Source organism: Dyella sp. C9 (assembly GCF_003332825.1).
In the GTDB taxonomy this organism is placed as follows: domain Bacteria; phylum Pseudomonadota; class Gammaproteobacteria; order Xanthomonadales; family Rhodanobacteraceae; genus Dyella.
Genome location: NZ_QIRF01000021.1, coordinates 1 through 56,106, shown reverse-complemented (window position 1 = coordinate 56,106; position 56,106 = coordinate 1). Strand labels below are relative to the sequence as shown.

49 protein-coding genes (1 of these 49 only partly in view) are annotated in these 56,106 nt (G+C 66.9%); 26 read left to right on the top strand and 23 right to left on the bottom strand.

Going from position 1 to position 56,106, the window contains the following annotated elements; all coding sequences use genetic code 11:
- Together DVU99_RS18060 and DVU99_RS18055 are read right to left on the bottom strand one after the other, a co-directional pair.
- Positions 1 to 1,233: the 5' portion of a parallel beta-helix domain-containing protein gene (locus DVU99_RS18060; RefSeq protein WP_114241642.1), read on the bottom strand. 6 nt of this gene lie to the left of the window's left edge; 1,233 of the gene's 1,239 nt are visible here — the first part of the coding sequence; its start codon is at positions 1,231 to 1,233; its stop codon lies off the left edge, out of view.
- Between the two features lie 141 nt (positions 1,234 to 1,374).
- The gene (locus DVU99_RS18055) at positions 1,375 to 2,457 is read right to left on the bottom strand and encodes an AraC family transcriptional regulator (protein WP_114241624.1); all 1,083 of its coding nucleotides are present in this window, start codon (positions 2,455 to 2,457) and stop codon (positions 1,375 to 1,377) included.
- A 117-nt stretch (positions 2,458 to 2,574) separates the two neighbouring features.
- Here DVU99_RS18055 and DVU99_RS18050 point away from each other — a divergent pair, with 117 nt between their 5' ends.
- The gene (locus DVU99_RS18050; protein WP_157971482.1) at positions 2,575 to 3,378 is read left to right on the top strand and encodes a phosphatase PAP2 family protein; all 804 of its coding nucleotides are present in this window, start codon (positions 2,575 to 2,577) and stop codon (positions 3,376 to 3,378) included.
- Between the two features lie 109 nt (positions 3,379 to 3,487).
- Here the strand turns inward: DVU99_RS18050 and DVU99_RS18045 are convergent, their stop codons facing one another.
- Positions 3,488 to 4,216 (bottom strand): TlpA disulfide reductase family protein, encoded by a 729-nt coding sequence (locus DVU99_RS18045; RefSeq protein ID WP_157971481.1) that lies wholly within the window; start codon positions 4,214 to 4,216, stop codon positions 3,488 to 3,490.
- Positions 4,217 to 4,754: 538 nt separating this feature from the next.
- Between DVU99_RS18045 and DVU99_RS18040 the strand changes: the two genes are divergently transcribed.
- The 5 genes from DVU99_RS18040 to DVU99_RS18025 all read left to right on the top strand — a co-directional run bounded on the left by DVU99_RS18040 (position 4,755) and on the right by DVU99_RS18025 (position 9,039).
- Entirely contained in the window at positions 4,755 to 5,198 is a 444-nt protein-coding gene (locus tag DVU99_RS18040) for a DUF2244 domain-containing protein (RefSeq protein WP_114241641.1), read from the top strand.
- Between the two features lie 23 nt (positions 5,199 to 5,221).
- A complete protein-coding gene (gene coxB / locus DVU99_RS18035; protein WP_114241621.1) occupies positions 5,222 to 6,190 on the top strand; it encodes a cytochrome c oxidase subunit II in 969 nt (322 codons plus the stop codon).
- A gap of 122 nt (positions 6,191 to 6,312) precedes the next feature.
- Positions 6,313 to 7,854, top strand: a complete 1,542-nt coding sequence (gene ctaD, locus DVU99_RS18030; protein ID WP_232823652.1) for a cytochrome c oxidase subunit I — start codon at positions 6,313 to 6,315, stop codon at positions 7,852 to 7,854.
- Positions 7,855 to 7,907: 53 nt separating this feature from the next.
- A complete protein-coding gene (locus DVU99_RS20255) occupies positions 7,908 to 8,036 on the top strand; it encodes a hypothetical protein (RefSeq protein WP_255412923.1) in 129 nt (42 codons plus the stop codon).
- Positions 8,037 to 8,148: 112 nt separating this feature from the next.
- On the top strand, positions 8,149 to 9,039 hold the full coding sequence (locus DVU99_RS18025; protein ID WP_114241619.1) for a cytochrome c oxidase subunit 3: 891 nt from the start codon (positions 8,149 to 8,151) through the stop codon (positions 9,037 to 9,039).
- A 324-nt stretch (positions 9,040 to 9,363) separates the two neighbouring features.
- On the opposite strand, the gene DVU99_RS18020 is transcribed toward DVU99_RS18025, so the two are convergent.
- Positions 9,364 to 9,579: a twin transmembrane helix small protein gene (locus DVU99_RS18020; RefSeq protein ID WP_019464088.1), complete on the bottom strand. Its 216-nt coding sequence runs from the start codon at positions 9,577 to 9,579 to the stop codon at positions 9,364 to 9,366.
- A gap of 59 nt (positions 9,580 to 9,638) precedes the next feature.
- Between DVU99_RS18020 and DVU99_RS18015 the strand changes: the two genes are divergently transcribed.
- Genes DVU99_RS18015 through cyoE form a run of 4 tightly spaced genes read left to right on the top strand, consistent with a single transcriptional unit; the run spans position 9,639 to position 13,022 of the window.
- Positions 9,639 to 10,379, top strand: a complete 741-nt coding sequence (locus DVU99_RS18015; RefSeq protein WP_114241618.1) for an SURF1 family protein — start codon at positions 9,639 to 9,641, stop codon at positions 10,377 to 10,379.
- Entirely contained in the window at positions 10,376 to 10,945 is a 570-nt protein-coding gene (locus DVU99_RS18010; RefSeq protein WP_114241617.1) for a hypothetical protein, read from the top strand. The genes DVU99_RS18015 and DVU99_RS18010 overlap by 4 nt, the downstream gene beginning before the upstream one ends.
- The gene (locus tag DVU99_RS18005) at positions 10,945 to 12,111 is read left to right on the top strand and encodes a heme A synthase (protein ID WP_114241616.1); all 1,167 of its coding nucleotides are present in this window, start codon (positions 10,945 to 10,947) and stop codon (positions 12,109 to 12,111) included. Before DVU99_RS18010 ends, DVU99_RS18005 begins: the two co-directional genes overlap by 1 nt.
- Positions 12,112 to 12,113: 2 nt before the next feature.
- Positions 12,114 to 13,022 carry a heme o synthase gene (gene cyoE / locus DVU99_RS18000; RefSeq protein WP_114241615.1) on the top strand — a complete coding sequence of 303 codons (909 nt, stop codon included), beginning with the start codon at positions 12,114 to 12,116 and terminating at the stop codon, positions 13,020 to 13,022.
- Between the two features lie 15 nt (positions 13,023 to 13,037).
- Here the strand turns inward: cyoE and DVU99_RS17995 are convergent, their stop codons facing one another.
- Together DVU99_RS17995 and DVU99_RS17990 are read right to left on the bottom strand one after the other, a co-directional pair.
- A complete protein-coding gene (locus DVU99_RS17995; RefSeq protein ID WP_198670381.1) occupies positions 13,038 to 14,252 on the bottom strand; it encodes a cytochrome-c peroxidase in 1,215 nt (404 codons plus the stop codon).
- 42 nt (positions 14,253 to 14,294) lie between these two features.
- Positions 14,295 to 16,853, bottom strand: coding sequence for a TonB-dependent siderophore receptor (locus DVU99_RS17990; protein ID WP_114241613.1), 2,559 nt, complete (start codon positions 16,851 to 16,853; stop codon positions 14,295 to 14,297).
- 526 nt (positions 16,854 to 17,379) lie between these two features.
- Between DVU99_RS17990 and DVU99_RS19840 the strand changes: the two genes are divergently transcribed.
- From DVU99_RS19840 to DVU99_RS17960, 6 genes are all read left to right on the top strand, one after another.
- Complete coding sequence (locus tag DVU99_RS19840) at positions 17,380 to 17,616, top strand: hypothetical protein (protein WP_157971480.1); 237 nt, start codon at positions 17,380 to 17,382, stop codon at positions 17,614 to 17,616.
- Between the two features lie 167 nt (positions 17,617 to 17,783).
- On the top strand, positions 17,784 to 20,453 hold the full coding sequence (gene mgtA / locus DVU99_RS17980) for a magnesium-translocating P-type ATPase (RefSeq protein ID WP_114241611.1): 2,670 nt from the start codon (positions 17,784 to 17,786) through the stop codon (positions 20,451 to 20,453).
- A 174-nt stretch (positions 20,454 to 20,627) separates the two neighbouring features.
- Positions 20,628 to 22,274, top strand: coding sequence for a Na/Pi cotransporter family protein (locus tag DVU99_RS17975; RefSeq protein WP_114241610.1), 1,647 nt, complete (start codon positions 20,628 to 20,630; stop codon positions 22,272 to 22,274).
- A gap of 288 nt (positions 22,275 to 22,562) precedes the next feature.
- Positions 22,563 to 23,678, top strand: coding sequence for an efflux RND transporter periplasmic adaptor subunit (locus tag DVU99_RS17970; RefSeq protein ID WP_114241609.1), 1,116 nt, complete (start codon positions 22,563 to 22,565; stop codon positions 23,676 to 23,678).
- Positions 23,671 to 26,772, top strand: a complete 3,102-nt coding sequence (locus DVU99_RS17965; RefSeq protein ID WP_114241608.1) for an efflux RND transporter permease subunit — start codon at positions 23,671 to 23,673, stop codon at positions 26,770 to 26,772. Before DVU99_RS17970 ends, DVU99_RS17965 begins: the two co-directional genes overlap by 8 nt.
- Before the next feature lie 2 nt (positions 26,773 to 26,774).
- Entirely contained in the window at positions 26,775 to 28,289 is a 1,515-nt protein-coding gene (locus DVU99_RS17960; protein WP_114241607.1) for an efflux transporter outer membrane subunit, read from the top strand.
- Positions 28,290 to 28,325: 36 nt separating this feature from the next.
- Here the strand turns inward: DVU99_RS17960 and DVU99_RS17955 are convergent, their stop codons facing one another.
- The 3 genes from DVU99_RS17955 to dnaG form a co-directional block, all read right to left on the bottom strand.
- Entirely contained in the window at positions 28,326 to 28,928 is a 603-nt protein-coding gene (locus DVU99_RS17955; RefSeq protein WP_114241606.1) for a pentapeptide repeat-containing protein, read from the bottom strand.
- 7 nt (positions 28,929 to 28,935) lie between these two features.
- Complete coding sequence (locus DVU99_RS17950; RefSeq protein WP_114241605.1) at positions 28,936 to 29,562, bottom strand: DedA family protein; 627 nt, start codon at positions 29,560 to 29,562, stop codon at positions 28,936 to 28,938.
- A gap of 191 nt (positions 29,563 to 29,753) precedes the next feature.
- Positions 29,754 to 31,490, bottom strand: a complete 1,737-nt coding sequence (gene dnaG / locus DVU99_RS17945; RefSeq protein WP_114241604.1) for a DNA primase — start codon at positions 31,488 to 31,490, stop codon at positions 29,754 to 29,756.
- A 230-nt stretch (positions 31,491 to 31,720) separates the two neighbouring features.
- On the opposite strand from dnaG, the gene DVU99_RS17940 reads away from it, so the two are divergent.
- Entirely contained in the window at positions 31,721 to 32,296 is a 576-nt protein-coding gene (locus tag DVU99_RS17940; protein ID WP_232823651.1) for a GNAT family N-acetyltransferase, read from the top strand.
- A 9-nt stretch (positions 32,297 to 32,305) separates the two neighbouring features.
- Here DVU99_RS17940 and DVU99_RS17935 read toward each other — a convergent pair whose 3' ends face one another.
- The 3 genes from DVU99_RS17935 to rpsU all read right to left on the bottom strand — a co-directional run bounded on the left by DVU99_RS17935 (position 32,306) and on the right by rpsU (position 33,603).
- Positions 32,306 to 32,476, bottom strand: coding sequence for a DUF1328 domain-containing protein (locus DVU99_RS17935; protein WP_114241602.1), 171 nt, complete (start codon positions 32,474 to 32,476; stop codon positions 32,306 to 32,308).
- A gap of 298 nt (positions 32,477 to 32,774) precedes the next feature.
- Positions 32,775 to 33,221 carry a GatB/YqeY domain-containing protein gene (locus tag DVU99_RS17930; RefSeq protein WP_114241601.1) on the bottom strand — a complete coding sequence of 149 codons (447 nt, stop codon included), beginning with the start codon at positions 33,219 to 33,221 and terminating at the stop codon, positions 32,775 to 32,777.
- Between the two features lie 166 nt (positions 33,222 to 33,387).
- On the bottom strand, positions 33,388 to 33,603 hold the full coding sequence (gene rpsU / locus DVU99_RS17925) for a 30S ribosomal protein S21 (RefSeq protein WP_038621768.1): 216 nt from the start codon (positions 33,601 to 33,603) through the stop codon (positions 33,388 to 33,390).
- Positions 33,604 to 33,672: 69 nt separating this feature from the next.
- On the opposite strand from rpsU, the gene tsaD reads away from it, so the two are divergent.
- The 5 genes from tsaD to DVU99_RS17900 all read left to right on the top strand — a co-directional run bounded on the left by tsaD (position 33,673) and on the right by DVU99_RS17900 (position 38,037).
- Complete coding sequence (tsaD, locus tag DVU99_RS17920) at positions 33,673 to 34,740, top strand: tRNA (adenosine(37)-N6)-threonylcarbamoyltransferase complex transferase subunit TsaD (protein ID WP_114241600.1); 1,068 nt, start codon at positions 33,673 to 33,675, stop codon at positions 34,738 to 34,740.
- 113 nt (positions 34,741 to 34,853) lie between these two features.
- Positions 34,854 to 35,213 carry a dihydroneopterin aldolase gene (gene folB, locus DVU99_RS17915; protein ID WP_114241640.1) on the top strand — a complete coding sequence of 120 codons (360 nt, stop codon included), beginning with the start codon at positions 34,854 to 34,856 and terminating at the stop codon, positions 35,211 to 35,213.
- A 117-nt stretch (positions 35,214 to 35,330) separates the two neighbouring features.
- A complete protein-coding gene (locus DVU99_RS17910) occupies positions 35,331 to 36,617 on the top strand; it encodes a mechanosensitive ion channel family protein (protein ID WP_114241599.1) in 1,287 nt (428 codons plus the stop codon).
- A complete protein-coding gene (folK, locus tag DVU99_RS17905; protein ID WP_114241598.1) occupies positions 36,599 to 37,081 on the top strand; it encodes a 2-amino-4-hydroxy-6-hydroxymethyldihydropteridine diphosphokinase in 483 nt (160 codons plus the stop codon). The genes DVU99_RS17910 and folK overlap by 19 nt, the downstream gene beginning before the upstream one ends.
- A gap of 98 nt (positions 37,082 to 37,179) precedes the next feature.
- Complete coding sequence (locus tag DVU99_RS17900) at positions 37,180 to 38,037, top strand: DUF6159 family protein (RefSeq protein ID WP_114241597.1); 858 nt, start codon at positions 37,180 to 37,182, stop codon at positions 38,035 to 38,037.
- Between the two features lie 24 nt (positions 38,038 to 38,061).
- On the opposite strand, the gene DVU99_RS17895 is transcribed toward DVU99_RS17900, so the two are convergent.
- Both DVU99_RS17895 and DVU99_RS17890 read right to left on the bottom strand, forming a co-directional pair.
- Positions 38,062 to 38,808 (bottom strand): pteridine reductase, encoded by a 747-nt coding sequence (locus DVU99_RS17895; protein ID WP_114241596.1) that lies wholly within the window; start codon positions 38,806 to 38,808, stop codon positions 38,062 to 38,064.
- A 58-nt stretch (positions 38,809 to 38,866) separates the two neighbouring features.
- Entirely contained in the window at positions 38,867 to 39,502 is a 636-nt protein-coding gene (locus DVU99_RS17890; protein ID WP_114241595.1) for a hypothetical protein, read from the bottom strand.
- A gap of 198 nt (positions 39,503 to 39,700) precedes the next feature.
- Here DVU99_RS17890 and DVU99_RS17885 point away from each other — a divergent pair, with 198 nt between their 5' ends.
- Complete coding sequence (locus tag DVU99_RS17885; RefSeq protein WP_114241594.1) at positions 39,701 to 41,911, top strand: TonB-dependent receptor; 2,211 nt, start codon at positions 39,701 to 39,703, stop codon at positions 41,909 to 41,911.
- Between the two features lie 113 nt (positions 41,912 to 42,024).
- Positions 42,025 to 43,257, top strand: a complete 1,233-nt coding sequence (locus DVU99_RS17880) for an SAM-dependent methyltransferase (RefSeq protein ID WP_343126338.1) — start codon at positions 42,025 to 42,027, stop codon at positions 43,255 to 43,257.
- 10 nt (positions 43,258 to 43,267) lie between these two features.
- Here DVU99_RS17880 and DVU99_RS17875 read toward each other — a convergent pair whose 3' ends face one another.
- From DVU99_RS17875 to DVU99_RS17860, 4 genes are all read right to left on the bottom strand, one after another.
- Positions 43,268 to 45,223, bottom strand: a complete 1,956-nt coding sequence (locus DVU99_RS17875; RefSeq protein WP_114241592.1) for an LTA synthase family protein — start codon at positions 45,221 to 45,223, stop codon at positions 43,268 to 43,270.
- 163 nt (positions 45,224 to 45,386) lie between these two features.
- On the bottom strand, positions 45,387 to 46,616 hold the full coding sequence (locus DVU99_RS17870; protein ID WP_114241591.1) for a multifunctional CCA addition/repair protein: 1,230 nt from the start codon (positions 46,614 to 46,616) through the stop codon (positions 45,387 to 45,389).
- A 55-nt stretch (positions 46,617 to 46,671) separates the two neighbouring features.
- Positions 46,672 to 47,610 carry a complex I NDUFA9 subunit family protein gene (locus tag DVU99_RS17865; RefSeq protein ID WP_114241639.1) on the bottom strand — a complete coding sequence of 313 codons (939 nt, stop codon included), beginning with the start codon at positions 47,608 to 47,610 and terminating at the stop codon, positions 46,672 to 46,674.
- Positions 47,611 to 47,630: 20 nt separating this feature from the next.
- On the bottom strand, positions 47,631 to 49,703 hold the full coding sequence (locus tag DVU99_RS17860; RefSeq protein ID WP_114241590.1) for a transglycosylase SLT domain-containing protein: 2,073 nt from the start codon (positions 49,701 to 49,703) through the stop codon (positions 47,631 to 47,633).
- Between the two features lie 187 nt (positions 49,704 to 49,890).
- On the opposite strand from DVU99_RS17860, the gene DVU99_RS17855 reads away from it, so the two are divergent.
- On the top strand, positions 49,891 to 51,510 hold the full coding sequence (locus tag DVU99_RS17855) for a glycoside hydrolase family 17 (protein WP_114241589.1): 1,620 nt from the start codon (positions 49,891 to 49,893) through the stop codon (positions 51,508 to 51,510).
- On the opposite strand, the gene DVU99_RS17850 is transcribed toward DVU99_RS17855, so the two are convergent.
- From DVU99_RS17850 to DVU99_RS17830, 5 genes are all read right to left on the bottom strand, one after another.
- On the bottom strand, positions 51,415 to 51,843 hold the full coding sequence (locus DVU99_RS17850) for a hypothetical protein (RefSeq protein WP_114241588.1): 429 nt from the start codon (positions 51,841 to 51,843) through the stop codon (positions 51,415 to 51,417). The genes DVU99_RS17855 and DVU99_RS17850 overlap by 96 nt on opposite strands.
- Complete coding sequence (locus tag DVU99_RS17845; RefSeq protein ID WP_114241587.1) at positions 51,840 to 52,640, bottom strand: endonuclease/exonuclease/phosphatase family protein; 801 nt, start codon at positions 52,638 to 52,640, stop codon at positions 51,840 to 51,842. The genes DVU99_RS17850 and DVU99_RS17845 overlap by 4 nt, the downstream gene beginning before the upstream one ends.
- Positions 52,641 to 52,760: 120 nt before the next feature.
- Positions 52,761 to 53,414: a thiol:disulfide interchange protein DsbA/DsbL gene (locus DVU99_RS17840; protein WP_114241586.1), complete on the bottom strand. Its 654-nt coding sequence runs from the start codon at positions 53,412 to 53,414 to the stop codon at positions 52,761 to 52,763.
- Between the two features lie 44 nt (positions 53,415 to 53,458).
- Positions 53,459 to 54,328: a thiol:disulfide interchange protein DsbA/DsbL gene (locus DVU99_RS17835; RefSeq protein ID WP_114241585.1), complete on the bottom strand. Its 870-nt coding sequence runs from the start codon at positions 54,326 to 54,328 to the stop codon at positions 53,459 to 53,461.
- Positions 54,329 to 54,401: 73 nt separating this feature from the next.
- Positions 54,402 to 55,106 (bottom strand): cytochrome c, encoded by a 705-nt coding sequence (locus DVU99_RS17830; protein ID WP_232823650.1) that lies wholly within the window; start codon positions 55,104 to 55,106, stop codon positions 54,402 to 54,404.
- Between the two features lie 176 nt (positions 55,107 to 55,282).
- Here DVU99_RS17830 and yihA point away from each other — a divergent pair, with 176 nt between their 5' ends.
- Positions 55,283 to 55,918 carry a ribosome biogenesis GTP-binding protein YihA/YsxC gene (gene yihA / locus DVU99_RS17825; protein WP_114241583.1) on the top strand — a complete coding sequence of 212 codons (636 nt, stop codon included), beginning with the start codon at positions 55,283 to 55,285 and terminating at the stop codon, positions 55,916 to 55,918.
- The last annotated feature ends 188 nt before the right edge of the window (positions 55,919 to 56,106 follow it).

The window sequence follows — 56,106 nt, the reverse complement described above, 5'->3', positions numbered from 1 at the left end:
CTTCGGTTCGGGATCGAGTACCACCGGCGGCAACTTGGGCAGCGTGCACTGGTACGGCTTGGTGTCGGTACTGGGGTTCTTGTAGTCGTGCGGGCCGTCGGCATTGATCACGCCGATGTCACCGTTCTGGATGCAGAAGCGGTCTTCCGGCGGCGGCAAGCCGTTCACCAGGGTCTTCTCGTTCACGTAGCCGTCCCACAGCACGTCCGGGAAGCGGCCGTTGAGGCCGTACACCGCCGTCTTCAGCGTCTTCAGCTTGAGGCCGTCCGGCGAATCGCCGCCGCCCTTGAAGCGGTTGTCGTAGATGAAGATGCCCTTCGGGTAGGGGTTGTAGTCGGCGGCCACGCCCTTGGTGTTGTAGTAGTTGGTGGAGAAGTAGCTGGAAATGATGATGTTGGTGGTCTGGTTGTCGGAGATGTCGTTGTCGAAGATCTCCACCTTGTCATTGGAGTTCACCACCACGCCCGCCCCGCGCGGCACGCTGGCCACGGCCGCGCCCTTGGCGGCGAAGTTGTCGGTGTTGTTGGCGTACACCTTGTTCTTGAACACGCGCGTGCTGTGCCCTGCCTGCGACAGGTTGGGCATGTTGAACACCAGGATGCCGCCGGTGTTGTTGGTGGCGGTGTTCTCGTAGACGTCCGCGTTCACCGAGTTCTCGATCTCGATGCCGGCGACGTTGTATTCGGCGTGGTTGCGGCGCACCACGATGTTGTTGGACTGGCCCACGTAGATGCCGGCATCGGAGGCGCCGATCACCACCGAGTCCTCGATCAGCACGTTCTGCGTCTTCACCGGGTACAGGCCGTAGGCGCCGTTGGTGGTCTTGGGGCCGCCGGTCCATTCCACCCGCACGCCGCGGATGGTGATGTTCTTGCCCTGGTTGATCTTCAGCGCATCGCCCTTGGTGTCTTCCAGCGCCAGGTTCTCGATGGTGAAGTCGCTGGCGTTCACCAGCAGGCCCTCCGGTCCCACCACCTGGCCCTTGAACGACAGCACCGTCTGGTCCTTGCCTGCGCCGCGGATCGTGACGCCGTCGGTGCGCAGGCTGAGTCCGCGCTGCAGGTGATAGTGGCCTGCGGGAATCTCGATCACGCTGCCCGGCTTGGCATCGAGCAGCTGTTGCTGGAGCTTCGCCTCGAAGGTGGCGTCGCCGTCGGTCTGCGCCGGCGGCGCCTCGTGGCCACAGGCGGCCAGCAGCAGCGGCAGGACAAGGGTCAGTTGGGTCTTGCGCATGGTCGCCTTCACTCCCCAGTAGCGGCTTTCAGCATGACGTCCCACTGTCGGGGATCTGCCTCGGGCTGGGGAGGGCGGCAGTAGCGCCGATGGGGGGTAAATCGGCCAGCCTCGCGGCTATGGGCGGCCCGGAGGGGGCTCTTACGCGGCCTGTCGGCGGGCGCTGCGCGGCGGCATGCCGGTCCAGCGCTTGAAGGCGCGGCGGAATTCGCGGGGATCGCTGAAACCGATTTCCTGGCCGATCTCAGCCACGCTGAGCTTGCCGCCATGCAGCAGCTCCAGCGCCCGCTCGGCGCGCACGCGGTCGTGGATTTCGCGGAAGATACGCCCGCCCTCGGCCAGGCGGCGGCGCAGCGAGCGCTCGCTCATGTTGAGCATGCGGGCCACGTCGGGCAATCGCGGCTGCTGGTGCAGGTGGCTGCGCAGCAGTCGTTCGACCGAGGCGACGATTTCCTGTGGCGCGCCCTCGGGACCATGCTGCTGCGCGCACAGCGCGCGTGCCTGTTGGGCGGTCAACGGGTTGTGGGTAGGCAGCGGGTGCTCCAGCCACTGCACGTCCAGCACGATGCGGTTGTAACGCGCCCCGAACACCAGCTCGCATTGGAAAAAATCGGCGTAGGCATCGGCGTGCGGTGGCCGGGCGTAAGTCAGCTCCAGGCGTGCCGGGCGGAAGTTCTGGCCGAGCAATTCGCGGGCGATCGCCAGCGAGCTGGCAAACAGCTCCTCGCACAGGAAAGGCAGCAGCGGGGCATCGTTGAAGCGCGGCCATGCCGCCAGCGCGACCTCACGGGGTCCCACCTCCTCGAAGCTGACATCCAGCAGGCTGCCGCTTACCCGGTGATGGGTAATGCCCACCACCATGGCCTCGCCGAACGTGGCCGAGGTCATCATGGCCAGGCCGAGCAGGCCGAAACTGCCAAGCGTTTCCACGCGGCCTACCGCCAGCCCGAGGCCGCAGTCGCCGCTGGCGTGCAGGGCGCGCCGGATCACCGTGCTGGCCTGACGGTAGGAGACACGGAGGCTCGGATCATTCAGCTGCTCACGGGCCAGGCCGGTGCCGGCAAACCAGGGTTCGCAGCGCAGGCCGCGGACCAGGGCCAACTGGATCAGGTGCACAAGCACGTTCGGCAGCGTGGTCGCCGCCGTATAGCGCGCGTCTCCCTCGGCCGAAGCCGACGCAGCGTCATGCATTGGATGGCCGGCCGATAAGGCAGCGGACGTCATCGTGATAGCTCCCACCCCCTGGCGACGGACGAGCCCGGCGCTGACTTGATCTATATCATGACGATCAGCCTGCCGCTTCATGCAATGCACCAAGGTCCGCCCCGGGGAGCTGCCTCCATGAGCACGATTCGTTCATCCCTGATCGCCACAGGAGCTGTGCTACTGCTGGCCGCCTGTGCGCCGGTGGAGCGGCCATCGGGTGGTTCCGCGCCGGCACCGGCCCTTTCCGCGTCGGCGCCCGACCTGCAGACCGCAGTGCTGCTACCGGCCGCGCCCAAGCCAGGCACGCCGCGCTACGAGGCCGACCGTGAGGTGTTTCGCGCGACCCGTTCCCTGCAAGGCAGTCCACGCTGGAGGCTGGCCCAGCAGGACGTGGATTACGCCACGCCACGATTGATGGCCGACTTCAGTTGCGCGATGGGCGTGCCGCTGGACGCCGGCAAGCTGCCGAAGCTGGCGGCGCTGGTGGAGCAGGCCAGCGATGCGGCCGATGCCTCCACTGGGCCGGCCAAGCGGGCCAACCAACGCCAGCGCCCGTTCCTCATCGATCCCGGCGCGACTTGCCAGCCCACCACCCTGCTTGCGCACAGCTTCGACTACCCCTCGGGTCATGCCACGCGCGGCTGGGCGGTGGGACTGGTGCTCACCGAGCTGGCGCCTGACCGCGCCACCGACCTGTTGCTGCGTGCGCGCGCCTTTGGCGACAGTCGCGTGGTGTGCGGCGTGCACAATCTCAGCGCCGTCGAGGCGGGCGCCATGAATGGTGCAGCGGTGGTGGCGACGCTGCATGCATCACCGGCCTTCCAGCAGCGCCTGGCCGATGCACGCGCCGAACTGGTGGCCTACCGGCGAGCCGCGGCCTCCAACGCCGGGCCCCCATGCAGCGCCGAGCGCACACTGATCGAAGCAACGCCCTATTGAGATAGCGGCAGGGCCGGTGGCTGGGGCTTCGTCGGTCATCGATGCAGGCGTGCCCGGCAGGGCACGGCCAGCCATTGCGCCCCGCGCTCATCGCGACTGCGCGTGACGATCAGGGGCGCGCGGCGCTGGCCGCCCGCTTCCACTGCACGATCCAGCTGTCCAGATCGGACAGGCGTTTGTTGCGGTCGTCCTGCAACGTCATGCCGACGGCAGCGCCGGCGACTCGGCCGGCAGGATCGATCAGCATCAGGGTCGGATACACACCCACACCCAGCGTATCGATCAGTGCCTGTCCATCGTGCAGCACGTTCCAGCGCAGGCCGCGCAGGCGAACGAACATCCCGGCGGTCGCGGCATCCTCGTAGGTGATGGCCACGAAGTTCATGTCGCCGTGCTCGCGCGCGAACACGTTGAGCGTGGGTACTTCGGCGATGCACGGTACGCATTCGGCGAAGAAGAAGCTGACCAGCGTATAGCGTCCGCGGAAATCGCCAAGGCGCTGCAGCTTGCCTTGCAGCGACGGCAGTTCGAATGGCGGAAAGGCGTCGCCGCGGCCGAACGCGAAGCGGCCCGCCGGTGCCTCCGCGGGCCGCAGCCGCAGTACCGCCATGCCGGCCTGGGTGTCGCGCGTGATGCTGTAGTCGCGGCCCTGGCCCAGCTGTTGGGCGAAGGCGGCATAGCCGATGGATTTGCCGGCGGCGTCCAGGTAACGCACCTGGGGCGAAGGACCCAGCTGCAACGTGGCGACGAATCGCGATTCATCGGCCGAGGCAGGCGCGGCGTGCGAGGCCAGGGGCAACGTTGCGGCCAATGAGGCCAGCCACAGGATGCCTCGCATGGAAATGCCTGGCGACCACGGCCGGCACGCGCGCGCAGGTTCGACACCGGTCGGGAGTTCGGGGCTGGGCATGGGCTGGGTCACGGGTCCGGATGAGCGCAGGTGCGGGTTGGGAGCCACGAAATTGTAAGCACGGCGTGCGGCCTGTCGCATGCGCGACGGGTGTTGCGGTGCGGCAGGCGGGCAGGAGGTTCAGCCCGGCATGGGCCCAGGTCACCGCATGCCGGCCGCGCGTGGCCGGAGCATGCCCCGCACCCCGTGGCAAACCGTCGCACCCCTGGTCTCCCATGGAGGATGGGCGCGGATGTCCCCGGCATGCGATGGCCAACTCCATGAAGCAGAACGCAAACGCGCAACTGCAAATGTCGCTCTCGCGGGCGCGAAGCACGAACGACTTCGTTCATCCCTGCTTCAAATCAATGAGATGCGTCATTCTTGCTCCCCGACGCCATCGCGGCCTATCATGCCTGCGTTCCAGGCACGCCGGGTTCTCATGATCGTGCTTCGACCAGCTGCTGCCGGCTTGCCGTGCGCGACGATGTGGCTCAAGCCCAATCGTGCCCTCAGCCGTCGTGACCTGCGTCGTTTGATCGGAGTTCTGGTGGCGCTGGCGCTGACGACGGCCGTGCTGGGGGCGTGGCAGGGGAATGTCTTCGCTCCGCTGTTCGCACTGGTCGAGTCTGCCGCAGTCGCCTTCGCCCTTGGCGTGGCCTGGCGGGCCGGCGACCGCAGCGAACGCATCACCCTCGACGAATCGTCGCTGGAGGTGCAATCCCTGCCAGGCCGGCGCAGTGCGCGCTTTCAGACGTATTGGGTGCGCGTACGGCTGGTATCCGGCGAGGGGAGGAACCGCCTGCTGTTGACGTCGCACGGGCGGGAGCTGGAAATCGGGGCCTTCCTCGGGGAAGAGGAGCGTGCCGAGCTGTCAAGGAAACTCATGGTGTTGCTGGCCGACATCAACCGTGGTCCGCAGCGCAGGTAGGTTCAACAAAGGTGCATCACGACATGACATCTGGCGGCATCAGGCCTAGCGGTTTCAAGCGAGCGGTCACGGCAGCACTCTTCGCACTCACGATGTTCGGCGGCGTGGCGCTCGCCAATCCGCAGCCCGGGCAGTTGAACATGACCCGTGGCGCGTCCACCTGGTCGCCCGAGGCGTATTTCCTCAACAACGTCGCCTTCGGCGTCTGCGTCGTCATCGGCATCCTGGTGTTCGGCGCGATGTTCATCGCCATGTTCCGCTTCCGCAAGTCGCGCGGTGCGGTCGCCGAGAAGTGGTCGCACAACACCACGCTCGAAATCGTGTGGACCACCATCCCCGTCATCATCCTGATCGTGCTGGCCTATCTCGCCACCGGCGGCCTGCGCACGTTCGCCGACACCACCGGCTCGGAGATGACGGTCAAGGTCACCGGCTACCAGTGGAAGTGGCGCTACGACTACGTCGACTACAAGGGCAAGGCGATCGAGAAGGTCGGCTTCATGTCCAAGCTCGACCGCGAGAGCGACGAAACGCGCCAGCTCGACTCGGGCCTTGATCCGAAGTCGGTCCAGGTCGATGGCTACAACACCTACCTGATCAACGTGGACAAGCCGCTGGTAGTGCCGGTGGGCACCAAGATCCGCTTCGTGATCACCGCCGGCGACGTGATCCACTCGTGGTGGGTGCCGGCGCTGGGCTGGAAGATGGACGCCATCCCGGGCATCGTCAACGCCGCGTGGACCAACATCACCGAGCCGGGTGTGTACCGCGGCCAGTGCGCCGAGCTGTGCGGCCAGGATCACGGCTTCATGCCGATCGTGGTGAAGGCACTGCCGAAGGCGGAGTTCGAGAAGTGGCTGGCCGACCAGGAAGCCGCCGCCACCCCGCCGGCGCCGGCCGCCCCGGCATCGGCGCCGGCACCGGCCTCCACGGCGGCCGCACCCAAGACCGCGGCAGTCGACGTACCTGTCTCGCAGGGCCACCAGGGCTGAGCGATCAGCCTGTCAACAGCATTCGCATTTAGGTAGAGGTGTAAGGCATGGCCCACGCAGCTACACACGATCATCACGACGATCACCACGGCGCGCCCAGCAATTTCTTCGTGCGCTGGTGCATGTCCACCAACCACAAGGACATCGGCACGCTGTACCTGGTGTTCTCGCTGCTGATGTTCTTCATCGGCGGCAGTTTCGCGATGGTGATCCGCGCGGAATTGTTCAAGCCCGGCATGCAGCTGGTGCAGCCGTACTTCTTCAACGAAATGACCACGATGCATGCGCTGGTCATGATCTTCGGCGCGGTGATGCCGGCCTTCGTGGGCCTGGGCAACTGGATGATCCCGCTGATGATCGGTGCGCCGGACATGGCGCTGCCGCGCATGAACAACCTGTCGTTCTGGATCCTGCCGTTCGCCTTCGCGCTGCTGCTGTCCACGTTGTTCCTGCCCGGCGGTGGCCCGGCCGGTGGCTGGACCATGTACCCGCCGCTCTCGCTGCAGGGTGAGTCGGTGGCCTACGTGGTGTTCGCGGTCCACCTGATGGGCATCAGCTCGATCATGGGCGCCATCAACATCATCGCGACCATCCTCAACATGCGCGCGCCGGGCATGGATCTGCTGAAGATGCCGGTGTTCGTGTGGAGCTGGCTGATCACGGCATTCCTGCTGATCGCGGTGATGCCGGTGCTCGCCGGTGCGGTGACCATGCTGCTCACCGACAAGTATTTCGGCACCAGCTTCTTCAACGCGGCTGGCGGTGGTGACCCGGTGCTGTTCCAGCACATCTTCTGGTTCTTCGGTCACCCCGAGGTCTACATCATGATCCTGCCGGCCTTCGGCCTGGTCTCCGAGATCATCCCGACCTTCGCGCGCAAGCCGATCTTCGGTTACAAGGCGATGGTGTTCGCGATTGCCTCGATCGCCTTCCTGTCGTTCATCGTGTGGGCTCACCACATGTTCGCGGTGGGCCTGCCGCTGGGCGGCGAGATCTTCTTCATGTATGCCACCATGCTGATCGCGGTGCCGACCGGCGTGAAGGTGTTCAACTGGGTTAGCACCATGTGGGGCGGCTCGATGACCTTCGAAACGCCGATGCTGTTCGCCATCGCGTTCGTCATCCTGTTCACCATCGGCGGCTTCTCCGGCCTGATGCTGGCGCTGGCTCCGGCCGACTTCCAGTACCACGACTCCTACTTCGTGGTGGCGCACTTCCACTACGTGCTGGTGACCGGCGCGATCTTCGCCATCATCGCCGCAACGTACTACTGGCTGCCCAAGTGGACCGGCCACATGTATTCGGAAACCTGGGGCAAGATCCATTTCTGGAACAGCGTGATCTGGGTGAACGTGCTGTTCTTCCCGCAGCACTTCCTGGGCCTGGCCGGCATGCCGCGCCGCATTCCGGACTACAACGTGGCGTTCGCCAACTTCAACATGATCAGCTCGATCGGTGGCTTCCTGTTCGGCGCCTCGCAGCTGATCTTCGTGGGCGTGGTGATCCACTGCTGCTTCTTCTCCAGGAAGAAGGCGCCGGATCGCGTGTGGGAAGGCGCCAAGGGCCTGGAGTGGACTGTGCCTTCGCCGGCGCCGTACCACACCTTCGAGGTGCCGCCGGTGATCCACGACGAAGAACTGGCCCACGGCCACGTCGAGGATTGAAGCAAGGCTTTGCTGCTCCGGCCCTGCGGCCGGAGCAAGAGGAAACGGGTCGGATGAATCAGTCGAACGCAGCAGTCGAGCAGGCGCGAAAGAAGGGTGTGCGGCGCACCGTCACGGTGTTCGGCGCCATCGCAGTCGCGATCTTCCTGCTTTCGCTGCTGCAGGGCCTGAGGTATTCCTGACGTGTATCTGCTGCAGTATTCCTCCGTTGCGCCAGTGAGGCGTGCCGGGTTGCAGTCCCCGCGCAGGGCGTGGGGACGGAAGTAAACGAGAGAAATCCACGGGGATCGCACCATGGGTGGTCAGCAGCAAGGCGCTTATTTCGTACCGACCAAGAGCTATTGGCCGATCGTGGCCGCGGTCGTCATGTTCGTCACCGTGTTCGGTGCCGCGCACTGGCTCAACGCACCACCGGGTGAGGCGAGCTTCGGCAAGACCATTCTCACGATCGGTTTCGTCGGCATCCTGCTGATGTTCTTCGGCTGGTTCCGCTCGGTGATCCGCGAGTCGCTGGCCGGCAGCTACAACAGCCAGGTGGACCGCTCGTTCCGCATGGGCATGATGTGGTTCATCTTCTCCGAGGTGATGTTCTTCGGTGCGTTCTTCGGCGCGCTGTTCTACGCGCGCATGTTCGCGGTGCCGTGGTTGGGCGGCGATGGGCATGGCGTGCTGACCCACCAGTTCCTGTGGAACGACTACGCGGCCTCGTGGGGCGCCAGCGGCGGCGGTGGTCCGGGCCATATCGGCGGCGATTTCCAGACCGTGGCCCCGTGGGGCCTGCCACTGCTCAATACGCTGATCCTGCTTTCCTCGAGCGTCACCATCACCATTGCGCACCACGCGCTGAAGTTGGGCCATCGCGGCCGCATCCTGCTGTTCCTCGGCCTGACCGTGCTGCTGGGCGCCACCTTCCTGTACTTCCAGGCGCACGAGTACATGGAGGCCTACAAGGAGCTCAACCTGACGCTGCAGAGTGGCGTGTACGGCTCGACCTTCTTCATGCTCACCGGTTTCCACGGCATGCACGTGACGCTGGGAACGATCATGCTGGCGGTGATCTGGCTGCGCGTGGCCAAGGGCCATTTCACCAAGGAACACCACTTCGGTTTCGAGGCGGTGGCCTGGTACTGGCACTTCGTGGACGTGGTGTGGCTGGGCCTGTTCATGTTCGTCTACATCCTCTGAGACGCTTCCGCGCTCCGGTAAAAAGCCCGCCTCACGGCGGGCTTTTTGTTTGGGCGCATCCCTGGCGGGAGCGCACCTTGCGCGGGACCAGTCGATGCAGCGATGACGACATGCCGCCGCGGTCGCCCACAGGGTGGGCTCCTGCAAAAGCCGCGTCGACCAGACCTGTAGGAGCGCACCCTGTGCGCGACCAGTCCATCTCCCAAGGCGGCGCCACCCCCGCCCCGGGTGGCGTTCGCACCACAAAACAAAGGCCCGCCGGAGGGCGGGCCTTGGGGGAATCGGATGTCGCAGCGAAGCGCTGGAGCCGGTTGGCGGCTACAATTACTGGCCCACGCCGTGCGGGTGGAGCCAGCCCATCCAGATGCCAAGGACGACCATCAGGATGAGCAGCACCGACAACCCGATGCGGCGCGTCAACGCCCACACCGTGCGCTTGCTGCCTTCCTTGTCGGTCATCATGAAGTACAGGGCCTGACCAAGATTGAACAGCACCACCAGCAGCAGGATCACCAGCGCATATTTGTAGATGGTTTCCACGTGATAGGTCCGTACGTTTTTGACATCCGCAGTATAGCGGCCGTGCGCGGTGCCTCCGCGTGAAGTGGCTGCGCCGGCCATCGTGGTTTGCGTTGCTGCTGACGGCGGCAGGTGCCTTGCTGTTCATACGCTTGGGCGTGTGGCAGCTGCATCGCGCGGATGAAAAGGACGAAATTCTGCGACGGTATGCCGCAGCGGAAAACGAGGCTCCGCGCGACTTCGCCGCAGTGGCCGCAAAGCCCCCCATGGATGCGTTTGCGCGGGTGAAAGTGCAGGGCGAATACGTCACGGGCAGGCTCTATCTGCTCGACAATCCCAAGCACGACCAGCGCGGCGGTGTGGAAGTCTATGCGCCTTTCCGTCCGCGCTCGGGAGATCGCCTGCTGCTGGTCGATCTTGGCTTTCTTCCCGGCAATGGCACCGACGAGGCGCCACAGGTTCCACCGCTGTCCACCAGCGAGCAGGACTTGCAGGGACTGTATCTGCCTGCACCCGGCGTGGGCTTCCAGATGGGCGGCAACGCGCTGGCACGGCAGTCGCACTGGCCCAAGACCACTGTCTACCTCGACCTGTCGCAGGTAGCTGCCGACCTCGGGCAGGCGCTTTATCCGCAGGTGCTGGTGCTGGACGAGGACCCCGCCGCCATCTACGTGCGCCAGCACACCATCGATTTTTCCGCGATGCCGCCCGCGCGGCATCGTGCCTACGCGTTCCAGTGGTTCACCTTCGCCGTGGCCGCGGTGGTGATCCTGCTGGTGCTGCATCGTCGTCGACCGATGAAGACCACGGACAAGCCATGAATGCACCCGACCCCGCCGCGTTGCGCGCGAGCCGCCTGAAGCTGCTGTTGATCATGCTGGTGTTCGCCGCGCCCATCGCCGCCGCCGGCATGTTGACGCTGACCGGCTGGCAACCCAGTGGCAAGGCCAACGGCGAGGCGGTCACGCCGGAGCGCAACTTCGCCAATGAGCAGCTCGCGGTGACCCTGCCAGACGGCAGTGCCTGGGCCTGGCGTGCCGACCAGCCGCAACTGACCCTGGTGGCGCTGGCCGGTCCGGACTGCGCGACGCAATGCATGGCCACGCTGACCAAGATGGCGGCCGCGCGCATCACCCTCAACCAGAATGCTTCGCGCCTGCGTCTGCTCTACGTGGGGGCGCCACCCGCCCATGCCGCTGCGAGCGGTATGACCGATTACTGGCAGCTGGGGGAGGATCACGCCGGCAAGCTCGCCGCGTTCCGCCCCGGCATGCCCGACAGCGTGTCGGCCTTGCTGGTGGAGTCTGACGGTACGGCGTTGTCGTTGTACCCCGCCGGTTTTGATCCAACCGGTTTGCGCAAGGATCTGCAGAAGGTGATCCGCTGATGAGTGCCCGTTCCCTGAGAGTGCTGCGCGGCCTGTCGCTGCTCGCCGCCGTGTTTGCCTTTGGCGTGGTGATGTTCGGCGCCTTCGTGCGGCTGTCCAACGCAGGCCTGTCCTGTCCCGACTGGCCGACCTGCTACGGACGGGCGACCTGGCCCGAGCAGCAGCACGAGATCGCGCAGGCGAACCAGGCGTTTCCCGATCGCCCCTACGAAACCCACAAGGCCTGGCGCGAGCAGGTGCATCGTTTCCTGGCCGGCACCCTGGGCACGCTGGTGTTCGCGCTTGCGCTGATCGCCAGCTGGCGGCGTGCGTGGGCGCGCTATGCGGTGATCCTCGGCGCCATTTTCGCGGCGGCCGGCGTGACGCTGTACATACAGGGTGAACATCACTGGTCGCTATGGCTGTCCTTGTTCGCGATCGGATTGCCCTTGCTTGCATCGACCGGACTCGACCGGCCTGGTGCGTGGCGCATCAGCGTGCTCGCGCTGGCGGTGGTGGTGTTCCAGGCGATGCTCGGCATGTGGACGGTCACCCTGCTGCTCAAGCCGATCGTGGTGATGGGACACCTGATGGGTGGCATCACCACCTTCGCGCTGCTGGCCTACGCCGCGCTTCGCTTTGCTGGCGTCGGCGCCCGCGACGGCAGCTACGCGGGCCTGCGTCACGCGGTGATCGTGGGCATCGTGTTGTTGTTGTGCCAGATCGCCCTGGGCGGGTGGACCTCGTCCAATTACGCGGCCTTGGCTTGCGGTACCGATTTTCCCAAGTGCCTGGGGCAGTGGATGCCACCGGCCGATTTCCGCGAGGGCTTCGTGCTGTGGCGCGGCATCGGCGTGAACTACGAAGGTGGCGTGCTCGACATGGCCGCGCGCAGTGCCATCCAGATCGCGCATCGCATTGGCGCGCTGGTGGTGTTCTGCTACCTGGCGTGGCTGTCGCACAAGGCGTCGCGTCGCGGTTTGCGTGTGCAGGGCCTGGCGATCGCGCTGGTGCTGGTGGCCCAGGTGCTGCTGGGTATCAGCAACGTGCATTTTGGCCTGCCGCTGCCGGTCGCCACGCTGCACAATGGCATGGCGGCCCTGTTGTTGTTCACCCTGCTGGCCACCCTGGCACGCACCCAGCGACGTCATGAAGACTCGCTGTTCCTGGCCTACGGACACCGATAAGCATGACCAGCCGTTTTCGTGAATACCTGGAACTGACCAAGCCGCGCGTCGTCGCGCTGCTGGTGTTCTGCGCGGTGATCGGCATGTTCCTGGCCGTGCCCGGCATGCCGCCGTGGCGCGCGCTGGTGTTCGGCACGCTGGGCATCTGGATGGCCTCCGCTTCGGCGGCGGCGTTCAATCACCTGATCGACCAGCGCATCGACAAGGTGATGGCGCGTACCGCGCACCGTCCGCTGGCCACCGGTCACCTGAAGCCGCACCAGGTGCTGACCTTCGCGCTGGCGCTGGGCGCGTTGTCGATGCTGGTCCTGGTGCTGCTGGTGAATCCGTTGACGGCGCTGCTCACCTTCGGCGGCCTGATCGGTTATGCGGTGATCTACACTGCCTACCTGAAGCGTGCCACGCCGCAGAACATTGTGATCGGTGGGCTGGCCGGGGCAATTCCGCCCGTGCTTGGCTGGACCGCGGTGATGGGCGAACTGCATCCGTTCGCGCTGCAGCTCTGCCTGATTATCTTCGTGTGGACGCCGCCGCATTTCTGGGCGCTGGCGATCTTCCGCCGCGACGACTACTCGCGTGCCCAGGTGCCGATGCTGCCGGTGACCCACGGCGTGGTGTTCACGCGCTGGCACGTGCTGTTCTACACGATCCTGCTGGTACTGGTGACCCTGCTGCCGGCATTGACCGGGTTCAGCGGCTGGATCTACCTGGGCGGCGCGGCTGTGCTGGGCGCTGGTTTCCTGTACTACGCCATCCGTTTGTTGAACCCGCCGGACGAGTTCTTCGCCATGAAGGTGTTCAACTACTCGATCGTCTACCTGATGGCGTTGTTCGCTTTCCTGCTGGTGGACCATTGGATGATGGAGCCGCTGGTGCAGCATCAGGGCGTGATGTTCGAACGCGCGGGTTGAGCGCGGCCAGTCCAGTCACAGGGCCCGCAGGAATTCGGTCATGGCCTCCACTTCGTTCGCGGTCAGGTCGAGCGGCTGCAACAGTGGGTCGGGGCCAGGGAAGCGTGGATCGCTCGCTTGGGCGCCTTGGGGTCTCGGGCGCGGCATGCCGGCTACGTACATCGCCACGACGCCACGCAGGTCGGGAAACAGGCCGTTGTGCATCCAGGGTCCCGTGCGCGACACCATGCGCAGCGAGGGCGTGCGGAACGTGCCCGCATCGGCGGCATCGCCAGTGACTTCGTAGCGTCCCAGGTCCTCGTAGCGGCGACCGTAGTAGTGCAGGCCAAGATTGTGGAAGCGCTGATCGCTCAGCGCCGGCCCGCTATGGCAGTTCATGCAGCGACCGCGCGTGCGAAACAGGTGTAGCCCCCATAGCTGCCGGTCGTCGAGTTCGTCGCGTTGCCCGGCCAGGAAGCGGTCGAAGCGGTTGTTGCGCGGCGCCAGGCTGCGTTCGTAGGCGGCCAGCGCCTGCGCCACGCGCACGGCAGTGACCTCGGGCGCGCCGAAGGCCTGCGCGAATGCCGAACGATAGTCCTGCTCGCGATTGAGGCGTCGTTCCAGCTCGGGGAGTTGGAAGGCCATCTCCTTGGGGTCCTGGATCGGGCCGAGCGCCTGTTCTTCGAGCGAGCTCGCGCGGCCATCCCAGAACAGTGACGTCGCATACGCGGCCATCGGGATGCCGGGTGCATTGCGTTGGCCGGGTTGGCGATCATGACCGAAGGAGACGCTGCGCCCGTCGCCCCAGCCGAGCTGGCGATCGTGGCAGCTGGTGCAGGCGATCTGCGCGGAACGTGACAGCCCTGGATCCTCGAACAATCGCTGGCCCAATGCGATCTTCGCGGGCGTCGACGGATTGCCTGCGGGTTCAGGCGGGGCTGGCAGTGGCGCGAACTCCTGCCAGTGGGCCCCTGCTGACAAATGCGGCGCAGGCCAGTCCTCGATGGGCTGTGCATAGACCCGCCTCAGGCAGTCGCTGTCGATGCCATCGGCGCGATCGGCGATGCGCGTCTTGCACTCGGCCAGCGATGGCGGGGCGTCGATGCGGTCCTGGACGCTGGCGGTGCTTGGTGTCGTGCCGATGGCGACCATGAGCAGCAGGGCAGGGCCGCGCCATAGGCGACCTGTCGCGCCTGGGTGGACATGGCCGCGAAGCCGGGTGGTCGGGCGCTTCCCGTGCGTAGTCGTCATGTGGCCTGCTGTCATGGCGGGATCCCTCGCAGGTGGTGGAGCTCAGAAGCGATATCCGGCCTCGAGCCAATAGCTGCGCCCCGGTTCGTAGACCGTGCCGCCATTGACGAGATTGGCCCGATTGGTGAGGTTCATCGCTTCCAGGCGGATGTAGGCCTCCTGCGTACCGGCAAGCTTGAGCGTGTATTCGACGGCACTGTCCAGCGTCCAGCTGCGCGGCCAGTGCACGTTGCTCATCACGTCGATGGTCTCGTCACCGATGATCTCGGTGCCGGTGACGGCCATGCTGCGGTAGCCGGCGCGGTAGCGGAGGAAATTGCTCCACAGCAGGCCCAGGGTGTCGATGTGCGTCTGGGTGGCCAGGCGCGCAGTCCAGGGCCGGTTGAAGTTGTTGGCCGGAAGCTCGTAGTAGTGGATCAGCTTGCCTTCGTAGCGGACCTGCGAGTTGTAGGCGCTCTCGTTGTAGATATTGTCGTAGTCCGCTGCGGTGCCGGCCCCGGTGTACGAGCGACGCGTATCGGTATAGTCGAGCGCCAGTTGCAGGCTGGTGCGCGTCGGGCCCCACGACCACGGCGAGAGCTGGCCGACGCTCAAGGTATAGGTGTCACTGCTGGCGCGGCCAACGTTGCGGTATTCGTAGACATTGGTGTCGTAGTAGCCGCTGGTGTCCTTGCTGGGTACGCGCCAGCGCATGATCTCGTCGTGGTCGTCGCGATGGACCGCCTTGAGGTTGATGTCCAGGTTGCGCCAGCGCTGGTTGAAGCCCAGGTCCAGTTCGTCGCTGTAGGGCACGGACAGTTCGCTGAAGCGCGTGCCGCTGCGGCTTTGCGTGGGCTTGCCCCAGACCAGGCTGGAGCCACGCGTCTGCACCGACTCCAGGGTCTCGCGCCCCTCGCGCAGTTTGTAGGCGAACAGGTTGCGGCCGTAGTAGCGGTTGGCGCCACCGGTGAGCAGGGAGTTGCGGTCGCCGAACAAGTCCCACGAGACGGCAAAGCGCGGCGATGTGGTGGTCTTTCCGCTCAGGCTGTCGTGGTCCATGCGCAGGCCGGGTCGGAAGCTCCAGCGGGCGATGCGGATGTCGTCCTGGGCGAACAGTGCCCATTCGCGCGAGTGCGCGCCGAAGGAGCCCGCGCGATACGTGGTGAGCCGCGAAAGATACTGGCCACGTCCCTTGAAATACGGCACGGGAGACATCGAGCAGGCCACGCTGTCGGTGATTCCATTGGCCGCCGTACACGTATCGGTGGCCATCGGCGTGATGTAGGCATAGTGGTCCTGCCTGCGCTGGTAGCTGGCCTTGCGGTCGGCGAGCTCGACACCGAATTGCACGAGATGCTCGGTGCCGCCCAGCATGAGGGCCTCGCGGTCGACCAGCAGCTTGTAGCCGATGTTGCGGTTGCTCTGGTCCACGCTGCCCCAGTTGCCCTCCGTGCTGAGACTGTTGGGCCCCACGCCGGAGTTCTTGGCCTCCGAGTAGCGCCAGCTGTACCAATAGTCCGTGTCGCTGTGGCGTGAGCTGTCCAGGTCGCTGTAGCTGAGCGTGTTGCGGAAGCTCCAGGCGCCACGTTCAAAGCTGGCGCGCAGGCTCGCGACCGGGCCACCCTGCTTGAGGTCGAACCAGGAGTCCTTGGCGTTCTGGATGAAATAGCGCTCGTCGGTGGGTGCCCAGGTGAAGCTGGCCCCGAGCGATACGCCGTCGTTGTTGCTCCAGTCGGCGCGGAGGCTGGCGGCGGTGTTCTGGCGGGTGGTCTCCTTGCGGTTGGCGTCGTGCTCGGAAACATTGCCCGCGCTATAGCCGCGCAGGGGGATGACCGAACGGGTGCGGACGATGTTGCCGATCAGGCCGATGCCGTTCGCGGTGCGTCCTTCCAGCGTCAGATTCGCCTGGTATTTGTCGTAGCGCGGCTGGTCGGTCAGCGTGGATGACTGCTCGAACGCCGTGCGGTCGGCATCGGCGACATGAACCTCGTTCCACGCCGAGCGCGCCATGCGATAGGACACTTTGCCCGACAGCCGCTCGCGCGCCTTGCGGCTTTCCGCTTCCACCACGCCGCCGTTGAAACCGCCGTAACTGGCCGGGACGTTGCTGTCGTATACGGTGAGGCTACCGATCAGGCTGGTGTCCAGCGCGATGCCCTGGGTGTGGCTGGGCGGGTTGCTGATGTGGTTGGGGTTATTGCTGTTCGGGTCCAGGTCGTTGCTGAAGTTGGCGCCGTCGAGCAGGAAGGCGTTCTGGTAATAGAGCCCGCCGTTGATGCTGATCTCGGCCGGGCGGATCTCGCCCATATTGCGCGAGGTGACCGCCGTGTCGTTGAACTGCACGCTGGGGTTGAGGCGCAGCAGGGTGCCGATGTCGCCATTGCCCTTGACCTGGTCGTCGATGTGCGACTGGTCCATCACCATGCCCTCCTGGTAGGGAAACAGCCGGTAGCCCACGACCTTGATGGTGGGCAGGGTGGCGTGTGGTGAGCTTTTCCTGGTTTCGGCGTCCGGTTCATCGTCGGAGGCCTCCTGCGGGGCGCCTCCGGCGGCGGGTGTCGCCTGGGTGGCGGTGCCGAGCGAAAGCGCGATCAGCGCCAGCCATGCGTGGGTGCGACTCATGAAATCTCCGTTGAGCGAAAGGCGGCCGGAAAAGGCCGCGACGCTGGCGGGAGACCGGGGTGGTCTCGCTGGCTGGCAGTGAAGGGGGTGTGAATGTCGCAATATATTGCGATGAAAATCAATAGACAAATGGCCGCGAAGCACTGAGCGACGACATCATGAGGGCAGCAGGGGGTATGCGTTGCACGCGTGTTCGACCGCGCGCTGCTGGCGTCCGGCCATTTTTCGCGCAGCAACTTTCGTCACCGAACGCGCTGTCACCGGGTTGACACTTGCGCAGCGCAACAAGACAATACGCGCGCCACCCGGCGCGATGCGTCGTCAGTGGCCTCTGTCCTATCAACCCAAGGCATATGGACGTTTACCCTAGTCGCAACGTCGACATCCGCGAGCATCGGGTGCCGGCATTGCATAACAAGCTGATCTGCTGCGGCGACCGCCTGCGGTCGGCTGGCGCTTTCCTCGACTAGGGAAGTCCGGCCCTCCTCTGATGGCGCCTCAGCGCCGTTAACGAGGAGAAAGGGCCATGAAGCTCCTTCGCGATTTTTTCCGTCTGCGCACCGCAGTCCAGCCGCTGCGTGCCCGCCGTGCCGATTCCCGCCGTTCGTGGACGATCACCGTCCCCGCTCCCCTGAACGAAGTGCAGGCCCCGGTCGTGCTCGACATGCATTGGCATGCCGATGCCGGTCGTCCGGTCGCGCACTGGCACGATCACGTCGCTCCGCAAGCTCATCGTCATCTGCAGCTGGTATCCAGTCACTGATGAAGGCCTTGTCGCGCCACGAACTCCCCCGCAAGGGCTGGCCTCCGCCAGTCCCGTGGGTTCGATTGCGACGAAGTCCGTAAAGCAGGTCTTGGCGTCACGCGCGGGATGATCCCGCCCGGCTCGCTGGTCCGCCCCAGATGTCACCGATTTCACGGAAGCGAGTCATGCTGAAGCACTCCACCCAGACCGTCACCGGCAAGACGGCCGGCAAGAGCGCCGCCGCCCCGGTGCGCGTCGCCGTCGCGCAGGAGGCGTTCCGCCACAACGAGGCGCTGTACGCGGCGCTGGATACCAGCGCGGCCGGTCTCAACGAGGAGCAGATCGGCGAGCGCCTGGATCGCGATGGTCTCAACGAGGTGTCGCACGAGAAGCCGCCGCACTGGTCGCTGCAGCTGCTCAAGGCGTTCAAGAACCCGTTCATCATCGTGCTGCTGGTGCTGGCGGCGGTGCAGCTGTTCACCGATGCCAGCGATGTCACCGGCCCGGTGATCATCGCGGTGATGGTGGGCATCAGCGTGGTACTCAGCTTCACCCAGGAGTACCGCTCGTCCAAGGCGGCCGAGAAGCTCAAGGCGATGGTGCGCAACACCGCCACGGTGACGCGTCGCGCCTCCGATGGCCACAGCGAGCGCATCGAAGTGCCGGTGGGCGAACTGGTGGCCGGCGACATCGTGCACCTGGCCGCGGGCGACATGGTGCCCGCCGACCTGCGCCTGGTTTCGGCCAAGGACCTGTTCATCAGCCAGGCCATCCTCACCGGCGAATCGCTGCCGGTGGAGAAGTCCGCGCCCGCGCACAGCCATCGCGACGATGAGCTGGAAGGCGGCGCGCACGGCGACAACCCGCTGGACCTGCCCACCGTCTGCTACATGGGCACCAACGTGGTGAGCGGCAGTGCCACGGCGGTGGTGGTAGCGACCGGCCCGCGCACCTACCTGGGCTCGCTGGCGCGCACCATCGTTGGCCAGCGCGTGCAGACCAGCTTCGACAAGGGCGTCAACAGCGTCAGCTGGCTGCTGATCCGCTTCATGGCGGTGATGGTGCCGATCGTTTTCCTGATCAACGGCCTGGACAAGCACGACTGGCTGCAGGCATTCCTGTTCGCGCTGTCGGTCGCGGTGGGCCTGACCCCGGAAATGCTGCCGCTGATCGTGACGGCGAACCTTGCCAAGGGCGCCATCGCGATGTCCAAGCGCAAGGTGGTGGTCAAGCGCCTCAACGCGATCCAGAACTTCGGTGCCATGGACGTGCTGTGCACGGACAAGACCGGCACGCTGACGCTGGACAAGATCGTGTTGGAGCGCCACCTCGACTTGTACGGCGAGGAGTCGGACGAGGCGCTGGAATACGGCTACCTCAACAGCCGCTTCCAGACCGGCCTGAAGAACCTGATGGACAAGGCGGTGCTGACCCACCGCGACCTGGAAGAGGTGGCGCAGCACTACCGCATCGTCGACGAGATTCCGTTCGACTTCCAGCGCCGCCGCATGTCGGTGGTGCTGGGCAACGGCGACGGCAACGAGCTGCTGGTGTGCAAGGGCGCGGTGGAGGAGATGCTGTCGATCTGCGCCTACGCGCAGGCCGGCGACGAGATCCTGCCGATGACCGACGAGATGCGCGCGGACATCAAGGCGATGACGCGTGGCCTCAACGAGGACGGCCTGCGCGTGCTGGTGGTGGCGATCAAGCGCCAGCCGCCGGCGGGCCGTGCCTATGGCGTGGCCGACGAGAGCAACCTGATCGCAGTGGGCTGCCTGGCCTTCCTCGATCCGCCGAAGGACAGCGCCGCCACCGCCATCGCCGCGCTGCATCACCACGGCGTGGAAGTGAAGGTGATCACCGGCGACAACGAGGCGGTGACGCGCAAGATCTGCCGCGAGGTGGGCCTGGACGTGGAGCACTCGGCGCAGGGCAAGCACATCGAGCCGCTCAACGACGAGGAGCTGGATGCGCTGGTCAAGCGCACCACCGTGTTCGCCAAGATGTCGCCGCTGCAGAAGGCGCGCGTGGTGAAATCGCTGCAGCGCCAGGGCCACACCGTGGGCTTCCTCGGCGACGGCATCAACGACGCGCCGGCGCTGCGCGAGGCCGACGTGGGCATCTCGGTGGATACCGCCACCGACATCGCCAAGGAGTCGGCGGACATCATCCTGCTCGAAAAGAACCTGATGGTGCTGGAAGAGGGCGTGATCGAAGGCCGCATCACCTTCGGCAACATCATCAAGTACATCAAGATGACCGCCAGCTCCAACTTCGGCAACATGTTCTCGGTGCTGATCGCGAGCGCGTTCCTGCCGTTCCTGCCGATGCTGCCGCTGCAGATCCTGGTGCTGAACCTGCTGTACGACATCTCGCAGCTGTCGATCCCGTTCGACCGCATGGACGACGAGTACCTGCGCAGGCCGCGCAAGTGGGACGCCAGCGACATCGGCCGTTTCATGGTGTGGATCGGACCGGTCAGCTCGATCTTCGACGTCACCACCTTCCTGCTGCTGTGGTACGTGTTCGGCGCGAACTCGCCGGATCACCAGTCGTTCTTCCAGTCCGGCTGGTTCATCGAGAGCCTGCTCACGCAGACCCTGATCGTGCACATGATCCGCACGCGCAAGATCCCGTTCCTGCAGAGCATTGCCTCGGCACCGGTGCTGGCGCTGACCACGGCGATCATCATCATCGGCATGCTGGTGCCGTATACCGGCCTGGGCGCCAAGATCGGCATGGTGCCGATGCCGGGCGTGTACTTCGGCTGGCTGGTGGTGACCGTGCTGACCTACTGCGTGCTCACGCAGTTGATGAAGCTGGTCTATATCCGTCGTTACGGGCGCTGGCTGTAAGCGGCGGCCACCCAGGAGCGGACGATGGCGCCCCGCAGGAGCGCCGGAGCGGCCCCCGAGAGGGCATCATTGGACTGGGTAGGCACCCCGCGGGTGCCATGGTTTCACGACGGACTCCCGCAAGGGAGGACGCGGACGCTCGCATCGTCCGGATCTGCTGAAGGAGGTTGAGCCATGAAAGGCACCTTCGCTTTGCTCGACATTGCCGGTTACGTCGCCCTGCTGCTGTGGGGCACGCACATGGTCACCAGCGGCGTGCTGCGTGGCTACGGCAGCATGCTGCGCCGCTGGATGGGGCGTTACCTGGCGCACCGGCCGGCCGCGTTCGGCTTCGGTGTGTGCGTCACCGCCATCCTGCAGAGCAGCACCGCCACCGGGCTGATGGCCACCTCGTTCGCCGCCAGCGGTTTCCTCGGCCTGGCGCCGGGGCTGGCCGTGATGCTGGGCGCGAACGTCGGTACCACGCTGATCGTGCAGGTGATGTCCTTCGACATCTCCATCGTGGCGCCGGTGTTGATCCTGATCGGCTTCGTCATCCACCGCCGCACCGACGACGTGAGCTACGAGAACCTGGGCCGCGTCTCGATCGGCCTGGGCCTGATGCTGCTGGCGTTGCACCTGCTGGTGGGCGCGATGGCGCCGGTGGAGAACGCGCAGGTGTTGCGCGCGATCCTGCAGAGCCTGGCCAGCGAGCCGGTGATGGCCATGCTGGTGGCGGCGCTGCTCACCTGGGCCTGCCATTCCAGCGTCGCCGTGGTGCTGTTGATCGTGTCGCTGGCCAACGCCGGCGTGGTGGATGCGCCCGGCGCGCTGGCGCTGGTGCTGGGCGCCAACCTTGGCGGCACCATTCCCGCGCTGATGGAAGCCCATACGCCGGTGGCCCGCCGCCTGCCGATGGGCAACCTGCTGGTGCGTGCGTTCGGCTGTGTGATCTGCCTGCCGCTGCTGCCGCTGATCGCGCACTGGCTGGTGCCGCTGGGTGCCGCGCCGGCGCGCATCGTGGTGAACTTCCATACCGCGTTCAACCTGGCGCTGGCGGTGATCTTCATCGTGCCGGTGCAGAGCCTGGCGCGCCTGCTGGTGCGCCTGCTGCCCGAGCCGCCCAAGCCCAACGACCCGGGCGTGCCGCAATACCTGGACGAAGGCGCGCTGGACACTGCCAACGTGGCGCTGGCCAACGCGGTACGCGAATCCATGCGCATGGCCGACATGGTGGAGGGCATGCTCAAGGACCTGGTCGAGGTGTTCGGCAAGGACGACCGCTCCCGCGCCAAGGCCATTGGCCAGACCGACCAGTGGCTGGACCGCCTGGGCATGGCCATCCGCAATTACCTGGCGGACCTCGGCGGCGAAGCCTTGAACGAGGAAGATGGCGAGCGCAGCCAGGAGATCCTGGCCTTCGTGATCAACCTCGAGCACATCGGCGACATCACCGCCAACAACCTCATGGAGTTCGCCGCCAAGAAGGTGCAGAACGGCCAGGACTTCTCCGCCGAGGACATCCAGGACCTGGCGCTCATGCATGCCCAGGTGATGGAGAGCCTGCGACTGGGCCTGACCGTGTTCCTGCGCGGCGACCTGCGTGCGGCCCAGCAGCTGGTGGCGCGCAAGGAAATGCTGTGGCGGCTGGAGAACGAGGCATCCGAGCGGCACATCAAGGCGCTGCGCGAGCGGCGCGATGCGGGCGGTGCGGACGTCTATCTGCGCATCCTGCGCGACCTCAAGCGCGTGCATTCGCACCTGGCGGCGCTGGCCTACCTGCCGCTGGAGCGTGCGGGCCTGCTGCAGGATCGCCTGGTGCGCGAGCCCGTGACGACCTGACGTAAGCCTCGCCGGCTATCGTATTCAATCTGTAAAGGAGTAGCGGCACATTGGACCCGGACCCATCGACTGAAACCGACTCTTTGCTGATCGCACCGTCCCCGTTCCCGCGCCCGCTCCGTCCGGAGTAAGCCCCGACCGCGGCGACCGGTGACGGTCAGCCCGCGGACGGGTCACGCGTTGCTGCCTCCAGGCAGGCCGCGTCTTCCCCTTCGCATCACGTGCCCTGTGGCCAGCTGGCCGCAGCGGGTAGACGCACGCCAAGAAGAACACCCTAGGGGAAGCCCCATGTCGTACCGCTTGTCACCACTGTTTTTTGCCGTCGCCATCGGCCTGTCGCTGGCTGGCTGCTCCTCACATTCCGGCGACGATGAAGCCGTTGCCCCCGCCTTCGTCGAAGACCACGGCCTGTTGCGTGTGCCGGAGAAATCACCGCTGCGCAAGGAGCTGGTGATCGCCCCGGTGGATACGCGCACCGCGCCGCATGCCATGGCCTTCCCGGCCACGGTGGAGGCCGACCCGGCGCGCACCGCCAACGTGCAGGCGCCGCTGACCGGCCGCATCGCCGAGCTCAAGGTCGGCCTTGGTGACCATGTCGCGCGCAACCAGTTGCTCGCCGTGATTGAGTCCGGCGACATGGCCCAGGCCTATGCCGACGTGGCCAAGGCCAGCGACGCGCTGGCGCTGGCCAGGAAGCAGCTCGATCGCGCGCGCGGCGTGCAGCAGGCGGGCGGCAATGCGGTGAAGGACCTGGAGTCCGCGCAGAGCAACTACAACCAGGCGCAGGCCGAGATGGACCGCGCACAGACCCGCTTGCATTCGCTCAGCGCGCAAGGCACGCAGGGCGGTACGCACAGCATCCAGGTCGTTGCGCCGATGAGCGGCTATGTCACCGCGCTGTCGGTGGCGCCCGGCACCTATGCCAATGATCCCACCGCGACGTTGATGACCATTGCCGACCTCGGTTCGGTGTGGATCACCGCCAACGTGCCGGAGGCTGAGGTCGGCAAGATCGCCAAGGGCCAGGATGTGGATGCCACGCTTTCCGCTTATCCGGGCGAGAGCTTCCACGGGCAGGTCAGCTTCGTCAGCCAGGTGCTGCAGTCGGACACGCGCCGCGACATGGTGCGCGCCGTGTTCCCCAATGCGGATGGCCGCCTGAAGCCCAACATGTTCGCGCAGGCCAGCATCGCCGTGCCGCAGCCGGCCCAGGTGTTCGTGCCGCAGTCGGCCCTGCTGATGAACAACGACGACATCACCGTGTTCGTCGAAGTGTCGCCCTGGGTATTCCAGCGCCGCACGGTGGAGCTGAGCTACGACGAGTCGGCCGACGCGCGCGTGGTGAAGGGCCTGAAGTCGGGTGATCGCGTGATCGTGAAGGGCGGAGTCCTGCTCAATGATTAACGCGATCTTCCACTTCTGTTTCCAGAAGCGCGTGCTGTTCATCGTGGTGTCGGTGCTGGTGCTGTGCTTTGGCTACTACTCGTGGACGCAGCTGGCCATCGAGGCCTATCCCGAGTTGAGCGACGTCACCGCACAGGTCACCACCCAGGTGCCGGGCCTGGCCGCCGAGGAAATCGAGCAGCAGATCACCACGCCGCTGGAGCGTGGACTGGCCGGCACGCCCGGCCTGGTGAGCATGCGTTCGAGCAGCACCTTCGGCCTGTCGCTGATCACCCTGGTGTTCAAGGACGGCGCGGAGGACTACTGGGAACGCCAGCGCGTGATGGAGCGCATCAGCCAGGTGACCCTGCCGCCCGGCGTCACGCCGGGGCTGGATCCTGTCTCCGGCCCCGCCGGCGAGATCTACCGCTACACCCTGGAGTCCAACACCAAGAACCTGATGGAGCTGTCCGAGTTGCAGGCCTGGACGGTGATCCCGGCGCTGGAGCGCATCCCTGGCGTGGCCAACGTGGATATCTTCGGCGGCTTCACCAAGGAGTTCCAGCTGGAACTCGATCCCTCGAAGCTGCTCAAGTACGGCGTCAGCGTCAACCAGGTCACCAGCGCGATCTCCAACAACACCGCCAACGCGGGCGGCGGCCGCATCACGCGTGGCGAGCAGTCCTACATCGTGCGCGGCATCGGCATGGTGCACACGTTGAAGGAGATGGGCGACATCGTGGTCACCCAGAGCAACGGCGTGCCGGTGCTGGTGCGTGACCTGGGCAAGCTCAAGTACGGCCACCAGGTGCGTCAGGGCATCCTGGGCAAGGACAACAACCCCGACACCATCGAGGGCATCGTCGACCTGCTCAAGTACGAGAACCCCTCGCGCGTGCTCGAGAACATCCACTCCACGGTGGACAAGCTCAACGAGCAGCTGGCGGCGCAGGACGTGCGCATCGTGCCCTACATCGATCGCGACGACCTGGTGAGCGCCACCAAGGAAAAGGTCTTCCATACCGTGATGGAAGGCGTGGGCCTGGTGTGCATCGTGCTGATCCTGTTCCTGGGCAGCCCGCGCTCGGCGATGGTGGCGGCGGTGGCGATCCCGATGTCGCTGGTCACCGTGTTCATCCTGATGCAGTTCACCGGCATGCCGGCCAACCTGTTCTCGCTGGGTGCGATCGACTTCGGCGTGATCGTCGACGGCACCATCGTGGTGACCGAGGCCATCCTGCGCCGGCGCGAGGAGAAGCCCAACGCGGTGCTCACCGAAGACGACGTGATGACGGTGACCAAGCACGTTGGCCGCTCGATTTTCTTCGCCACCCTGATCATCATCACCGCCTACCTGCCGCTGTTCGCGTTCGAGCATGCCGAGGGCAAGCTGTTCCGGCCGATGGCCTTCACCGTGGGCTATGCGTTGCTGGCCGCACTGCTGTGCACGGTCACGCTCACCCCGGGCCTGGCGTATCTGGCGCTGCGCAAGCCGCGCAAGATCTTCCACAACAAGCCGCTGGAGCGCCTGCAGGCCGCCTATACGCGTACCCTCGGCCGTCTGCTGGCCCGGTTGCCGGTGGCCTACTCGGTGGCCGGCGTAGCCCTGGCGGGCGTGCTGGTGCTGGGCGGCACGATCGGGCGCGAGTTCCTGCCTGATCTCGACGAAGGTTCGCTGTGGCTGCAGGTGCAGATGCCGACCGGCCTCTCGCTGGACAAGGCCAGTGCGATGACGGCGGACCTGCGCAGGGCCGTGCGGGAGTTCCCGGAGGTGTCCTACGTGGTGACCCAGCTGGGCCGCAACGACACCGGCACCGATCCGTGGACGCCGTCTCACGTGGAGTCCGCGGTGGGCCTGAAGCCCTATGACAGCTGGCCCAACCACGAGAGCAAGGCGGAGTTCCTGCGTCGCTTCAATGCGCGCATGCAGCAGATTCCGGGCATCTCGGTGGGTATCAGCCAGCCGATCGTGGATGGCGAGAACGACATGATCGGTGGTGCGCACAGCCCGCTGGTGCTGCGCATCTATGGCGACGACTTCAACGAGCTGCGCCGCATCGGTGGCCAGATCGTCGACGTGCTGCGTGGCGTGCGCGGCACGGCGGAGGCTTCGATCTTCCAGGAGCCGCCGATTCCGCAGCTGGCCATCGTGGCCGACCGTGATGCCGCAGCGCGCTACGGCATCAACATCGGCGACGTCAGCAACCTGATCCAGACCGCCGTGGGCGGCTCGCCGATCACCCAGGTGTACGTGGGCGATCGCATCTACAACGTCACCGCGCGCGTCTCCAACGAGGTCGCCAACAGCGTGGAAGCCGTGGGTCAATTGCCGCTGACCTCGGCTGATGGCGCCCAGGTGCCGCTCAAGCAGGTGGCCCAGATCAGCCTGAAGAGCGGCGAAAGCACCATCGCGCACGAGCAGAGCAAGCGCCAGCTGACCATCCGCATCGACAACCGCGACCGCGCACTGTCGGAGTATCTCGCCGACGCCCAGCAGCAGATCGACGCCAAGGTGCACTTCGACAAGCAGAACTATCGCCTGGAGTGGGCCGGTACCTTCGAGAACCAGCGCCGTGCGCAGGCACGCCTGGTGGTGGTGATGGCGATGGTGCTGGCGATCATGGCCGTGCTGCTGTTCGCCGAGTTCGGCAAGCTGCATCAGGCCGTGCTGGTGCTGGGCGTGGTGCCGCTGGCCACGGTGGGCGGACTGATTTCGCTGCACCTGCGCGGCGAGACGCTCAACATCGCCACCGCCGTGGGCTTCATCGCGCTGTTCGGCGTGGCGGTGCAGAACGGCATCATCATGGTGTCCAACATCAATCGCGTGCGCAAGGAAGGCCATGGCCTGAAGGACGCGGTGCTGGAAGGCGCCACCGAGCGCTTCCGCCCCGTGCTGATGACTGCCACCGTAGCCACCGTGGGCATGCTGCCCGCGGCGCTGGCCACCGGCATCGGCACCGACGTGCAACGCGGCCTGGCCACCGTGGTGGTGGGTGGCCTGCCCATCGCCACGCTGCTCACGCTGTTCATCCTGCCCAGCCTGTACTTCGCCGTCGAGCGCTACATCGAGCGTCGTCGCCGGCAGCATCGTCCGCATCCGACGCGGGAGCTGTAACCATGAACATCAACCTGATTCGCAACCCGCTGCGTACCGCGCTCGCGCTGGGACTGGGCATCGCCCTGTCCGGCTGCGCCGTCGGTCCCGACTACCAGCGCCCGGCGCCGCCGCAGGCCAAGGACTATGCGCCGGCCGGGACGCCCGGCGATACGGCCGCGGTGGCCGGCCCCGATGGCGACGCGCAGCGATTCGTGCGCGAGATGGATATCCCGGGGCAGTGGTGGACGCTGTTCCACTCCGAGCCGCTCAATGCGTTGATTGACGACTCGCTCAAGCACAACCCCGACCTGGCCGCGGCGCAGGAAGCGCTGAAGGCCGCGCAGGAAAACGTACGTGCGCAGCAAGGCGCGTTCTGGCCTCAGGTCACCGCCAGCGTGGATCCGACGCGGCAGAAGACCGGCGGGGTGGTTGCCAGCGGCGTGGTTTCCAACGCCACGCTGTACAACCTCACGACTGCCCAGTTGAGCATTTCGTATGCGCCGGACCTGTGGGGCGGCAATCGTCGCCAAGTGGAGTCGCTGGTGGCGCAGGCCGATGCGCAGCGCTTCCAGTTGGAGGCGACCTATCTCACGCTGACCGCCAACCTGGTCAACGCGGCGGTAGGCGAGGCGTCGTTGCGCGCGCAGATCGCGTCCACCCAGGACATGATCGACAGCCAGTCGAAGATCCTGGAGACCAGCCGGCGACAGCTGGCACTGGGCGACCAGGCGGAAAGCGACCTTGCCGCCCAGGAGGCCGCGCTGGAACAGGTGCGTGCCACCTTGCCGCCGCTGCAGAAGCAGCTCGCCCAGCAGCGCGACCTGCTGGCGGTGCTCGACGCGCGTTCGCCCGACCAGGGACCGTCTGCGCACTTCGAGCTCGATGCCCTGCAGCTGCCGCAGGACTTGCCGATGAGTCTGCCGGCCCGGTTGGTCGAGCAGCGACCCGATGTGCGCATGGCCGACGCCCAACTGCATGCCGCCTGCGCCCAGGTGGGCGTGGCTTTCGCCAATCGGCTGCCGAATATCCAGATCACCGCCAATGGCGGCAGCGCCGCCGACCAGATGCACGATCTGTTCGGCAAGGGCACGAGCTTCTGGAACCTGGGGGCGGCGATCACCGCGCCGATCTTCGATGGCGGCACGCTCAAGCACCGTCAGCGGGCAGCCGAGGCCACCTATCGACAGGCGGCCGAGCAATACCGCAGCACGGTGATGTCTGCCTTGCAGAACGTGGCCGACGCGCTGCATGCCGTGCAGTCCGATGCCGATGCCATGGTGGCCGACGCACGTGCCGAACAGGCCGCGGCGCACAGCCTCGCTATCGCGCAACGGCAATTCGCGCTCGGCGACATCAGCCAGGTCGCCCTGCTCAATGCGCAGGTTACCTACCGGCAGGCCGAGCTGGCCCTGGTGCAGGCTCGCGCGGCCCGCTACATGGACACGGTGGCGTTGTTCCAGGCACTGGGTGGCGGCTGGTGGAACCGCAAGGACGTGGATGCGGTCGTGGCGTCCGGCCCGGACATGTCGCCCTGAGTCGGGCGATGGACGCTGCCGCCCGGAGCGGCAGCGTCAGTCTTCCAGTTCGATGTCCAGGCTGGCCAGCAGGGCGACCGCCTCGGGCAACGCGAAGCGGGCGCGCTTGATGTCGTTGTTGAAGATGTCGATGCGATAGTTGCGGGCGCCGCGGAAATCGGCGCCTGCCAGCCGCGTGCGGGCGAACACGCTGTCGCGCAGGTCGCTGTCCTGGAAGTCGGCGTCAGTGCAGTTGGCTTCGGTGAAATCCACGTCCAGCGCGCGGCATTCAGCGAGCACGAACTCGCTCAGGTCGAGCCCGAAGAACGAATCGTCGTTGAGGGTGCAGCGGCGGAACTCGATGGCCTGGGCCATGCGGATGCGCGGCCAGTGGGCGCGCGTCCAGTCGATGCCCACCATCTTGCAGTCGACGAAGCGTGCGCCGTCGAAGCCGCTGCCGGTGAGCGTGACCAGGCTCAGGTTGCATTCGCGGAACTCGCAGTCGCTGAAGCGGCAGCGGGCCAGCGTGGCCTCGCTGAGCTGGCAGCGCACGAAGCTGCAATCGCGAAAGCGCACGCCATCGAGCGTGACGCCGTTGGCGTGGATGTCCTCGAAGGTGGTGTCGTCGTAGGCCTTGTCGGGCCAGGGCAGGGCGGTCATGCGCGGATCAGTGCGGGCCGGGCTCGCAGGCCACTCGGCGCTTGTGCCGCCACCACAACACCAGAGCCGCCAGGATCAGCGCGCCACCCAGCAGCCACAGGCCGTTCTGCCCGCGGCGTATCCACAGGGCCAGCCACTCGTGGTTGTCGGCGCCCAGGTAGCCCAGGTACACCCACACCGGCACGCTGATCAGCGCGGCAAGGCCGTCGAGCAGGAAGAAGCGCAGGAACGACACGCGGTGGGTGGAGCCGGCGGTGATGAACACCGCGGTGCGCATGCCTGGCAGGAAGCGCGCGATGAACATCATGCGATTGCCGTAGCGCTCGAACTTTTCCTGCACCTTGGCGTAGCGCTCGGGCGTGAGCACACGCGCGACGAACCGCCACTGCAGGATGCGCGCGCCGAAGTGATGACCCAGCAGGAACATGCCCGCATCGCCCACCAGCACGCCGGCCAAGCCCACGCCCACCATCACGTGCACGCTGCCATAGCCCAGGCCGGCGATGACGCCGCCGGCCACCAGGGTGATGTCCTCGGGCAAGGGCACGCCCGCGCCGCACAGCAACAGCGCGATGAACACCGCGATGTAGCCGTTCTCGGCGAACAGGGTCACCAGTCGTTCAAGCAGTTCCATCTACATCCATGCCCGGGTTGTCTCGCCCATGCCCTCGTGGAGCTTCGATGATCCCATACGGAAGCGTCAGACTGCTTGCCGCAGCGCAGAGACGAACGTTCCCTCCCTGTGCCCGCAAGGGGGCGGGGTGAAGGCCGCATCTTGCCGGTTGGCTGGTTAGAACCCTGTTCTTTCCGCGGGGTAGGGCGGGCTCAGCCGGCGCTGGCGGGCGGGCTGACCCGGGCCGCCAGCAGCTCGCGCAGCTCGGCCTTCTCCGCGTTGTCCAGGCCGGCTTCGCGGCTCTTGGCGGTGAGCCAGTCACGGCGCTGGATGATGGCCTGCTGCTCCATGCGCTTGAGCGCATCCAGGAACTCCTCGCGCTGCAGCTCCGGCTCGCCCACCACCATGGCGGCCATCAGCTTCTGCAGGGCGGGGTACTCGGGGCGGTCGGCAAAATGTTCCACCAGCATGGCCGGGTTGATGCCCGGTCGCGAGCGAGCGAGGTCGATCAGTTCGGCCAGCAGTTCCACGCCCGGCTTGTCCAGTCGCAAAAAGCCGTAGGGACGCTCCACCTGGTCGGCTACGCCCGGCTGCGCCAGCAGCAGCGCGATGGCACTGCGCACCAGCGAACGCTGCACCACGGTGGGTCGCTGCACTGGGCGCCGCGCCGAGGGATCGGCCTCGAGCACCGCGCGTGCGCCGGTGCGTTTCTCCAGCTCCTGCGCCATCAGGTCGCGGAAGGCGCCATCGGGCAGCCTGGCGATGAGCGGGCGGGCGCGTTCGGCCAGGCGGGCGCGTCCATCCAGGCTGCTGGTATCCACCTCGTGCGACAGCTCGCCGAAGAAGTATTCGGACAGTGGCGTGGCCGCCTTCAGGCGCTTCTCGAAGCCGTCCTTGCCCTCCTTGCGGATGAGCGTGTCGGGATCTTCGCCGTCGGGCAGGAACAGGAAATAGGCCTGGCGCCCGTCGCGCAGACGCGGCAGGGCCGCTTCCAGCGCCTTCCATGCGGCGGCGCGGCCGGCACGATCGCCGTCGAAGCAGAACACCACGTCGGGCGCGGCACGGAACAGCACCTCGGTGTGCTCGGGCGTGGTGGCCGTGCCCAGCGTGGCCACCGCAATCGGCAGGCCAGCCTGGTGCATGGCGATCACGTCCATGTAGCCCTCGACTACCACGATGCGCTGCAGGCTGCTGTTGGCCTGCTTCACCTGCCACAGGGCGAACAGTTCGCGGCCCTTGTGGAACAGCGGGGTTTCGGGCGAGTTGAGGTACTTGGGGCCCTGGTCCGACTGCAACACCCGACCACCGAAGGCGATCACGCGGCCGCGGCGATCCAGGATGGGAAACATCAGGCGTTCGCGGAAGCGGTCGTAGCGATGGCCGCGCTCGTTGCTGGCCACCATGCCCGCCTCGTTGAGCAGGTGCATGCGCTTGTCGCTGCCACCCAGCGCCTTGATCACGCCGTCGAAGCCAGCCGGCGCCCAGCCGATGCGGAAACGCTCGATGGTGGCGGCATCGAGGCCGCGCTTCTTGCAGTAGGCCTGCGCCTCGGCGCTCTTGGGCAACTCGTTCTGGTACCAGCGGGCGGCGCCATCGAGCAGGGCGTAAAGGTCGGTCTTGTCCTCGCGCGGGGCGCGGTCGTCGCCGCCTTCGCGCGGCACGGTGAGGCCGACTGACTGGGCGAGTTCTTCCACCGCATCGGGAAACTCGAGCCGCTCGTAGTCCATCAGGAACTTCAGGGCGCTGCCGTGCGCACCGCAACCGAAGCAGTGGAAGAACTGTTTGGCGGGGCTCACGTAGAACGACGGCGAGCGCTCGTTGTGGAACGGGCAGCAGGCCGTCCATTCACGGCCGGCTTTCTTCAACGGCACGCGCCGCTCGATCACGTCGACGATGTCGACGCGGGCAAGCAGTTCGTCGATGAAGCTGTCAGGGATACGTCCGCGCATAGCCCCATTAGTGTAGAGGGTGTGACGCCCGACCGGAGGCGCCTGGCCGCTTCGACCCCCGGTCGCGTTCGGTTCTGCCACTGCGCGGACACCATCCATGTCCTATGCTGGACGCCAGGGGCGGGCCATCAGGCCCGGGATGGAAAGACATGGGGAATATCGTGGATATGGCCAGGCCTGGTGCGCAGGTCCGGTTCCGGCCGGCTTGCGCCGACGACGCAGAGACCGCCGTGCCGCTGATCTACAGCTCGGGACCGGTGGCGTTCGATTATGTGTTCGCGACCCGCGATGGCGACGAGGCGCTGGATTTCCTGCATCGCTGTTTCGTCGATGGCGGCGGCGAATTCGGCTGGCGCAACCACTGGGTAGGCGTGGCCGACGACCAGGTGGTGGCGGTGGGCGCGGGTTACGGCGCCGATCGCAAATGGGCGTTCACGCTGGCGGCGGCGCGGCAGATCCTGAGGCACTACGGCATCCGTCGCGCACTGGGGGTGATCGTGCGCGGGCTGCGGGTGGAGTCGGTGATCCGGCCGCCCGAGGGCGACATGCTCTATCTCGCGCATCTTGCCGTGTCGCCGGAACTGCGCGGACAAGGCGTAGGCCGCGCCCTGATCGACCAGCTGGTCGGCTTGGCCCGTGGCGTTGGCGGCCGACGCGTCACGCTGGACGTGGCGGCCAGCAACCCCCGCGCGGAGGCCTTGTACCGGCGTTGCGGCTTTGCGGTGGTCGGCGAGCGCCGCTCGCATCTGTTTCGCGGCGGGCTGCGCGTGCCGGACCACCGCCGCATGGAGCGCCTGCTCGATTGAGCGATCGTCCTAAGCCAGGTGGATCAGGCCGATGAGCGCCAGCAATGCGATCAGGAACAGGATCAGGAAGATCGCGAACAGCACCTTGGCGATGGTGGCGGCCACGCCGGACACGGTGCCGAAGCCCATCCAGCCGGTGACCAGCGAGACGATGGCGAGGATGATGGCCCACTTGAGCATGTGTTGCTCCTTCGCGTTTGCATGGAGTCGCCCCGAGTTTTAAGGGGTGCTCGTGAAGGAGCGGCGGCACTTGCGTGAAGGAAACGCCTAGGAGTCAGGGTCGCGGCAACCTGGCCGGCCGGGCTTCAGGTTCACCGGTGGAGCGTTGCCCCGCGTTCATCACGACGCGGCCGACGCGCCGACAGTGCGGGGCGCGCAGCTTGCAGGCCGGGACGACCGGGCCTGCGGTGACACCGCGCCGATCCCGTGCGAGCCGGCGCCGGTGCCGGTGCCGTGGCCGCGTGTGAGGGCGGCGTGATCAGCCGGCCAGGCGTGCCTTGATGCGGCCCGATACCACGCCCATGTCGGCGCGGCCGGCGGCCTTTTCCTTGACGGCGGCCACTACCTTGCCCATGTCGCGCGCCGAGCTGGCGCCGGTCTCGGCGAGGGCGGCAGTGATCAGCGCATCGATCTCTTCCTCGCTGAGCTTGGCCGGCAGGTAGCCTTCGATCACCACCATTTCGGCGCGTTCGACATCGGCCAGGTCCTGGCGGCTGGCGGCCTCGTACTGGCTGATCGAGTCCTTGCGCTGCTTGACCATCTTCTCCAGCACGGCCAGCGTCTGGGCGTCGTCGAGTTCGATGCGCTCGTCCACTTCGCGCTGCTTGACCGCCGCCAGGATCAGGCGGATCACGCCCAGGCGGTGCTTGTCGCCGCCACGCATGGCGGTCTTCATGTCTTCGGTGAGCTGCTGCTTGAGCGTCATGGTCCTTTCCTCGGAAGCACACAAAGCCGGCGTTGCGCTGGGCAACGCCGGCTAGTGTAGGTCTACTAAGTCAGCGGCAGCGGATGGACGCGCCAGCTGCCAAGCTACCTGGTGCGGCGCACAGGGCGCCGGAGCCTCGGGCCGTCCGCAGTGCGGACGGAAGGGCTCAGTACAGGCGGGTACGACGCGAGGTGTCGCGCGAGAGGCGGCGCAGGTGACGCTTCACGGCGGCAGCGCGCTTGCGCTTACGCTCCTGGGTCGGCTTCTCGTAGAACTCGCGCTTGCGGGTCTCGGCCAGGATACCGGCCTTTTCGCAGGTGCGCTTGAAGCGACGGAGGGCAAGCTCGAACGGCTCGTTCTCGCGGACTTTTACGCTGGGCATGGAAACTCCAAGTGGTAGACTGACCCGCCTTGACGGGCCGTTTGAATACGGTGAGCCGCGAAGTATAGCGTGGAAACGACAGCATTTTCAAAGCCCCAGGTTGGCAAGCCCGTATTGGGCATCGAAACCTCCTGTGACGAGACCGGCGTGGCCCTGCTGCGCTGGGAACCGGAGGCGCCCGGTAGCGGCCTGCTTTCACACACTCTCTACAGCCAGATCAAGCTGCACGCCGACTACGGCGGCGTGGTGCCGGAGCTGGCCAGCCGCGACCATGTGCGCAAACTGCTGCCGCTGGTGCGCGAGGCGCTGGCCCAGGCCGGCCTGACCCCGGCGGACCTGGGCGGCGTAGCGTACACCGCGGGCCCTGGCCTGGTCGGCGCCCTGCTGGTGGGCGCCTCGGCGGCCCGAGCCATGGCCTGGGCGCTGGGCGTGCCCGCCATTGGCGTGCACCACATGGAAGGCCACCTGCTGGCCCCGTTGCTGGAAGAAGACCCGCCCAAGCCGCCGTTCGTGGCGCTGCTGGTATCCGGCGGGCATTCCATGCTGGTCGAGGTGAAGGGCATCGGTGAGTACCGCATCCTGGGCGACACCCTGGACGACGCCGCCGGCGAGGCCTTCGACAAGACCGCCAAGCTGATGGGCCTGCCGTACCCCGGCGGCCCCGCGCTGGCCAAGCTGGCCGAGCAGGGGCGTCCGGGCGTGTTCCGCTTCTCCCGCCCTATGACCGATCGGCCGGGCCTGGATTTCAGTTTCTCGGGCCTCAAGACCCAGGTGTTGCTGGCCTGGCAGCAGTCGGATCAGAGCGAGCAGACCCGCGCCGACATCGCCCGCGCCTTCGAGGAGGCGATCGTCGACACCATGATCATCAAGTGCCGCCGCGCGCTGCAGGCCAGTGGCGCGAAGCGCCTGGTGATCGCCGGTGGCGTGGGCGCCAACAAGCGCCTGCGTGCCGAACTGGCCGCCGCCGGCGAGAAGGACGGGTTCAAGGCATATTTCCCGCGCCTGGCGTTCTGCACCGACAACGGCGCGATGATCGCGCTGGCCGGCGCGATCCGCCTCGCGCATGGCCAGCACCAGGACGAATCGGTGCAGGTGTTCCCGCGCTGGGACCTGGAAACCCTGCCGCCCGCGATGTGACCCAGGCTGTTCCTGCAGGAGCGCACCCTGTGCGCGATCGCGGAGTCACGGTGTTACCGCTCCGCGATCGCGCACAGGGTGCGCTCCTACAGCTGGCCCGCTACCCTATCGCCATGGATATCGTTTTCATCGAAGACCTGCGCATCGATGCCGTGATCGGCATCTACGACTGGGAGCGGCGCGTGCGCCAGACCCTGTCGCTGGATATCGAGATGGCGTTCGACAACACCGTGCCCGCCGCCAGCGACGACATCGCGCTCACGCTTAACTACAAGGACGTCTCCAAGCGCCTGATCGACTACGTCGGCGCCTCCAGCTTCGGCCTGGTGGAGACCCTGGCCGAGCGTTGCGCGGCGATCATCCGCGAGGAATTCGGGGTGTCGTGGGTGCGCCTCAAGTTGTCCAAGCCCGGTGCCGTGCGTGGCGCCAAGGCCGTGGGCGTGCGCATCGAGCGCGGCACGCCGCCGCGCTGAGCAATGCCATTCGCCGGCGTGGCCTGGCCCGGCGGGCAGGCTGCGCCGCAGGGAAGCTGACCGATCCGCTTGCGAGTCCAGTCGTGCGGATCGATCGCCGACGAGGAGAGCCCTTGCATGCAATCGTGGCATGACCTGTGGAATCACCCGTGGACGCACAGCGTGGCCGCTGCCGTCGCGTTGTTGCTGATCGCCTTGCTGGCGGGGGCGCTCGCGCGCTTCGCGCTGTTGCCGGTGGTGCGCGCCATCACGCGCCGCACCACCTGGCGCTGGGACGATGCGCTGCTGGAGCAGGGCACCTTCAAGTGGCTGGCGCGCATGCTGCCCACCATGGTGATTCAGTTCGGCATTGCGCTGGTGCCCGGCCTGCCGACCACCCTGCAGGTGATGATCGCCAACGTCGCGCAGGCGCTGATGATCGTGTTCGTCGCGCTGGCGGCCAGCAGCGCGCTGTCCGCGCTGGAATCGCTCTACCGGCAGGCGCCCCACGGCAACCAGCGCTCGATCAAGGCGCTGGTGCAGCTGGTCAAGATCGCCCTGTTCATTGCGGTCACCCTGGTGATCATCGTCGGCTTCACCGGGCGCAGCGTGGGCTGGATGCTGTCGGGCCTGGGCGCGATGTCGGCCGTGCTGATGCTGATCTTCAAGGACACCATTCTTGGCTTCGTCGCGGGCGTGCAGCTGTCTTCCAACGACATGCTGCGGGTGGGCGACTGGATCACCATGCCTTCGGCCGGTGCCGACGGCGACGTGATCGACATCAGCCTGCACACGGTGAAGGTGCGCAACTTCGACCAGACCATCGTCACCGTGCCCACCTGGAAATTGATCTCCGAGAGCTACCAGAACTGGCGCGGCATGACCGAGGCGGGTGGGCGCCGCATCAAGCGCGCCTTGAACATCGATGCGGGCACGGTGCACTTCCTCAACGAACAGGAGCTGGCGCACCTGCAGCGCTTTCGCCTGTTGCGCGACTACCTTGCCGGCAAGCATGCGGAGCTTGGTGCATGGAACCAGACCCAGGGCGCCGACGCCGAGCATCCATTCAACCGGCGCCGCATGACCAACCTGGGTTGCTTCCGCGCCTATGTGCAGGCCTACCTGGATAGCCATCCGGACGTTCACCACGGCATGTCCTGCATGGTGCGACAACTGCAGAGCGGACCGGAAGGCGTGCCGCTGGAGTTGTACTGCTTTACCGCTACCACCCAGTGGGCAGCCTACGAGCGCATTCAGAGCGATATCTTCGATCACCTGATCGCGTTGTTGCCGGAGTTCGGCCTGCAGCTCTATCAGCAGCCATCAGGCGGTGACGTACGCTCGGCGCTGGCACCGCTGTCCCGTGTCGTCGCACAATCCCCCGCTTCCCCCCAAGAGCAAGCAACATGGCGCGCGTCTACCTGAGCCTGGGCTCCAACCTGGAGCCGCACCGCTATCTTCGTGCGGCGCTGGACGAGCTGGCGGTGCGCTTTGGCGAGCTGTCGGTGTCGCCGGCCTATCGCAGCAAGTCGGTGGGCTTCGACGGCGCTGATTTCATCAACCTGGCGGTGGGCCTGGATACCGAGCTGTCGCCCGAGGCGCTCAACGACTGGCTGCACGCGCTGGAAGATCGCCATGGCCGGCGCCGCGACGTGCCACGCTTCTCCGATCGCACGCTCGACGTGGACATCGTGCTGTACGGCGACCTGGTGAGGCAGGGCGATGGACATCTGGACATCCCGCGCAAGGAGCTTCGCCACGCCTTCGTGCTCAAGCCGATCGCCGACATCGCGCCGGCCCTGGTGCACCCGCTCAGTGGCCGCACCATGGGCGAGCTGTGGTCGGCGTTTCCGGTGGAGAGCGAGCCGCTGGCAGTGGAGCCGCTGTAGCCAGTACGCAGTGCACCGTCGCCCGCGCGGGCGACGGTGCACTGTCGCAGGAATGGCGGCGGTGCTAGATATGGATTTTCGTCACAAGGAGGTTGCCCATGGCAGGTCGCTTTTCCCGTAGCTGGAGCCTGATGAAGGCCAGCGCGGCGGTGTTGCGCTCGGACAAGTCGCTGTTGATGTTCCCGCTGGCGTCCAGCATCTGCTGCCTGCTGGTGGCGGCGAGTTTCCTCATTCCCATCGGGGCGGCATTCGCCGCCGCGGCGCCGGAGGCGGGCACGCACCATCGCGCGCTTTCGACCGGTGCCTACGTGGCGTTGTTCCTGTTCTACCTGACCCAGTATTTCGTGATCATCTTTTTCAACACTGCCCTGGCCGGCGCGGCACTGTCCCGTCTGCGCGGCGAGCCGACCAGCTTCGCCGACGGCTTCGCGCTGGCCCGCCAGCGGGTGGTGAGCATCTTCGGTTATGCGCTCATCGCGGCCACCGTGGGCCTGGTGTTGCGCGCGCTGCAGGAGCGGCTGGGACTGCTCGGTCGCCTGGTGGCCGGCTTCCTGGGGCTGGCCTGGACGGTGGCCACCTTCCTGGTGGTGCCGGTGCTGGCCAGCCAGGAGGTGGGGCCGGTCGATGCGGTGAAGCGCAGCGTTGAACTGCTCAAGCGTACCTGGGGCGAGAACCTCATCGGCAACGCCGGCATTGGCGTGGTGTTCGGGCTGCTGTTCGTGCTGGCGGTGCTGGTGTCCGCCGGCCTGATCATGGGCGCGTTCGCGCTGCAGTCGATCGCCGCGGTGGTGGTGGCCTTCGCCACGGTCGCGATCGGGCTCACCCTGCTCGGCCTGGTGCAGGCTTCGCTGCAGGGTATCTATGCAGCCGCGCTCTATCGCTACGCCGAGGAAGGCCAGGTTGGCCATGGCTTCGACCAGGCCATGCTGGAGCAGGCGTTCCGCCTCAAGAAGTAAATCACCAGGGAATACCGGCGGGCGTTACACCGACAGGGTCCGCCCGCCGTCCACGCGAATGATCTGCCCGGTGACGAACGGCGCATCGCGCAGCAGCCACAGCACGGCGCCGGCCACGTCCTCGGGCGAGCCGGCGCGCTTCAGCGGAGTGCGCGCCAGCATGGCCTGCTGGTCGTCATAGGGCTTGCCCTCGCTGGGCCACATCACCGCACCGGGCGCTACGCCGTTCACCCGCACGTCGGGCCCCAGGTCCAGCGCCAGGGAACGCGTCATCGCCTCGAGCGCCGCCTTGGCCATGCAGTACAGCGGGTGATTGGCCAGCGGACGCTCGGCGTAGATGTCCACCAGGTTGACGATGGCACCGCCTGCCTCGCGCAGCGCGGGCGTGGCCGCCTGGGCCAGGAAGAACGGTGCCTGGGCATTGGATGCGAACAGCTCGTTCCATTGCGCCAGCGTCGCCGTGCCTACGGGCGTGGGATAGAACGCCGAGGCGTTGTTGACCAGGGCATCGAGCCGGCCATAGCGCGACAGCACGCGCGCCACCATGTCCGGTAGCGCGTCGGTATCGGCCAGTTCGCCGGCCACGGTGAAGGTGCTGCCGCTGCGCTGGCGCTCCAGCGAGGCGGCCAGCAGTTCGGCGTCGGCGGCGGAGCGGCGATAGTGCAGGGCGAGGTCGTAGCCGGCCGCATGCAGTGTGCGGGCAATCACCGCGCCCACCCGCCGGCCGGCGCCGGTGACAAGGACGACGGGGCGCTCATGGCGTGGACTCATGCGTGGGCTCCTGCGTGACGCGACAGGGCTGCGAGCTTGACGCAAAGGCGCGTGCGCGTCATCCCGCCGGCGGGGTGGCGTCGTCGGCCGGTGCCAGTTCGGTCTCGATGCCGCCCTTGAACAGCGCGATGGCGGTGCGCGCCACCTGTCCGGTGTCGTAATAGGCATAGGCGCCCACGCCCATGGCGCCCACCACCGGTAGCCAGCGCGAAATGCCGTTGCCGACGGCGCGCTGGGTGACCTTGATGCCCACCGTCTTGGCGATGCGCTCGGCCACCGTATAGGTCACCCTGCGAAAGAACAGGCGATCGCCCACGCGTACTACCAGGTCGCGGAAGGCCTGCGCGGCGGTATGGCGGAACAGGCACCACAGCATCTGTTCGCGCCCCAGTCCGGCGTGCTGGCCGTAGGCGGCGGCGATGTCGCTGACCATCTGCGCCTGGATCTTCCAGATGGCGATCAGCTCGGGCAGTACGGTCAGCCAGCCCAGCGGGCCCGGGGGCAGGGCCAGCGAGCCTGCGGTCAGCGCCGCACGCTGGGCGGCCCGGTTGGCCAGGCGCTGGGCCTCGCGCTCGGGGTCGGGGCTGCCTTCGACCCGGCTGTCGGGGATCTCGCTGACGAAATCCAGGATCGCCTGGGTCACGCGGCTGTGGTCGGTGATCACCGCCGGTAGCTGGGAGGAGGATTTGGACATGGCCTGCGCGTCGCGGCGACGGCTGCTACCGTCTGGCGACCCAGTCTAGGCCAGCGGTGTGAAACCCGCCTGAGCCCGGCTGATCGGCCCGGGAACCAGGCCGGCAGGCATGACTTCTGGCGCAGGCGGTTAACCGTTCGATATGGATATGTTATAACGTATCGAAACTAAAACTTCACCGCCCCTTTCCGGAATCCCATGAACCGTACCTTGCTTGCCTTGAGTCTTGCCGTTGCATTGGGCGCCGCCCCGGCGGCCTTCGCCCAGACCAGCCAGAATCCCGATTCCAGCACGGTCGCCCCGGCCGCCAGCAGCAGCGATGCCGCCACCACGGGCAACACCAACACCCCGGCGGCCCGCAACAAGCCGCAGAAGGTGCAGCAGCTGGGTGCGGTGGATGTGAACGCCGCGCTCGACCAGGCACGCAACTCGCTGTCCCCGGATACCGGCAGCAGCCAGTACGTGATCGATTCGAAGGCGATCCAGGCCATGCCGCTGGGCGAGTCCACCCCGCTCAACCAGGTGATCCTGCAGGCGCCGGGTGTAGTGCAGGATTCCTACGGCCAGCTCCACGTGCGTGGTGACCACGCCAACCTGCAGTACCGCGTCAACGGCGTGATGCTGCCCGAGTCGATCGCCGGCTTCGGCCAGACCCTGGACGCGCGCACGATCCAGAGCGTGACCCTGCTCGACGGCGCGCTGCCGGCGCAGTACGGCGAGCGTACGGCGGCGGTGGTCGACATCACCACCAAGACCGGTTCGTCGCTGGGCAACGGCGGCAGCGTCGGCATCACCGGCGGCTCGTTCGGCACGATCAATCCGAACGCCTCGCTGTGGGGCAGCAATGATCGCTGGAGCTACTTCATCACCGCGAACTACATGGAGAACGACGTCGGCATCGAGAATCCGACCTCCAGCCGCAAGCCGATCCACGACCACACCAACCAGGTCAAGGCATTTGGCGACATCAGCTACCTGATCAACAACGACACGCGCCTGAGCTTCATGTTCGGCGTGGCCAACAACCGTTTCCAGATTCCGAACAACCCGAACCAGGAGCCGCAGTTCGGCTACCTGGACACGGTGAACTACAACTCGGCCGACATCAACGATCGCCAGAACGAGCAGACCCGCTTCGGTACGCTGTCGCTGCAGGGCAAGCTGGGCGATACGGCTTACCAGGTGTCGCTGGGCCAGCGCTACAGCGGCCTGCAGTACATCCCCGATGACATCGGCGACCTGATGTTCACCGGCGTTGCGGCCAGCATCAACCAGGTCGATCGTGCCAGCACCGTGCAGGCCGATTTCTCCACGCCCTGGGGCGGTACGCATACGCTGCGTTATGGCTTGTACGGCAACTTCGACCGGGCCACCACCAACACCAACTCGCTGGTGTTCCCGGCCAATCCGGATGGCAGCCAGACCAGCACGGTGCCGTTCAACATCTTCACCGGCGACACCATCATCGCGCGCACCTGGGCTGCCTATGTGCAGGACGAGTGGAACATCAGCGACAACTGGACGCTGAACTACGGCCTGCGCGGTGACCAGTACGAGGCGTTCCGCACCGAAAGCCAGCTGAGCCCGCGCGTGGGCGTGGTGTGGCAGGCCACCGACAGCACCACCGTGCACGCCGGTTACTCGCGCTACTTCACTCCGCCGGCGACCGAGCTGATCTCGTCCAAGGACATCGACGCCTTCAACAACACTACCAATGCGGTGAAGGACTACGGCAACAACACGCCGCTGGCCGAGCGCTCGAACTATTACGACCTGGGCATCCAGCAGAGCATCGGTTCGGCCTGGACGCTGGGCCTCGATGCCTACTATCGCGATGTCAGCCGGCTGCAGGATGAAGGCCAGTTCGGCACGGCGCTGGTGTACTCCACCTTCAATTACCGCTACGGCCGCGTGCGTGGCGTGGAGTTCTCGCTCAACTACGACAGTGGTCCGGTGTCCGCCTACTTCAACTTTGCCTACAACCGCGCCATGGGCAAGGACGTGATCACCAGCCAGTACAACTTCGATCCGGCCGAGCTGGCCTACATCGCGGACAACTGGATCCACCTGGACCACGACCAGAAGCTGACCTCGTCCGGTGGCATCAGCTACACCTTCAGCGACGAGAACACCAAGGTGGGCGCGAACTACCTGTTCGGCAGCGGCCTGCGCGAAGACGGCGAAGTGCCCAATGGCCTGTCGCTGCCGTACTACTTCCAGCTCAACATGAGCGTGTCGCACGACTTCAACTTCGACAGCACCGGCAAGTTCCACACGCAGCTGGCGTTGATCAACGCGCTAGACCGCTCGTACGAACTGCGCAGCGGCACCGGCGTGGGCGTGGGCGCGCCGCAGTTCGGTCCGCGTCGCGGCGTGTACCTCACGCTGCAGAAGGACTTCAGCTTCTGATGTCTCCTCCCGCGTGTCGCCGGCAGCATGGCCTGAGCGGCGACGCGCGCAGCCAGTCAGCTGGGCCGATGTCCCCGCCATAGCCTTCCTCCCTCACGGGGCTATGGCGGGGCATGGGTTATCCTTCGTGCGTTTCCCTGCAGGCGATGCGCATGTCTTCCCCCCTTCCCGATCCCGGCGCCGACGAGCGCGCCCACTCCGACCGGCTGCTGGCCCGCCTGCGCGAAGAGATCGCCGCACACGGCCCCATGCCGTTCGCCCAGTACATGGAGCGCTGCCTGTATGCGCCGGGGCTGGGTTACTACAGCGCGGGCAAGACCAAGTTCGGCGAAGCCGGCGACTTCATCACCGCGCCGGAACTGGGTGAGTTGTTCGCCCGTTGCGTGGTCAACGCGACCTATCCTGCGCTGGAGATGCTCGGCGACAACGCCGATTTCCTCGAACTGGGCGGTGGCAGCGGCGCGTTCGCCGAGGCGGCGCTGAAGGCGTTTGCGGAGGTCGGGGCATTGCCGCGCCATTACCTGATCCTGGAGCCCAGCGCCGACCTGCGCGAGCGCCAGCGCGACCGGCTGGAGGCGGCGCTGCCGGCCGACGTGTTTGCGCGCGTGCTATGGCTCAATCGTCCGCCCGAGCAGGACTGGCAGGGCGTGCTGTTCGCCAACGAGGTGATCGATGCCTTGCCCACCACGCGATTCGCGATGCGCGCCGGCGAGGTCTATGAGGAGTACGTGGCGCTCGATGGCGAAGGCCGGCTGATGCGCGTGGACCGCCCGGCCGATGCGCTGGTATCGGGCGCCGTTCGCCATCTCGAGCGGGACCTCGAAGCCGAGTTTCCCGATGGCTATCGTTCGGAAGTGCTGCCGCAGTTGCCGTACTGGGTGCAGGCCATCGCCGGCAGCCTGACCGCAGGCCTGATGCTGTTCATCGACTATGGCTACGTGCGCCGCGAGTACTACCTGCCCGAGCGCAACGACGGCACGCTGCGTGCCTATTACCGCCACCGCTCGCACAACGACCCGCTGCATCTGCCGGGCCTCAATGACCTCACGGCTTCGGTGGACTTCACCGCGCTGGCCGAGGCCGGCAATGGCGCCGGTTTCGGTGTGGCCGGCTACATGCCGCAGGCGCAGTTTCTGATCGGCTGCGGGCTGCAGCAGGCTTTCGAGGCTGCCTACGAGCAGGCGTCCGACGAGGCTGTCCGCTATCGCCTCTCGCAGGAGGTGAAGAAGCTCACCATGCCCGACCAGATGGGCGAGCGCTTCCAGGCGATGCTGTTCGCCCGCAACATGGACATGGTGCCGCTGCCGGCCGACCTGCTCGAGGCCGACCAGGGCGACCGGCTGTAAGGCCGGTCGTTCAGTTCACCGGCTTGCTGTCGTCCGTTTTACGCACCATCAGGCCGTGCTTGAACAGGTAGGCGGCCACTTGGTAGTAGGCGGTGGCATCGTCCACCTGGCCCTGGTCGACCGGCCGGTTGGGCACGGCATCGCCGGTCTGGAAGTCCGGGCGTACCTGCTCCAGCCGGCGTTGCGGCTCGAGGATCGAGAGCACGTCGCCATGCAGGTAGCCGAGCTTCTCGTAGGTGGCCGGGAAGGCGCGTTCGCGACCGGGCTCCAGCTGGAAGATGTCGGCGCCGAAGAAGCGGCTGCGGTAGCTGAAGTTCAGCAGTCCGAGCACGGTGGGCATGATGTCCACCTGGGACATCTGGCGCGACACCCGCTGCGGCGGGATGTGCTTGGGTGCGTAGATCCACAGCGGGATGTGGTAGCGGTTGATCGGCACGCTGGTGCGACCGGCGCTTGACGCGCAATGGTCGGCGGTGATCACGAACACGGTGTCATCGAAGTACGGCTTGGACTGCGCGCGCTTGATGAAGTCGGCGATGGACCAGTCGGTATAGGCGACGGCCGCCTCGCGCGTGCCGTTCTTCTGCGGCACGCGATTGGCCGGCACGGTGAACGGCCGGTGGTTGGAGGTAGTCATGATGTGCAGGAAGAACGGCTTGCCCTGCGCATGGATCTCGTCCATCTGCTTGAGGGCGAGCGTGTAGAGGTCTTCGTCCGCCACGCCCCACACGTTTTCGTGGTGGATCGTCTCGCCCTTGCCGATGTCGTTGCGGTCCACCGCGCGATAGCCGTTGTGCGCGAAGAAATAATTCATGTTGTCGAAGTAGCCGTAGCCACCGTAGACAAAATCGGACTGGTAGCCGCGGTCGTTGAACACGCCGGCCACCGAGAACAGGTTTTCGTTGTTGTGCGCCTTGACGATGGAGTCTCCCGGCGTCGGTGGCACCGACAGCGACAGCGCTTCCAGGCCGCGCACCGTGCGGGTGCCGTTGGCGTAGAGGTTGTCGAAGAACATGCTCTGGCCGATCAGTGCGTCGAGGTTGGGCGTGATGCCGCGCTTGTCGCCGAACTCCTTGAGGAAGTCGGCCGAGAGGCTTTCCACGCTGATCAGCACCACGTTGAGGTGTTTCTCGGGGCCGGCATGGCGGATCTCGCGGGTAAGGTCCTGCGGGTCGTCGTCGGCGAAAGTGGCCTCGGGCGTTTTCACCAGTTCGCGCACGCGCTGGAAAGCCTGCTCCTGCGGCAGCGTGCGGTAGAAGCGCGAGTAGTCGAGGTGGCTGCTGCGGAAGGCGGCGAAGAATTCGTACACGCCGTTGCCGGACAGCTCGTTGACGTAGGCGTTGTCGGTGCGGTCCTTGTAGGTGCCCTTGATGGCCACGGCGGTCACCACCGTGATCACCAGCCACACCAGCACCACCTTGCCGCGCTGAAGGAGCCGCGTGCCGCCGTCTTCGGCGCGCAGCCCGCCGCGGGTGAACCACACCACCAGCAGGGTGAACAGTGCGAGCAGGCTGATCCAGGTGCCGAGTGGGTAGGACTCGCGGATGTTGCCGATCACCTCGGTGGTGTAAACCAGGTAGTCGACCGCGATGAAGTTGAAGCGCGTACCGAATTCACCCCAGAACACCAGTTCCGAGGCGCCCACGAACAGCAGCGCGAACAACAGCACCGCGCCACCTGCGTACAGCAGCCACTGGCCCACGCGCGACAGGTAGATGCGCTGTGGTACCAGCCACAGGTACAGCATCATCGGCCACGCCAGGTAGATGAATGCGATCGAGTCGTAGGCGGCGCCGACGCCGAATGCATAGGCCCAGTACAGCGGGTTGTGCGGCACACCGCTGCCCGCCATGAACAACAGGGCGATGCGCGTTGCCACGCCGATCAGCAGGTAGCTGACGGCCAGCCAGACCAGGGGGCGAAAGCGCTGGCGCAACGGCGAGGGCGGGTTGGATGCGGTCGACACGGACGACTCCGGACAGAGATTTAAAGCGCCGTGCCATCGGGCAGGGCTACAGCGACCCGCCTTTATACACGTCGGGAGACGGCGCGTGGGATCGCGGGCGAGTGTGAACCCGTAACCTTAGAAACAGCTGTCTTCCGCGAAGCTTTCCGGGGCCCCCGGCCGTTCAGGCTGGGGAACGGTCCAGGGCCGCGATGGCCGCAACCCGGGCCTCGGTCATCGCCTCGCCGATCGCCGGCCCCTGCAAGCCCTTGGCTACAAAAGGTTCTGCGCTCACGCCGGCCGCGGCGTCGCGGGCCCGCAGGAGATAGCCCGCCTGGGGATAGGTGTCGTCCTGGTGGCCCAGCCGGCCGCGCTTGTCGGCCTCGCAGGCGGCCAGGAACAGTGCCAGCCGCTCGGGCCTGCGCAGGGCATCCAGCGAGCCCAGCAGGCGCAGCACCGTGGCTGGCTTGAGCTCGAAGGCGCGGTGGGCGTTGAGGTGCTCGCGGCACACCTGCTCGGCCAGCGCGGCGTGCTCGGTGGGTACCTTCAGCCGCGCCACCAGCCGGCGCAGTGGTGCCACGCCGGCGTGCTCGTGGCCGACATGGCGGGGCAGCACGTCGGCCGGGGTCAGCGCCTTGCCGAGGTCGTGGGTGAGCGCACAAAAGCCCACCACATCGTTGCCTGGGGCAATGCGGGCGGCCATGTCCAGCACCATTTCCACGTGCACGCCGGTGTCGATCTCGGGATGGAACTCGGCGCGCTGCGGTACGCCATAGAGGGCATCCACTTCCGGAAACAGCACCGCCAGCGCGCCCGATTCGCGCAATACGCGCAGGAAGGCGGACGGCTGCGCCTCGGCCAGTGCCTTGCGGGTTTCCTGCCACACCCGCTCGGGCACCAGGTGGTCCACCTCGCCGTCCCGCACCATCTGCTGCATCAGCGCCATGGTTTCCGGGGCGACCTGGAAACCGAGTGGCGCGAAGCGCGCGGCGAAGCGCGCGACGCGCAGCAGGCGCACCGGATCCTCCACGAAGGCCGGCGAGACGTGGCGCAACAGGCGCAGCTCCAGGTCCCTCGCGCCGCCGAAGGGATCGACCAGGCTGCCGTCCTCGGCCTGCGCCATGGCATTGATGGTGAGGTCGCGCCGCGCCAGATCCTCTTCCAGCGTCACCGACGGATCGGCATGGAAGGCAAAGCCGTGGTAGCCGTGGCCGGTCTTGCGCTCGGTGCGCGCCAGCGCGTACTCCTCGCCGGTGTGCGGGTGCAGGAACACCGGGAAGTCCTTGCCCACCGGCCGGTAACCCGCGGCGAGCATTTCCTCGGGGCGTGCGCCCACTACCACGTGATCGTGGTCGGTGACCGCCCGGTCCAGCAGTTTGTCGCGGACGGCGCCGCCGACGAGATAGATGCGCATGCGCTGATTTTGCCACGAGGGCGGCGGCAGCACGGCAGGCCAGGCTGGCCGGGGCTCAGCGCGGCTGCGTGCGGGCGAGCGCGAGCCGGCGTTGCCGTGGTGGCGCCTGCAGCAGCACCGGCAGCCACGGCGTGAGCGGCTGGGGTTCGATGCCCAGCGCCGTATAGCCGTCCTGCTTGCCGACCGAATCGGTGCGCAGCGTGCGGAAGTTGTCCAGCGAGAACGGCTTGCCGGGCAGCATCTGCGCCACCTGCGCCTGCAACCGTCCCAGGCCGTCGGGCAGCGGGATGATCGGCGTGCGCAGGCCCAGGGTGTCGCGGATCTTGTGCACGATCTCGCCCAGGGTGAGTGTCTCCGGCCCATACAGCTCGAAGCTGCGGTCCAGGCCGAGCGCGTCATCGGCCACGCAGCGCGCGATGGCCTCGGCCACGTCGCCGACCCAGGTGGGGGCCATGCGTGAACTGGCGCGCGCCAACGGCAGCACCGGCATCTGCCGCAGCAGGCCGGCGAAACGGCTGACCAGCCCGGCACCGTCGCCGAACATCACGCTGGGCTGGTAGATGGTCCAGTCCAGCGAGGAGTTGCGCACCTGCGTTTCCGCTTCACCCTTGCTCTTGAGGTATCGCGACAGGCCTTGCCCGGCCTTCAGTGCGCTCATGTGGTGAAGGCGTGGTACGCCGGCGGCAAGGCAGGCGGCGATCACCCGCTGGCCAAGTTCCACGTGGGCGCGCTGGAAGGTCTGCTGGCCCTGGTTGTTGAGGATGCCCACCAGGTTGATCACCGCGTCGGCGCCGGCAAACTGGTGGCGCAGTGCGTTGCCGTCATAGACGTCCACGCTGCGAATGCGCAGCGAAGGCAGCACGCCCAGCGCGCGGCGCAGCTCGCGGTTGCGCGACAGCAGCAGGATGCGATGGCCGTCCTGCGCGAGCCGCGGCAGCAGGTGGCTACCGACGAAGCCGCTGCCGCCCAGTACCACCAGTTGCCTTGGCTTCACTGTCATCGGTGGTCTCCGCTTCAGCGCGTGCCGCTGGAACCGGCCGGCGGCGGCGCCAGGCTGCTGGCGGGCGCTGCGCTGGCAGCCTCCGCCGGCGTGGGTGGTGTGACCACCGGGCAGGTAACCAGCTTACGCTGGCTGGCGCTGCCTGGCAGTTGATAGGCCTGCCCAATCGGCGTCAGTCGTTCGGACATGGTCACCGCGTTGCCGTGCTGGCGCCAGTCGTAGATGACGGCGAAGGACATCACGCGTGCCACATACTCCCGCGTCTCCTTGTACGGAATGGTCGCGATGAACAGGTCCGGCGCCAGTGAGCCGCGTGCTTCCAGCCACTGGTCGACCTTGCCGGGGCCGGCGTTGTAGGCGGCGCTGGCCAGCCATGGCGCGCCATTGAAGCGCTCGGCCATCTGGGCGAGGTAGCGCGTGCCCAGCACGATGTTGGTCACTGGGTCGTACAGCGTGTCGCCGCCACCCCAGCTGATGCCGTTGCGCTTGGCCACCAGCGCTGCGGTGGATGGCAGCAACTGCATCAGGCCGCGCGCGTCGGCGCCAGAGCGTGCATCGGGCATCCACGCACTCTCGGCGCGCAGGATGGCGTAGGCCCACGACGGATCGATGCCGGCCTCCTGCGCCTGCTGCACCAGGCCGTCCTGGCTGGCCAGCGGGAAGCGCTGCTCGTAGTAGCGCAGGGCGTCGCCGTTGTTGAAGGTGAATACCGCGCGGTCGTACCAGCCACGGCGGTAGGCCAGGTCGACGGCAAGCCGGGTGGTTTCCGGATCCGCGCCGTCGAGCGCGGCCGTCCATTCGCGACGTGCCTGGCGCGGCATGTCTACGGCAAACAGTTCGAAGGCGCGCAGCAGGCCGCGGTTGGACAGCAGCGCCTGCTCGCGCTGCGGATTGCCGTTGAGCGTGATCTGGCAGATGCCATAGGGCAGGTTGAGCTTGTCGGCGGCAAGGAAGCCGAAGAAGGTCGGTTCCTGTGCCAGCGTGGCGAGCACACGCTGCGCCTCGGCATCGCGGCCCAGTTCGCTCAACGCGCGGGCGCGGAACCAGCGCCACTCACCGTCCTGTTGCTGGGTGGGCGGCATGGCGTCGATGGCGGCCAGCACCGCGCGCCAGTCCAGCAGCGCAATAGCCGCACGCACTCGCCATTCGCGGCTGGTGTCGGTCTGTACCGAGGCCGGCAGCGCGACCAGCCGCGAGATCGCGCTGGCGTCGTAGTCGGTGGCGTGGAACAGCGCCAGCGCATACAGCACGCGGTTGCGCTGGTCGGGCGAGAAGCTGAAGTGGTCCTGCAGCTTCTGCCATGCGATATCGGCGGTGACCGACTGGCGTCGTGCAAGTCGTTCCAGCGCGAGCATGGCGGCCTGCCGGTCACGCGGCGTGTCGGGCCACTGGATCGCGGCCGTGGTGGCCACGCTCGGATCGCGCAGGGCCGTGGCGATGCGTTGCGCCGAGGCCGACTGATCGGCGGGCAGCCAGTCTGCCATCGCGGCGACGGTGCCGGGCTGGTTGGCGTCGGCCGCGGCATCGATGCGGTCCCACACGCGTTGCGGGGTCAGCAGGCCCTGGTCGTGCGCGGTGCTCAGCACCGGATCGCAGGCGCCGGGCAGCTTGGGCTTGGCCCACAGGGCGGCGAGGTCGCGGTTGAAGTCCAGCGTGGCGCCGCGGGCAAGCTGCGCCTGCAGCGCGTTGCAGCTGAGCGCGTCGCCGAGGCCGGGCTGGTACATGGCGAGGAAGTTGTCCCAGTCCTGCCGGCGCGCCAGTTCGGTGAGGAAGTCGCGGCGCAGGTCGCTGGCCGGGATCAGTCCGGGGTAGCGCTTGAGATAGTCCTCCACCCGCGCGCGGTCGATCTGCCGGATGTCGTGGGTGAGCGCGGCCGCTTCCAGGTACGGATAGAGCGGATAGTCCTGCAGACCGGTGGACAGGCTGCGCCAGCCGTCGCCGCCCTGCTGGGCCACGGCGTAGGCTTCCTTGAAGGCATCGCGCTGGGCGGGAGTGGGCTCGGCCGCGCTGGCGGCGCCGGCCAGGCACAGGCCGGCCATCACGATGAGCAGGCGTCGGGCGAAGCGCCGCGGTGCGTGCAGGGACATGACTACTCCTTATCTCGTTCCCGCCGCAGTGTACTTCGCGGGCTCCGCGGGGAAGGGCGGCGCGCTGCGTGGGGCCCGCCAGCATGGACAACGCCCGCTGAGCGTGGCGTGAAACGGCATGCACGGTGCGGCCTGATAGAATCTGCGACCCACGAGGCGCCACGTCCGGCGCGTCCCCAGGAAGCGCATGTCGCCAACGTCCTCGCCACTGTCCCGTGTTGCGCCGCTCGCGTGGTTCATCCTGTTGGTTGCCGCGCTGTCGGGCGCCTGGTGGTGGTGGCAGATCGGTCGTCCCGTGCCCCTGCCGGACACGCCTACGGCGCACATCGCCTGCGTGTCGTATGCACCGTTCCGCAAGCCGGGCGAGACGCCGCTCGATCCACATGCTTTCGTGAGCCCCGAGCGCATCGACGCCGACCTGCGTGCGCTGTCCGAGCGCTTCGATTGCGTGCGCACCTATTCGCAGGGTTTTGGCCTGAGTGCGGTGCCGGAGATCGCGCAGCGCTATGGCATGAAGGTGCTGATGGGCGTGTGGATCGGCCGCGATCCGGTGGCCAACGAACACGAGCTGCAGATGGGCATCGCCACCGCCAAGGCACACCCGGAAGTGCTGCGTGGCGTGATCGTGGGCAACGAAGTGCTGCTGCGTGGCGAGCAGTCGCCCAAGGCACTGGCCGGGTACGTCACCGAGTTGCGCGACGCCATCCACGACACGCATGTGCCGGTGACCTATGCCGATGTGTGGGAGTTCTGGCTGCGCTATCCGGAAATGGCCAAGGCGGTGGACTACATCACCATCCACATCCTGCCCTACTGGGAAGACGAGCCGGTCGAGCCGCGCGACGCGTTGCAGCACGTGGCCGAGGTGTACGCGCGGGTGAAGGCGAGCTTCCCCGGGCGCGCCGTGATGATCGGCGAAACCGGCTGGCCCAGCGAAGGCAAGCAGCGTCGCGGTGCGGCGGCGAGCCTGGTCAACGAGGCCCGCTACCTGCGTGAATTCCTGCGCTATGCCGGCAGCGTAGACATGCCCTACAACGTGATCGAGGCCTTCGACCAGCCGTGGAAGCGCGAACAGGAAGGCACCGTGGGCGGCTACTGGGGCATCTTCGACGTGCACGCACGGCCCAAGTTCTCCATGCAGGGCCCGGTGGTGGAAGAGCCGCAGTGGCTATGGGGCTGGTATGCGGGTGGCGCCGGTGCGGTGCTGTTCGTGCTGGCAGGCCTGTGGCGTCGTGAATGGCGCGGCCTGCGCAGCCGCGTGGCGCTGTTGCTGGCGGGCTTTGCCAGCGGCACGGCGCTCGCCTGGCAGTTCCGCCAGATGTGGTACGCCTGCCGCAATCTGCCCGAGTGGCTGTTGTCCGGCCTGCTGTGCGTGATCGCGCTGGGCACGTCGCTGACACTGGCGCGCTGGGTGGCCGGGCGACTGGCGGGCGTGCCGCCGCGTGCCGAGCCCAACCGGGTCGTGCGCTTCGTGTGGTTGTTCGGCCTGGCCTTCTACGGCCTGCTGCTGGCTTTCGACGGTCGCTACCGCGACTTCCCGCTGGGCCTGTTCTGGCTGCCGGCGCTGGGCTACCTGCTGGCCGCCGTGCTCGACGTGGGCAACAGCGTCATGCCTTCGGTGGAGGAGCGCTTCCTCGGCTGCCTGATGCCGCTGCTGGCGGCCATCGCGGTGGCGCAGGAGATTGGGCTCAGCCCGCCGGCCTGGATGTGGCTAGGCGTGAACCTTGCGCTCGGTGGCGCGGTGCTGATCGGTTGGCGTCGCGCCGCCCGCCTGCAGTCGCACCAGGCGCAGGCTGCCGGCCAGTAGCGCGAGCGCGCCGGGCACGAAGCAATACAGCACCACGGCGAACAGGCCGGTCGCCGTAGCCAGCGTGGCCAGCGTCAGCCGCGGCCAGCGCAGGGCCAGCACGGTGGCAGCCATCGCCACCCAGCCGAAGATGCCGATCGGCCAGTTGAAGATGTTGCCGGTGATGAAGCCGAGCACGGTCCAGTGGCGCAGGTCGCAGGCCAGCGTGTGGCTCGCTTCGCAGGCACGGGCCACATCGGCCGATTCCACCAGCCCATAACGGAGCAGGCAGGCGCAGGCGCCGACGGCCAGCACCAGCAGCCAGGGCAGAACGAGGGTAAGGAATCGCTTCATCGGCGCAGTCGGTGAGGTCGGGGAGCAATGCCGCCGGGCAGGCGGATTTCTGCCGCCAGCGGCAGGTGGTCGGAGAAAGCCTGCGGCAGCGCCCACACCTTGTCGAGCTGGATCGCTTCGGAGGTGAGGATGTGGTCGAGTGCGCGGCGCGGCTTCCAGCTGGGGAAGGTAGGCGTCGCCTGGTGCGGTGGCACCAGGCTGGACCTGGCGAACAGGTGCTTCATCTCGGCGCTGCGCACGTCGGTGTTGAGGTCGCCCATCAGCACCGCATGCGGGTAGTCCTGCAGCACTTCGCCGATCAGTCCCAGCTGCTTGGCGCGCGCGGGGGCGCTCAGCGACAGATGGGCGATCATCACCGCCAGCGCGTCCTTGCCCTCGCCGAAGCGCGCCAGCAGTGCGCCGCGACCGGGGATGCGACTGGGCAGCGGGTAGTCGAGCACGCTGGTGGGTTCCAGCCGGCTGATCAGACCGTTGGCCGAGTGCGCCAGGCGCGCCATGGCCCGGTTGGGCTGATGGCTCCAGAACGGCATGCCCGCCGCCTCGGCGAGATAACGCGTCTGGTTGAGGAAGCCCGAACGCAGGCTGCCGGCGTCGGCCTCCTGCAGGCCGATCACGTCGAACTGGGGCAGCACTTCGGCCAGCCGGTCCAGGTTGTCCAGCTTGCTGCGCCCGGGCAGTACCTGGTTGAGGCTGCGGGTGACGTATTCGCTGTAGCGCTGCACGCTGGCGCCGGCCAGGATGTTGCAGCTCAACAGGCGGAGACGACGCTCGGGGGCGGGTGGATCGGCGCGATTCATCGGGCGGGCAGGGTAGTTGCAGAAGGGTGGCCACCACCCCTGGGGTGGCGGCCGGTTGCAAAGCATGCCCGCCCGCTTGTGAACGCGGGGGAAGTTCCTGCGGAACGCCCCCGTGCCGGCTTACTTGCCGGCCAGCTCGCGCTTGGCCAGCCAGATGGTGAGGGCGGACAGCTGGTCCAGGGTCTTCACGTTGGCGCTGCGGTACTTGCCGTCGACCACGATGGTCGGGGTGCCGTCCACCTGCCACTTCTGCACCAGCGCGGCATCCTTGCGGATCTGCTCGGTGACCTCGTCGGAGGTGGCGATGCGCATGAAGTCGTCGCGCTTCACGCCATGGCTGGCATAGAAGTCGGCCAGCTCGTCGAGCGTCGAGATCGGGTAGTGATCGTCGAACTTGGCCTTGAACAGGGCCAGGTGGGTCTGGTCGACCACGCCCAGCTTCTCGGCCGCGTAGTAGGCGCGGGCGTACGGCACCCACTCGTCGTTGAAGGCGGCCGGCACCAGCTTGAACACGACGCCCGCCGGCAGTTGCTTGCGCATCTGGTCGGCGATCGGCGCGAAGTGCGCGCAGTGGATGCAGCCGTAGGAGAAGATCTCCACCACCTCGACCTTGCCGGCGCTGCTGTCGCGCTGTGCCGGGCCGTCGATGGTCACGTACTCGGTGCCTTCGGTGTAGGGCGCCGGCTCATTGGAGCCGGTGGCCGTGCAGGCCGTTGCCAGCAGCAGGCCGGCCAGCAGGGCCAGCATGCGCACGGGGGCGAAACGCTTGAACATGAAATCGATACTCTCTGGGCTCGGTTGGGCGGTGTGCTGCGGGCTTACTTGCCGGCCGCTTCCTTCGACACCAGCCACTTGACCAGCTCGATGGTCTGCTCGTCACCGCCGGCCGAGCCGCGGTCAAGGCGGTACTTGCCGTCGATGATGATGGTCGGCGTGCCTTCGACACCGTAGGCCTTCACCAGTTCATCCGAGCGCTTCACCTTGGTGTTGATGGTGAAGGAGTTGGCCACGGCTGCGAATTCCTTCGGGTCGGCGCCGAACTTGGCGTACACCTTGGCGGCATCGTCCAGCGAGGGCAGCGCGGACGAGGGCTTCAGGCCGCGGCCGCCGGGCGCCATCGCGCTCAGCTCGTTGGTCTTCCACACGGCGTCGTACATCGCGTCATTGGCCTTGTCGGCCACGCCCAGCGCCTGCGCGGTGAGGTAGGCGCGCTGCAGCATCGGCCAGTTCTCCTGCGGCATGAACGAGGCCGGCAGGTAGGCCATCACGGCATTGGACGGCAGCTCCTGCACCAGCTTGTTCATCACCGGATGGAACTGGTTGCAGGCCGGGCAGCCGTACGAGAACACCTCGACCACTTCCACCTTGTCGGTGTTGGTGAGCTTGGGCTGCACCGGATCGATGCGGTAGTAGTTCTTGCCTTCCACCCACTTGCCGTCGTCGACGAACGGCGTCGCCGGTGCGGGCGCTGGGGCCGGAGCAGCGGCAGTCGTGCCTGCGCTGGCCGGGGCGGCCGTGCTGGCAGCCGCCGGAGCGGCGGCCGTCGACGCCGCGGGCGGCTGTGCGGCAGGCGCCGTGGCGGCTGGTGCCGGCGCCGGCGGGGGCGTCGTGCTGCTGTTGTCGTTGTTGTTGCTGCAGGCCGAAACGGCGAGCAGGGCGGCGCACAGGAACGACAAACGCTTCAGCATGGTGGTCCTCGGTACTTATTCGGGTCGGGCTTGGAACGGACACGCCGGCCTGGGGCCGGCGTGTCGAAGGTGATTACTTCGCGGCGCTGGCACCGGATGCGCCGTCCGACGCATGCAGGCCCTCGATATAGCTGGCAACAGCGGCGATGTCCTTTTCGTCCAGCTTCTTGGCGATGCCCGGCATGATCTGCGCGTGCGCATCATCGCCCCAGGTGGTGCCGTCATGCCAGGCCTTCAGCGTGGCCTCGATGTACTGCGCGTGCTGGCTGGTCAGCTCCGGATACATCGCGCCGGGATTGCCGCGGCCGTCGATGCTGTGGCAAGCCATGCAGGCCGGCACACCCTTGGCGGTGTCGCCCTGGCGATAGAGCTGCTCGCCGCGCTCGACCAGCACCTGGTCGGCCACGCCCGGCAGGGCGCTCTTGCTGGCGAAATAGGCGCCGATGTCGTGCATGTCCTGCTCGGACAGCGGCGTGGCCATGCCCAGCATGATCGGGTTCTGGCGCTTGCCGCTCTTGAAGCTGGTGAGCTGGTGCACGATGTAGGACTCGTGCTGGCCGGCCAGCTTCGGGTACTGCGGGTCTGTGGAGTTGCCATCCATGCCATGGCAGGCGCCGCAGACGGCAGCCTTGCCGGCGCCCGCGGTGGCGTCGCCGGGCTTCACGGCGGCGGTGGCTTCGGCGGGATGTTCGGCCGAGGCGGCGGTTGTCGGCGTGGCGGTGGAGGTTGCGGGTGCAGGTGCCTTGGCTTCCTGGGCGAGCACCAGGCTGGAAGACATCGCAAAGACGAGGACTACGGCATAACGAACTACAGCGAGCCGAAAACCGGCGGGCCGAAAACTCATACACTTGTCTCCCGAAAAACTGCTATGGCTGCACGGTCCGCGCTGGCCGGCACGTCCGCAACTGGCAGAAACTCCCGGATTATCTCTGCGCCACCCTAGCTGGTCAAACCATGTCCAACCCCCTACAAGGCGCCCAGTTTGTACTGGCTGCCCACCGCATTTCACAGCTTCCGCCGGACCATGGCGCGGAGGTGGCGTTCGCTGGCCGCTCCAACGCGGGCAAGTCCAGTGCGCTCAATACCTTGACTGGTCATCGTGGGCTTGCGCGCACGTCCAAAACGCCCGGTCGCACGCAGCAGATGGTGGCGTTTTCGCTGCCTCCGCTGGTGCAGGGAGAGGGCCTGGCACCGCTGTCGGCACGCCTCATCGACCTGCCTGGCTACGGCTACGCCAAGGTGCCGGAGGAGCTTCGCGAGCACTGGAAGCAGGAGATCGACGCCTATCTGCACCGCCGGCAGAGCCTGCGCGGCGTGGTGCTGATCGCCGATATTCGCCATCCGCTCAAGGACTTCGATCGCATGATGCTGGAGTTCTGCTTCGCCACGCAGCTGCCTTGCCACGTGCTGCTGACCAAGGCGGACAAATTGTCGCGGAACCAGGCGGCACAGGCGCTGGCGACCCTGCGCAAGGAGCTGGCGGCCAGCGGTACGCAGGCGACGGCGCAGGTTTTTTCCTCGCAGGCACGTACCGGCGTGGACGAGGCGCGTGCCGCGGTCATGACCTTGCTCAATACCCCGCGGCATTGAGTGGCGGGGGGGGGGGGGGGGGGGGGGGGGGGGGGGGGGGGGGGGGGGGGGGGGCGGGGGGGGGGGGGGGCGGCGGGGGGGGGGGGGGGCGGGGGGGGGGGGGGGGGGGGGCGGGGGCGGCGGCGGGGCGGGCGGGGGGGGGGCGGGTGGGGGGGCGGGGGGGCGGCGGCGGGGCCCGGGGCGGGCGG

What these genes read in the sequence shown, in the direction of transcription:
- DVU99_RS18040 (WP_114241641.1), top strand. Translation starts at nt 4,755, where the DNA reads ATGTGGCTCAAGCCCAATCGTGCCCTCAGCCGTCGTGACCTGCGTCGT.
- DVU99_RS17910 (WP_114241599.1), top strand. Translation starts at nt 35,331, where the DNA reads ATGCAATCGTGGCATGACCTGTGGAATCACCCGTGGACGCACAGCGTG.
- rpsU (WP_038621768.1), bottom strand. Translation starts at nt 33,603, where the DNA reads ATGCCCAGCGTAAAAGTCCGCGAGAACGAGCCGTTCGAGCTTGCCCTC.
- DVU99_RS18025 (WP_114241619.1), top strand. Translation starts at nt 8,149, where the DNA reads ATGGGTGGTCAGCAGCAAGGCGCTTATTTCGTACCGACCAAGAGCTAT.
- DVU99_RS17895 (WP_114241596.1), bottom strand. Translation starts at nt 38,808, where the DNA reads ATGAGTCCACGCCATGAGCGCCCCGTCGTCCTTGTCACCGGCGCCGGC.
- coxB (WP_114241621.1), top strand. Translation starts at nt 5,222, where the DNA reads ATGACATCTGGCGGCATCAGGCCTAGCGGTTTCAAGCGAGCGGTCACG.
- DVU99_RS17900 (WP_114241597.1), top strand. Translation starts at nt 37,180, where the DNA reads ATGGCAGGTCGCTTTTCCCGTAGCTGGAGCCTGATGAAGGCCAGCGCG.
- DVU99_RS20255 (WP_255412923.1), top strand. Translation starts at nt 7,908, where the DNA reads ATGAATCAGTCGAACGCAGCAGTCGAGCAGGCGCGAAAGAAGGGTGTG.
- DVU99_RS17860 (WP_114241590.1), bottom strand. Translation starts at nt 49,703, where the DNA reads ATGTCCCTGCACGCACCGCGGCGCTTCGCCCGACGCCTGCTCATCGTG.
- DVU99_RS17970 (WP_114241609.1), top strand. Translation starts at nt 22,563, where the DNA reads ATGTCGTACCGCTTGTCACCACTGTTTTTTGCCGTCGCCATCGGCCTG.
- DVU99_RS17965 (WP_114241608.1), top strand. Translation starts at nt 23,671, where the DNA reads ATGATTAACGCGATCTTCCACTTCTGTTTCCAGAAGCGCGTGCTGTTC.
- DVU99_RS17960 (WP_114241607.1), top strand. Translation starts at nt 26,775, where the DNA reads ATGAACATCAACCTGATTCGCAACCCGCTGCGTACCGCGCTCGCGCTG.
- DVU99_RS18055 (WP_114241624.1), bottom strand. Translation starts at nt 2,457, where the DNA reads ATGACGTCCGCTGCCTTATCGGCCGGCCATCCAATGCATGACGCTGCG.
- DVU99_RS18010 (WP_114241617.1), top strand. Translation starts at nt 10,376, where the DNA reads ATGAATGCACCCGACCCCGCCGCGTTGCGCGCGAGCCGCCTGAAGCTG.
- DVU99_RS17975 (WP_114241610.1), top strand. Translation starts at nt 20,628, where the DNA reads ATGAAAGGCACCTTCGCTTTGCTCGACATTGCCGGTTACGTCGCCCTG.
- folB (WP_114241640.1), top strand. Translation starts at nt 34,854, where the DNA reads ATGGATATCGTTTTCATCGAAGACCTGCGCATCGATGCCGTGATCGGC.
- DVU99_RS17850 (WP_114241588.1), bottom strand. Translation starts at nt 51,843, where the DNA reads ATGAAGCGATTCCTTACCCTCGTTCTGCCCTGGCTGCTGGTGCTGGCC.
- DVU99_RS17955 (WP_114241606.1), bottom strand. Translation starts at nt 28,928, where the DNA reads ATGACCGCCCTGCCCTGGCCCGACAAGGCCTACGACGACACCACCTTC.
- cyoE (WP_114241615.1), top strand. Translation starts at nt 12,114, where the DNA reads ATGACCAGCCGTTTTCGTGAATACCTGGAACTGACCAAGCCGCGCGTC.
- DVU99_RS17935 (WP_114241602.1), bottom strand. Translation starts at nt 32,476, where the DNA reads ATGCTCAAGTGGGCCATCATCCTCGCCATCGTCTCGCTGGTCACCGGC.
- DVU99_RS17845 (WP_114241587.1), bottom strand. Translation starts at nt 52,640, where the DNA reads ATGAATCGCGCCGATCCACCCGCCCCCGAGCGTCGTCTCCGCCTGTTG.
- mgtA (WP_114241611.1), top strand. Translation starts at nt 17,784, where the DNA reads ATGCTGAAGCACTCCACCCAGACCGTCACCGGCAAGACGGCCGGCAAG.
- DVU99_RS17890 (WP_114241595.1), bottom strand. Translation starts at nt 39,502, where the DNA reads ATGTCCAAATCCTCCTCCCAGCTACCGGCGGTGATCACCGACCACAGC.
- dnaG (WP_114241604.1), bottom strand. Translation starts at nt 31,490, where the DNA reads ATGCGCGGACGTATCCCTGACAGCTTCATCGACGAACTGCTTGCCCGC.
- DVU99_RS17830 (WP_232823650.1), bottom strand. Translation starts at nt 55,106, where the DNA reads ATGTCTTCCAGCCTGGTGCTCGCCCAGGAAGCCAAGGCACCTGCACCC.
- DVU99_RS17855 (WP_114241589.1), top strand. Translation starts at nt 49,891, where the DNA reads ATGTCGCCAACGTCCTCGCCACTGTCCCGTGTTGCGCCGCTCGCGTGG.
- folK (WP_114241598.1), top strand. Translation starts at nt 36,599, where the DNA reads ATGGCGCGCGTCTACCTGAGCCTGGGCTCCAACCTGGAGCCGCACCGC.
- DVU99_RS17950 (WP_114241605.1), bottom strand. Translation starts at nt 29,562, where the DNA reads ATGGAACTGCTTGAACGACTGGTGACCCTGTTCGCCGAGAACGGCTAC.
- DVU99_RS17840 (WP_114241586.1), bottom strand. Translation starts at nt 53,414, where the DNA reads ATGTTCAAGCGTTTCGCCCCCGTGCGCATGCTGGCCCTGCTGGCCGGC.
- ctaD (WP_232823652.1), top strand. Translation starts at nt 6,313, where the DNA reads ATGTCCACCAACCACAAGGACATCGGCACGCTGTACCTGGTGTTCTCG.
- DVU99_RS18050 (WP_157971482.1), top strand. Translation starts at nt 2,575, where the DNA reads ATGAGCACGATTCGTTCATCCCTGATCGCCACAGGAGCTGTGCTACTG.
- yihA (WP_114241583.1), top strand. Translation starts at nt 55,283, where the DNA reads ATGTCCAACCCCCTACAAGGCGCCCAGTTTGTACTGGCTGCCCACCGC.
- DVU99_RS17880 (WP_343126338.1), top strand. Translation starts at nt 42,025, where the DNA reads ATGGGTTATCCTTCGTGCGTTTCCCTGCAGGCGATGCGCATGTCTTCC.
- DVU99_RS17930 (WP_114241601.1), bottom strand. Translation starts at nt 33,221, where the DNA reads ATGACGCTCAAGCAGCAGCTCACCGAAGACATGAAGACCGCCATGCGT.
- DVU99_RS18045 (WP_157971481.1), bottom strand. Translation starts at nt 4,216, where the DNA reads ATGCGAGGCATCCTGTGGCTGGCCTCATTGGCCGCAACGTTGCCCCTG.
- DVU99_RS17835 (WP_114241585.1), bottom strand. Translation starts at nt 54,328, where the DNA reads ATGCTGAAGCGTTTGTCGTTCCTGTGCGCCGCCCTGCTCGCCGTTTCG.
- DVU99_RS19840 (WP_157971480.1), top strand. Translation starts at nt 17,380, where the DNA reads ATGAAGCTCCTTCGCGATTTTTTCCGTCTGCGCACCGCAGTCCAGCCG.
- DVU99_RS18005 (WP_114241616.1), top strand. Translation starts at nt 10,945, where the DNA reads ATGAGTGCCCGTTCCCTGAGAGTGCTGCGCGGCCTGTCGCTGCTCGCC.
- DVU99_RS17990 (WP_114241613.1), bottom strand. Translation starts at nt 16,853, where the DNA reads ATGAGTCGCACCCACGCATGGCTGGCGCTGATCGCGCTTTCGCTCGGC.
- DVU99_RS17870 (WP_114241591.1), bottom strand. Translation starts at nt 46,616, where the DNA reads ATGCGCATCTATCTCGTCGGCGGCGCCGTCCGCGACAAACTGCTGGAC.
- DVU99_RS17995 (WP_198670381.1), bottom strand. Translation starts at nt 14,252, where the DNA reads ATGACGACTACGCACGGGAAGCGCCCGACCACCCGGCTTCGCGGCCAT.
- DVU99_RS17885 (WP_114241594.1), top strand. Translation starts at nt 39,701, where the DNA reads ATGAACCGTACCTTGCTTGCCTTGAGTCTTGCCGTTGCATTGGGCGCC.